Below are 57148 nucleotides of genomic sequence, written 5' to 3'. Positions count from 1 at the left end.
CGCCGCCGTCGATGGTGGCGTAGGTCAGCGACCAGTCGACCGACAGGCCCAGGCGCCGCCACAGCTCCTCGAACGCCTTCTCGTCCTCGATGGTGAGCCGCTCGCACAGCTCGATGAAGTTGCGGCGCGAGATCGGCACCTGCCGCTTCGGGTCGGGGTCGGCCGGCGGGCGGAAGGCGGGGTCGTAGGGGATGGAGGGGTCGCAGCGCACGCCGAAGTGGTTCTGCACCCGGCGCTCGGTGGGCAGGCCGTTGTCGTCCCAGCCCATGGGGTAGAAGACCTCGCGGCCGCGCATGCGCTGGAAGCGGGCGATCGCGTCGGTGTGGGTGTAGGAGAAGACATGGCCGACGTGCAGGGATCCGGAGACGGTCGGGGGCGGGGTGTCGATCGAGTAGATCTCCTCCCGGCCGCGTGACCTGTCGAAGCGGTACGTCCCCTCGGCCTCCCAGCGGGTTACCCATACGGATTCCAGCCCGTCGAGAGTCGGCTTCCCGGGCATGGCCGCATGGCGTGATCGCTGGTGTGTCATGCCTCCCCATGGTATGGCTTCACGCGTCCCCGCGATGGAGAGGGTTAGTGTTCTTCTGCAAAGCGATACAAAGGCAGGGAGCACATGCCGGGCAAAAGCGATAAGCAGCAGCAGGACATGGCGTGGCGGGCCATCGGCGGCCTGGTGGGCCTTGCGACGGCCTTCGTCGCGCGCAAGGCCATCGGGTTCGCCTGGGAGAAGGCGACCGGCAGGAAGCCCCCGATGGACACCGAGTCGCTCGACATCGACCTCAGCGAGGCGATCGGCTACGCCATCGTGATGGGCGTGGGCATGCAGGTGGCGCAGATCATCGCGGGCCGCGCCGCCAGGAAGCGCTACGACGCCTGGAAGGCCGTGAAGACCGCCGCGCGGGACGCCGTCTCCTGACCCGCCCCCGCGCGGCCGCCGTACGGGCTCCCCGCGGGGGAATCCGTACGGCGGGTGCGCGGGCGTCCCGGCCCGCCGTACGGCGGGCGCGGGCGGCCGGGTGCGCGAGGCGGGGCGGACGGGCCGGGGGCGGGGTCAGGACTCCAGGTCGGCGAGGAACTCCTTCGCCCAGCGGTCCACGTCGTAGGTCGAGATCCGGCGGCGCATCGAGCGCATCCGCCGCGACAGGTCGTGCGGCGTGGCCCGCATCGCGGCCAGCATGGCCCGCTTGAGGCCGTCGATGTCGTAGGGGTTGGCCAGGAACGCCTGCCGCAGCTCGTCGGCCGCCCCGGCGAACTCGCTGAGCACCAGCGCGCCGCGCAGGTCGTGGCGGCAGGAGATGTACTCCTTGGCGACCAGGTTCATCCCGTCGCGCAGCGGCGTCACCACCATGACGTCGGCGGCGAGGTAGAGCGCGGCCAGCTCGTCGCGGCCGTAGGACTGGTGCATGTACTGCACCGGCTGCATGCCCAGCTCCCCCTGCTCGCCGTTGATCCGGCCGACCTGCAGCTCGATGGAGTCGCGCAGCCGCATGTACTCCTCGACCCGCTCCCGGCTCGGGGTGGCGATCTGCACGAACGCCGCCTCCCCGGGCTTGATGGAGCCCTCGTGGAGCAGCTCGCCGAACGCCTTGAGCCGCTGGCCGATGCCCTTGGTGTAGTCGAGCCGGTCGACGCCGAGCAGCACGCACTCCGGGTCGCCCAGCTCGGAGCGGATCTCTTTGGCGCGCTCCACGATGTGGGGCTGGCGGACCAGGGAGTCGAACTCGCCGAAGTCGACCGAGATGGGGAAGGCCGCGGCGCGCACCACCCGGCCGTCCTCCAGGTGGATCTCGTTCTTCTGGTGCGCAAGGCCCAGCAGGCGGCGGCAGAGCCGGATGAAGTTGGACGCGCCGCCGGGGCGCTGGAAGCCGACCAGGTCGGCGCCGAGGAGTCCCTCCAGCAGCTCCCGCCGCCAGGGGAGCTGGTAGAACAGCTCGCCCGGCGGGAAGGGGATGTGCAGGAAGAAGCCGATGCGCAGGTCCGGGCGGAGCTCGCGCAGCATGGCGGGGACCAGCTGGAGCTGGTAGTCCTGGATCCACACGACCGCGTTCTCGGCCGCCTCCTCGGCGGCGGCACGGGCGAAGCGCTCGTTGACCGTGCGGTAGGCGTCCCACAGCACGCGCGAGTAGACCGGGGGGGCGACCACGTCGTGGTAGAGGGGCCACAGCGTGGCGTTGGAGAAGCCCTCGTAGTAGAGCTCGACCTCCGACGCCGACAGCGGCACGGGGATGAGGTGCATGCCGTCGTGGTCGAAGGGGTTGAGACGCTCGTCGGGGGATCCGGGCCAGCCGATCCAGGCGCCCTCCCGGCGCTGGAGGACCGGAGCGATCGCGGTGACCAGTCCGCCAGGGCTGCGCCGCCACGTCCCCTCCCCCACCCGATCGACGGGAAGGCGATTTGCGACGATCAAAAACGAACTGCGGCCCCGCACAAAATCCTCCAGATAGTTGGTTTGCTGTAACAACTACCCAGTTGGGGACTTTTTATGACTTAGCGGGAGGGAGTTCGTGGCGGCTTCTCAGGTCGGCGCGTACGACCTCGGCGAGCTTGCGGGTCGCGGCACGGTTGAGGGCGCCGCCGGCCACGGCGCCGGTCAGGAAGGGTCCGAGGGTGGTCAGATGGCGGCCGAGCGTGCGCATCAGCCGGTTGCGCAGGGCGGTCTTGGCCGCCGCGCCGAGGGCGAGGGTGACCGAGCCGGGGGCCATGGGGTCGACGCCGCGCTGCTTGGACCAGGCGTTGACGAACGCCACGGCCCGCTGGGCGCCGTTGCCGGGGATGTGCACGCCGTACACCTCGTGGAGCTCGGCGAGGAGCTTGACCTCGATGGCCGCCACGACGAGGGTCTCGGCCACGAGCTGGGCGGGGGCGGAGAGCAGAAGGGGCGGTGCGGCGAACTCGGCCGCCGCGAGGGCTCCGCCGATCGCGCCGACCGTCATGGTCGCCTTGCCCGCCGTGCGGACCAGGTCGTCGGCCAGGGCCTCGGCGGTGAGCCCGTGATGGTGCTCGGAGAGGGTGGCGAGGTCGCGGATGGGGATCCGGGGGGCCACGGACACGAACACGTCGGCCAGCCAGCGTCCCCGGCCCTCACCCGACGCCTTGGCGTTCTTCGCTCCCGCGGACAGCGCCGCGGACAGGCGGCCGAGCAGCCGTCGCCGCTCGGCGCCCTCAATGTCACCAGGCTCGGTGAGCCTGCCGACGATCTCCGCCACTTCCCGCTCCGGTGCGCCGGTCTTCCCCGCGATCGCGGGGTCCTCCGGCGACCCACCGGTCTTGCCGCTCTTCGAAGTCATGTCGCGGAACCTCCTCAAGGCCGTCCTGGCGCGCACTTACCCTTCCAGGGGAGAACACACCTCGGACAGGCCATCGGAACGATCGTCAGGCCGCGCACTCCCGGCAGATCTGCTGGCCGTTCTTCTCGGTGGCGAGCTGGCTGCGGTGGTGCACGAGGAAGCAGCGCGCGCAGGTGAACTCGTCGGCCTGACGAGGAATCACCCGGAGCGAGAGCTCCTCGTTGGACAGGTCGGCGCCGGGCAGTTCCAGCGACTCGGCGAGGTCGGTCTCGTCGATGTCGATGCTGCCCGAGGACTTGTCCGTACGGCGTGCCTGCAGTTCCTGAAGACTGTCCTCGTTGAGGTCGTCGTCGGTCTTGCGTGGGCTGTCGTAATCAGTAGCCATCGGTTTGCTCCATCCCCCTCATCTCTCTTCTGCGCCGTTCGCGCGTGTAACGTCTGAGAGGCACGACTTGTGCCCAATCCGACGAAGAGACTTTGCATCGGTACCCCGTCGGAATGGTCACTGAACCTCCCCACACGTGAGGTACCTACTGCCCATGGCCATGGTTAGCCGAATATGGCGTAAACCACAGCATCGGCGGTATGAGCCACCGTGTTCGACGGCACATCCAACCACATGTACGGCGTGAGCGAGACGCCCCCCGCCGGATCACCCTGGCTGGAGTCTCACGGTCACCACGAGACCTCCTCCGTCCCTGGGGACGGCGGTCACGTCGCCTCCGTGAGCCCGCACGACCGCGCGCACGATCGACAGCCCGAGCCCGGCCCCCTTGGAAGAGTCGACCCGGTCGGCGTTGAGCCGCCGGAACGGCTCGAACAGGCTGTTCACCTCGTACGCGGGCACGTGCGGCCCCGTGTTGGCCACCTGAACAATCAGGACGCCCTCCACAATTCCCGCCCTGACCCACAAATGGCCGGAGTCGGAGAGATTGTGTTTGATGGCGTTCTCCACGAGGTTGGACACGCACCGCTCCAGCAGCACCGGATCGCCCAGCGTTTCGGCCTTCTGAAGCTCGGTGGAGATCGTCACGCCGGCCGCCTCGGCCACCGGGGCGAGCTGCTCGACGGCGGTACGCGCCACGTCCCGCATGTCCACCGGCTTTCGCACGCTGAGCTCGCGCTCGCTGCGGGCCAGCAGCAGCAGACCCTCGATCAGGCGCTCGTTGCGCGCGTTGACCTCCAGCAGCGTGCGGCCCAGCGCCTTGAGGTCCTCCGACGCCTCCGGGTCGCCCAGCGCGATCTCCAGGACGGTCCGGTTGATCGTCAGCGGGGTCCGCAGCTCGTGGGAGGCGTTGGCCACGAACCTTCGCTGTGTGTCGAACGCCACATTGAGCCTGGTCAGCATCGCGTCGAAGGTGTCCGCCAGCTCTTTGAGCTCGTCGTCGGGGCCCTTGAGCGCGATCCGCTCGTGGGCCAGCGTGCTGCCCGACAGCCTGCGGGCCGTCGCGGTCATCTGCTGGATCGGGCGCAGCGCCCGGTCGGCGACGACGTAGCCGATGACGATCGCCAGGATGCCCACCCCCACCAGGGCGAGGAGCGTACGGCTGAGCAGGGCCTCGCGCGCCTCGTCGATCGCGGCGTGCTTCCACCACAGCCACTCCTGCTGGAAGCGCTGCTCGTAGGCCAGCGGCGCGTCGGGCAGGCTGACGCCGGGCCAGGCCTCGTTGATGGCCCAGCCGACCATCATGTAGATGACGAAGACCAGCAGCATCCCGGCCAGGAAGAACAGCAGGCCGTAGGTGATGGTGAGGCGCCAGCGGATGCTGATCCGGTCGAAGAGCGCCCGCGCCCGCTCCAGCGGGCCGCCGCGCGCCGGGGCGGCGCCGGCCGGCGGCGGCCCGTCCCACACCGGCGGGCCCTGCGGCGGCGGGGCCTGCCCGTTCCGCCCGGGACCGGCCTGTGGCGGCGTCTGCCCGCCCTGCCCGGGACCGGCCTGCGGCGTCTCCTCCTCGCGCCGCGCCCCCCGCGCGGAGTGAGGGCTGATCATCGGGTGGGTGGGAGCGGAAAGACGCGCGTCGTCCCCCGGGACGCCCGAGGGGCGTTCCGCTCCGCCGCCTGCCGGGGCGCTCACAGCCGGTATCCCACCCCGGGCACCGTCTCGATGACCTGAGGCTCGCCCAGCTTCTTCCTCAGGGTCATCATGGTGACGCGCACCACGTTGGTGAACGGGTCGATGTTCTCGTCCCATGCCTTGTCCAGCAGGTCCTCCTGGCTGACCACGGCGCCCTCGGCGCGCATCAGCTCCTCCAGGACCGCGAACTCCTTCTTCGTGAGCGAGATCTCCTCGCCGTTCCTGGTCACCAGCCGCTTGCCCGGGTCCAGGCGGACGCCGGAGCGCTCCAGGACCGGCGGCAGCGCCGGCGCCGAGCGGCGGCCCAGCGCCCGCACCCGGGCGACCAGCTCGATGAACACGAACGGCTTGGCGAGGTAGTCGTCGGCGCCCAGCCCCAGCCCCTCGACCTTGTCGTCGACGTCACCGGAGGCGGTGAGCATCAGGATCCGCGAGGAGGTCCGCTCGGCCACCAGGCGGCGGCAGACCTCGTCCCCGTGGACCTTCGGCAGGTCCCGGTCCAGGACGATGACGTCGTAGTCGATGTAGCCGGTCCGTTCCAGCGCCGCGGCGCCGTCGTAGGCCACGTCCACGGCCATGGCCTCACGCCGCAGCCCCGTCGCGATCGCGTCGGCGAGCACCCGCTCGTCCTCCACCACAAGCACCCGCACGGCTTCTGGTCCCTCCCCGTGACGTCGATGAACAAGCCGCCGGAACGGCCCCCCATTGTGAGCACTCCCCCCGTAAGCCGGCGGTAAGCCCGTTGTCACGATAACCACCGTGCGTGATGTATCCCACATTGAGGTTTAACGCGATGCGAGGGGTGGGTACGGCTGAAGGCCAGTCCCCTGCAGACCCAGTCCTTCATCCCCGCTGAGAAAGAAGGTGAGATGGGCGAGTTCTCCTCCACGATCGAAAATCGCCTCGACCAGGCGTACAAGAACCTCCACGAAGCCGAGTCCACGGGCGATCAGTACCTCGCCGACACCTTCACCGCCGAGATCGAGGATCTCCACCGCCTGGCGACGGACAACGGAGTCCACATCCGGCACTGACGTGATCCGGCATTGATCCGGCACCGATGTGGAAGGAGCCCCCGGCCGACCGGCCGGGGGCTCCTTCACGTCCGTCCCGGACGCGGGCGATTTCAGGCGTCGCGCGCCGGGTCCGGCGGGCGGGACTCTCAGGCGTCGCGCTCCGGGTCCAGCGGCGCCAGCAGGTCGTGCAACTCCTCGAACAGGCCCGGCGCCGCGCAGATCGTGAGCCCGGGGCCGTGCGGCCGGCCGTTCAGCCCGCCGATCCTGGCCCCGGCCTCGACGGCGACGAGACCCCCGGCCGAGTAGTCCCACGCCTGCGGGCCGCGCTCGTAGTAGCCGTCCACCCGCCCGGCCGCCACCGAGCACAGGTCGGCCGCGGCCGATCCGCCCCGCCGGATGTCGCGTACGGCGGGCAGCACCCCGGCCAGCACCTCGGCCTGCACCCTGCGCCGCCCGGCGTCGTAGCCGAACCCTGTGGCGATCAGCGCGCGGTCCAGCGGCACGCCGGTGTTGCAGCGCAGCCGCTCCCCCGCCAGCCACGCGCCCTCGCCCCTGGCCGCGGTGAAGACCTCGCCCCGGGGCACGACGTTGACCGCGCCCGCGACGACCTCCCCGTCGACCTCGACGGCGATGCTGACCGCCCACTCGGGCAGGCCGTACAGGAAGTTGACCGTCCCGTCGATGGGGTCGACGATCCAGCGGACCCGGCCGTCGCCGGTCGAGCCGCCCTCCTCGCCGAGGATCGCGTCGTCGGGCCGGACGGCCCTGATCCTGGTGCGGATCAGCTCCTCCGATGCCCGGTCCAGCGCGGTCACCACGTCGGTCGGGCTGGACTTGGTGGCCAGCACCTCCGGCCGGGCCGGCCGCTTGGCCGTGAGCATCTCCCCGGCCTCCCGGGCGATCTCCTCGGCCAGCTGGGCGAAGGTCACGAAGGTCTCCATGGCCTGCCCCCCTCCTCGTTCACTCGCCGCTCATCCGCTGTGGCCCGCCGTACCGGGGCCGTCGTCCGTCCTCACGCCAGCGACTCCGGCCGCTTCCACTCCTGGCCCAGCACGTGCTGCGACAGGAAGGCGAGGACCGTCTCGTACCAGGCGACCACGTTGCCGGGCTTGAGGATCCAGTGGTTCTCGTCGGGGAAGTACAGGAACTTCGACTCGACGTCGGAACGCTGCAGGTCCCACCACAGCCGCAGGCCCTCGGCGATCGGCACCCGGTAGTCCTTGTCGCCGTGGATGACCAGCATCGGCGTGGAGATCCTCTCCAGCGACAGGTGCGGGGAGAGCGCGTCGTACAGCTCGCCGCCCAGGGCGCCGAACTCGCGCTGCCAGTACATCGGCGCGTCGGTCGTGCCGGCGAACTGGTCCAGGTGCCACAGCGAGGCGTGGGTGACGATCGCGGCGAACCGGTCGGTGTGCCCGGCGACCCAGTTGGCCATGTAACCGCCGAACGAGCCGCCCATGGCCGCCGTCCTGGTCTCGTCGACCTCGGGCAGCTCCAGCGCGGCGTCGGTGATCGTCATCAGGTCGGCGTGGGTGCGCGGCCCCCAGTTCGCCCAGCCCCGGCGGATCATCTCGGGGCCGTAGCCGGTGGACAGGCACGGGTCCGGCAGCAGCACGGCGTAGCCGCGCTCCGCCATGATCCACGGGTTCCACCGCCAGGACCAGTCGTTCCAGCTCGACAGCGGGCCGCCGTGGATCCACAGCAGGAACGGCGCCGGGTTCTCCGCCGAGGCGCCCCGGGGCAGCACCAGCCAGGCCCGGATCGTCGCGCCGTCGTCGGCGGTCGCGGTGACCTCGGTCAGGGTGCCGGGCAGCTCCGGCACGGGCACCGGTGAGGCCAGCTCCTCGATCTCGCCGCCGGGGGTGATCCGCACCGGGCGGGCGGGCGAGTCCACGGCGCTGCGCAGCGCGTAGACCGAGCCGTCGGGCGCGGCGCCGAGCGACAGGTAGGCGCCGTCGTCGGCGGTGAGCCGGACCGGCTCCGACCCGTCGGCCGGGACCCGGAAGACGGGGCGGCGGCCCTGGTGGTCGGCGGCGACGTACAGCGAGCGGGAGTCGGGCGCCCAGACGACGTCGGACGGCCACAGGCCGCCGCCGGCGGCGTGACCCTCGCCGGTGGCGAGGTCGACGATCCACAGGGTGATCTCGGGGATGTCGCCGCCGTCGGCGCGGCGGGCGCGGGCGCACGCGACCAGGCGGCCGTCGGGCGAGACCCGGACCGGGCCGTCGAAGTCGTGGTCCTCCTCCTCGGCGAGGACGCGCGGGGCGTCGTCGCCGGACGTCCCGATCACGACGAGCCGGGAGTGGACGTCGCCGCCGGGCCGCGGCACCTCCCAGGTGGTCACCACCGCCGAGCCGTCCGGCGTCACGTCGTAGGAGGCGTTGCCCAGGGCCTTGCCCGGCTGCGGGGTGAGGTCCCTGACCCCGGTCAGCCGGTCGTCGCCGAGCGCGCCGGCGAACAGCCGCGTCTCGCCGGGGCCGAGGTCGTGGTCCCAGTAGCGCACCGGGGCGCTCTCGTGCAGGATCGCGCTGACCCCGGCGTCCTTGCGGCTCTTGCGCCGCTCGTCCTCGGTGGCCTCGTCGCCGGGCAGCACGTCGGCGGTGAAGACCACCGTCCGCCCGCCGGTGGCGAACCCGGCCACGCCGCCGGGCCGGGAGGCGACCTGCCGCGCCTCGCCGCCGCCCGCGGGCAGCAGCCACAGCGCGGGCGCCTCCTCGTCGGGGTCCTTGACGGCCGGGTCGGGACGGCGCGAGCCGAAGAGCAGGTCGCCCCCGGCGGTGAACTCCGCTCCGCTCTCGCCCTTGGCCGACCTGGTCAGCCGGTACGGCGCGCCCCCGTCGAGGGGGATCTCCCACAGGGACGTCCCGTAGGACCTGCCGTCGGGGTTGAGGGCCTGGACCACGCCGGCGAGGCGGGATCCATCGGGGGAGAGGCGGAGGGACACCAGCCTGGGAGTGCCGACATAGTCACGCATGTCGCTGAAAGGAGTCACGGTCCGAACCTACTCCCGTCTCCCCCCGGACCGGATACCCCCTCATCCGGCGGGACGCCCGCGGGTCGCCCCGGAAGACGCGGTGAAAAGAGGGAAGGGGACGGAATGTGACGGAGAAGACTCCCCGGAGGGCGTCCGGGAGGGCGCCCCGACCCGAATCCCCGGTGTGACCATGCGGAAGGACTTCCCGGCATGCGGTTTGATGAATGCCATGGGGACTTACGACGCACTTCTCGTCGTGTCGTTCGGCGGCCCGGAGAAGCCGGACGACGTGATGCCGTTTCTGGAGAACGTCGTGCGGGGCCGGGGGATCCCGCGCGAGCGGCTGCTGGAGGTCGAGGCGCACTACCAGCGCTTCGGCGGGGCCAGCCCGATCAACCAGCAGTGCCGCGACCTGATCGCCGCCGTCGAGCCGACGCTCGACATCCCGGTCTACTGGGGCAACCGCAACTGGCATCCCTATCTTGAGGACACGCTCCGGCGGATGGCCGCCGACGGCGTCCGCAAGGCCGCCGCCTTCGTCACCGCGGCCTACAGCTCCTACTCGGCCTGCCGGCAGTACCTCGACGACATCGCGCTGGCCAGGGCCGCGGTCGAGGGCGCGCCCGAGGTCGTCAAGCTGCGCCACTACTTCGACCACCCCGGGTTCGTCGCGGCGATGGCCGACCACACCCGCGAGGCCCTGGAGCGGCTCCCCGCCGGTCTGCGCGACTCCGCGCGGCTGGTCTTCACCGCCCACAGCATCCCGCTGTCGATGGCCAGGACCGCCGGGCCGAACGGCGGCGCCTACGAGGCGCAGCTGCGCAGGACGGCCGCCCTGGTCGCCGCCGAGCTGGGCGGGGACCGCCCGTGGGACCTGGTGTGGCAGAGCCGCAGCGGCGCCCCGCACATCCCGTGGCTGGAGCCCGACGTCTGCGACCACCTGCGGGTGCTCGACGCCCCGGCCGCGGTGCTGGTGCCGATCGGGTTCGTCTCCGACCACATGGAGGTCGTCTACGACCTCGACGTGGAGGCGGCGGAGACGGCGAAGGAGATCGGCCTGCCGCTGGTCAGGGCCGCCACCGCCGGCACCCACCCGCGGTTCGTCTCGATGGTGGGCGAGCTGCTGGCCGAGCCGGAGCCCGCCCGCTGCCCGCCCGGCTGCTGCCCGGCGCCGCTCCGCCGCCCCGCCACGGCGGGCGAGGCCAGGTAGGCGCGGGCCGCCGTACGGGACCCCGTACGGGACCGTCGTACGGCGATCCGCGGCCGGGGCCTTCCGCGGGCGTGGGCCGGCCCGCCGCGGGCCGGCCGGGGGTCAGGGGTAGGTGCGGGCGTAGGCCTGGGCGATCGACATGACCTTGGAGACGTAGGCCCAGGAGTGGTTGTAGAACCAGACGGCCTTCTCCAGCTTCTTGCCGCCCTGCCCGGCGCCGTTGGCGCACAGGTAGTTGGCCGCGCCCGGGACGGCGTCGTACGGGCTCCAGATGTCGGCGACCCCGTCGCCGTCGCCGTCGACCCCGTAGGTCTTCCAGGTGGCGGGCATGAACTGCATCGGCCCCTGCGCGCCGGCCGAGGAGGGCCCGTTGTTGCGCCCGTGCGAGCTCTCCACCTGGCCGATCGCGGCCAGGACGGTCCAGGACAGGCCGGGGCAGACCGCGGCGGCCCTGCGGTACAGATCCAGGTAGCTGCCGGGCCGCCCGACCTGCACACGCCGGGCGGCGGAGACGTTCTCGGTGGAGGCGGTCCCGGTCCCGGTTTCACCCTTGCCGCCGTTCTCGCCGGTCGGCGGCTTGGCGGTGGCCGGCCTCGCGGCGCGGGCGCTGCCCAGGGTGATCACCTGCGTGCCCCCTCCGGCCAGCCTGCGCACCAGGGAGCCCAGCTTGGCCGAGGTGTTCTCCGGGCCGTTCACCAGCAGCACCACGCCGGGGAGGAGGCCGAGGCGGCGGCCGGTCTCGGCGCCCACCAGGCCGTCCACGCCGGGCAGGCCGAACCGCGCCGAGGCCGCGACCCGCAGCAGCGGGCCGCCGTCCACCTGGTAGTGCGCGCCGAGGACCAGGCCGAGCCGTTGCGCCGCGGCGCCGTCGGCGACGAGCTCGCCCCGGTCCAGCGCCTCCCACACCGCGGGCTGGGCGGCCACGGCCTTCGGCGCCCAGGCGCGGAAGCGGGCGGTGTCGACCGCGAGCAGGTTGAGGCCCGTCCCGGAGATCTTGACCGCGCCGCCGTCGAAGGAGTCGATCTTCTGGACGTTCCTGAGGCGGGAGATGTCGGCCTTGGTCCTCTCGGGCAGCGTCGTCTGGGAGACCACGAGCAGCCGGGGCGGAGTGAGGGTGATGCCGGGCCCGCCGGTGGCGGCCGGGGTGGGCCTGGCCTCCGGGGTCCGGTCCCGGTCCTGTGGCCGGCTCCGGTCCTGGTCCTGGACCTGGGACCGGGCCTGTTCCCCGGCGGGCCGGTTCACGGGTTGCGGGACCAGGCTGGTCAGGTCCCTGACCTCGGACTCGGCGGCGGTGACGGTGAGGGGCTCGGCGGGGCGGGTGGCGAGGAACACCGCGGCGCCGGCGACCGCGAGGGCGACCACGGCGGCGAGCACCGCGACGAACGCCCCCATCCGGGGAACATGCGACACCGCGCTCACATTAGTTCCAAGACGCCGGGAGTGGGACACGGTCCGGAAAATGGCTTTCCTCCGGACGGGTCGCCGGGAAATCCTCGGTACGATCGACGCCGGAAAAACGGGGAGGGGTGCCGAGGGTGGCCGGGCTGTATCGAGGGTTGTTCGGCATGCCCGGGGCCAAGGGGTTCGTCGTCGCGGGCTTCGTCGGGCGGATGCCCATGTCGATGCTCGGCATCGGCGTCGTGCTGCTCATCCAGACGCTCACCGGCTCCTACGCCATGGCGGGGGCGGTCGCCGCCACCGTCAACCTCTCCTACGCCGTCGCCGCTCCCCTGTCGGGACGCCTGGTGGACAGGTTCGGCCAGGCAAGGGTAATCGTGCCGTTCGTGCTGGCGCACGGCGCCGCGCTGACCGGCCTGATGTTCTGCGCGGGGCCCACGGTCCCCCGGTGGGCCCTGTTCGCCGCCGGCGTCGCGACCGGCGCGACCGCGGTGTCGCTCGGCTCGCTGGTGCGGGCCCGCTGGTCGCACCTGCTGGCCGGGACCGATCTGCTGCACGCCGCGTTCTCGTTCGAGTCCGTCGCCGACGAGGTCGTCTTCGTGGCCGGACCGGCGCTGGTCACCGCCCTGGCCACGATGGTGAACCCGTACGCCGGCCTGGTGGTCGCGCTGACCTGCACGGTCGTGGGCACGCTCGCCTTCGCCGCGCAGCGCGGCACCGAGCCGCCCGTCCGCCCGGCGGGCGGGGGCGCGGGCAGCCCGATCACGATCCCCGGGGTCGCCCTGATGTCGGCCGCGTTCTGCGCGATGGGCGCGGTGTTCGGGTCGGTCGACCTGATCACGGTCGCGTTCGCCGACGAGCGCGGCGTCAAGCCCGCGGCCGGGCTGCTGCTCGCCGCCTTCGCCGCCGGGAGCATGTTCTCCGGGCTCTGGTACGGCGCGCGGCGGTGGAGGATCACGCTGCGCAGCCGGTTCGCCCGCGCGCTGGCGGTGTTCGCGGCCGGGATGGTCCCGCCCGCCCTGATCGGCGACCCGAGGCTCATGGCGGTGGCGCTGTTCGTCGCCGGGACGGCCATCTCCCCGACGGTCATCACCGGCTACTCGCTCGTCGAACGGCTGGTGCCGCCCGCCCTGCTGACCGAGGGCATGGCCTGGATCTCCACCTCCGTCGGGCTCGGCGTGGCGCTCGGGGCCTGGGCGGGCGGGCGGCTCACCGACGCGTTCGGCGCGTCGAACGCCTACGTGTTCTCTCTCGGCTGCGCGCTGCTGGCCGCGGCCATCGGCGCCACCGGTTCCGCCTGGCTGCGAACCCCTGTTGCCCGGCCAAAATCGTGAGTATCGTTCATGTTCACGGTCGGAGAGGTGAGCCGGCGGCCGCGGCGTGACCTCGCCCGCCCGCCGGCGGGCGAGGAGCGAGAAGCATGAGCGAGGCATTCCGTAACTGGGCCGGGAACCAGTCCGCCACGCCCGCGGAGGTCCGCACCCCCGCCTCGGCGGAGGAGGTGGCCCGCGCCGTACGGGACGCCGCCGCCGCGGGGCGCCGGGTGCGCATGGTCGGCTCCGGGCACTCCTTCACCGGGGTGGCCCTGACCGACGGGATGCTGCTGCGGCCGGGCGCGCTGACCGGGATCCGCGAGACCGGCGACGGAGAGGTGACGGCCGCGGCCGGGACGACCCTCGCCGCGTTCAACGAGGAGCTGCACCGCAGGGGCCTGGCCCTGGCCAACATGGGCGACATCACCGCCCAGACCCTGGCCGGTGCGGTGCAGACCGGCACCCACGGCACCGGACGGCACAGCGGCGGGCTCGCCGACCAGGTGACCGCCATGGAACTGGTGCTCGCCGACGGCGAGATCGTCACCGTGCGCGACGGCGGGCAGGGGAAGATCCGTGAAGGGGTGAGCGAGCAGGACCTCTTCGACGCGGCCCGGGTGGGGCTGGGCGCGCTCGGCGTGGTGACCGCGCTCACCTTCCGGGTCGAGCCGTCGTTCCTGCTGCGCGGCGTCCGGCGGCCGATGGCGCTCGGCGCCGTCCTCGACTCGCTCGACGAGCTGGCCTCGGAGAACGACCACCTGGACTTCTACTGGCTGCCGCACACCGACGCCTGCCTGGTCAAGCGCAACAACCGCGCCCCGGGGCCGGCCGATCCGCCGGGCGGGTTCCGGCGCTGGCTGGACGAGAGGTTCCTGGAGAACACCGCCTTCGGCGCGCTGTGCGCGCTCGGCGCGCGGCTCCCCGGCCTGATCCCCCGGCTCAACACGGTCTCCGCCGCGGCGCTGAGCGCCTCCACCCGCACCGACGCCTCCTACCGGATCTTCGCCACCGTGCGGGAGGTGCGGTTCCTGGAGATGGAGTACGCGATCCCGCGCGAGCACCTCGGCCGGGCGCTGCGCGAGACGCGCGACCTCATCGAGCGGCGCGGCTGGGGGATCACCTTCCCGATCGAGGTCCGGGTCACCCCGCCCTCCGGTGCGTGGCTGTCCACCGCGTACGGCAGGCCGTCGGCGTACATCGCCTGCCACGTCTACCGGCCGACGCCCAACCCGGCCTACTTCGAGGAGGTCGAGGAGATCATGACCGGGCTCGGCGGCCGCCCGCACTGGGGCAAGCTGCACACCCGGGACGCGGCCTACCTGTCCTCGGTCTACCCGCGGTTCGCCGACTTCCGGGCGCTGCGGGACGCGCTCGACCCGGGCCGGGTGTTCGCCAACGACTACCTGGACACCGTCCTGGGCTGAGAGCCGTCCCGGATCGAGCCGTCGCCCGGCCGGTGCGGGCGGGCCGACGGATGCGAGCGGGCCGGCGGGCGCGGCCGGTCCCGCGTGGGGACCGGCCGCGCGGCGTCACTCCCCGGCCGGGGCCACCTGCCCGACCTCCCCGCCCTGGACGTCCTCCTGGGCGGGGGCGTCCGTCTCGGCGGGGGCCTGCGAACCGGTCGGGTTCCCGGTGGGCTCCGGGGACGGCTCGACCTGGGTGGGGCTCGTGGTCGGAGCCTGGCTCGGGGTCACCGGGGCGGTCGGCTCCGGCGTGGCGCCGGTCCCCGGCTGCTCGGTCCGGTCCGGCTCCAGGGTCGCGGTCGGCTCCGGGGTCGTCCGCGGGGCCGTCTCCGAAACCGAATCGGACGGCCTGGGCGCCCGCTCCCGCGCCGGGGGGACCTCCTCGCGCCGCACCACGGGCCCGGGGTTGAAGCTCGTGCCCGAGCTCCGCTCGCCCTTGACGGTGCTCGCCACGGGCTGGCCGGTGGCCTTCTCGAAGCCCAGGATCGCGCCCATGCTCACCGCGAACGTGATCACCGCCGTCGCGGCCAGCATCCAGACCCGGGCCCGGCCGGGCCCGCCGTCACCCCCGGGGTGCCCGGCGACGGCGGGCAGGACGGTCGTGTTCCCGGGAGGACCGGCCGTACCGGCCGCGGCCGTGGACACGGCGGCGGGCAGCTCGGCGGTGATCCTGGACAGCTCCGCCGTGTCGGGCGCGGCCGCCGGGATCTCGGCCGTTGCGGGATCGACGTCCACCACGACGAGGTCCTCCAGCGCGCCGACGTCCCCGGTGTCGCCGTCCGGGCCTCCGGTCTCCTCCCGGGTCCCGGCCCCGCCCCGGAGGCCGGCCCCCTCGTAGGTCGCAACGGCCGGCATCAGCGAGGTCGGGGCGTCCGGATCCGCTCCGGCGGACCCGCCGGAGCGCCACGCGCGGGTCTCGCCGTACGGCGCCGCGAGGGTCTCACCGCTCGACGCCGCGGAGACCCCGCCGGACGGCCGCGCGGGGGCCTCGCGCACGGTGGCCAGCGCCGCCGTCGCCAGCTCCCCGTTGCCCTCGACCTTCTTCGGCGGGTCGTCGCCGGCCTCCTGCCGGGACAGGAACGGCAGGTGGCTGCCGGTCCGCTTCAGGTAATGGGTGTAGACGGCGCCGCCGACCGTGCTGCCCACGCTCATCACGGCGGCGCCGATGACCGTTCCCGCGACCCCGAGGTACGAGGCGGCCACCGCCGCCGTCATCGTGGCCAGGGCTCCCCCGATGATCTGCGGCAGGCTCAGATCGAACCTCTGCTCGCCGCCCATTCCCCGATTCAGTCCCTTCTCACGAGCTTTCGGTAAAGGGGTACGTAAAGGCTCCCCCGAAGAATGACGCATCCGCGTGTCCTGTTGTTCCTGTGACCTGTGCGACAGGCAGATTCGCAGAGCCCCGCGTCGCTCGACCCCGAGGGAGTCCGCCGGAGATGACATTCTCCCGCCAACCAGGCCCGCCATCGCTTCACGCCACACCGGGTGCCATAATCGCCACCGCCGGTGACGGCCGGGCCGGCCCGGCCCGCCCCTCGGGCGCCCCTCGCCGGCGCGCCCGTCCGAGGGCGGGCGGCACGGTCTTCGCCCGTCCTTCCGGCACTTGCCCCAAGTTCCCGGCGGTGCTCTCGTTGATCGGAGAGAATCCATTGGGACACTTCAAACCCGCTGCTCCATCCCGGTGGCCTGTAAGTTGATGAATGGAGCAAATGTGACCGGCGTCACATCGCTGCGACCCCCATCCAGGAAGGCGATGTTCGGACATGCCGGGTACGGTGCTGGCAGGCAACCGGCACACGCGAGAGACTCAAGGGTCCGGGGGAAGATTGAGCACGACGACGAAGGGACTCGCATGCAGGAGCTCCGACTCGTCGCGGTGAGTGAGGACGGAACCTACCTCGTGCTGGCCACGGCCGGCCGGGGCACCCGGTTCACGCTGCCCGTCGACGACCGGCTCCGCGCTGCCGTCCGCGGCAACTTCTCCCGTCTCGGCCAGTACGAGATCGAAGTGGAGAGTCCGTTGCGCCCCAAGGAGATCCAGGCCCGGATCCGCGCCGGCGAGACCGCGGAGGAGATCGCCGCCACGGCGGGCATCCCGGTCGAGCGGGTGCGGTGGTTCGAGGGCCCCGTACTCCAGGAACGCGAGTACATGGCTCAGCAGGCGCAACGCTGCGCCGTGCGATTGCCGGGCGACTCCGCTCCCGGTCCCACCCTCGGCGAGCTGGTCGCCGAGCGGTTGACCCGTCGCGGCGTGCCCGCCGACGAGATCGACTGGGACTCGGCCAAGAGGGACGACAACCTGTGGCGGATCAAGCTCGGTTTCGTATGGAACGGCCACACCCGCAGGGCTGAGTGGATCTTCGATCCGCGCAGGCGGCACATCACCCCGCACGACGACGAGGCCATGCGCCTGTCGTCCGGCGACTACACCGAACCGGTCGAGGACGCGACGGTCACCCCGTTCGTGCCGCGCGTGGCCAAGCTCGCGCCGGTGCCGCCGCTGACGTCCGAGCCGCTGAGCCAGCCGCCGGTGTCGTTCCCCTCCGTCGTGCGGAACGACGCGCCGGAGCCGGACGAGGCCGAGCCGCCGGCCGCGCGCGCCGAGCCGGTGCCGTACGAGCAGCCGCCGATGCCGCCGATCCCGGCCGGGTTCGACCCGCCCAGGCCGACGGTGCCGCCGCTGCGAGCCCCGGACTCCTACGAGCCGGTCCGGCTGCCCGAGCCCGGCTCGGTCACGCCCGTGATCCGGGTACGGCCCGCCGAGCCGCCGGAGCTCCCCAAGCCCGCGGAGCTCACGGAGCTCACGGAACCCGCGAGGTCCACGGAGCTCACGAAGCCCGCGGAGCCCTCGGAGGCCGCGAAACCCGCAGAGGCTCCGGAGGCGACGGGACCCGGGCGAGCCGGCACCGCCGAGCCCGCCGCGGAGACCGGCGCACCGGAGATCTTCGCCCCCGCCCCCACGCCGCAGTCCCCGCAGATCACGGCCGTCCCCGGATCCGGCACGCCCGGACCCTCCGGGGCCGGCTCCGCCGGAGCCGAGGTCGCGGAGGCCGGCGAGCCCGCGGCCGACGGACCGGCCGCGGCGGAGGAGCCGAAGGCCGCCCCGGCGCCGGAGCCCGCACCGGACGCCGGAACCGGCGGATCCGAGGCCGCTCCCGCGGAGCCCACCCCGGCCGCCCCGGCGGCGAAGGAGGAGGAACCCCGGCCTGAGCCGGTCGCCGACGCCCCGATAGCGGTGCCCGCGGCGCGCGTCAGCCTCGACAGGGGCTCGCGGGCCGAACCGGCGCAGGAGGAGCCGCGGCCGGCCGCGGCGGTGAAGGAGCCGCCGGCCGAGAAGCCCGCGGATCCGCCCACTCCGCCGCCCGCTCCACCGGCTCCGCCCGCCTCGCCCAAGCCCGCGCCGGCCCGGCCGGCGAAGAAGGCCAGGGGGCGGCGCGCGTCGGTGCCGACCTGGGACGAGATCATGTTCGGCGCCCGGCGCCAGGACTGACCGCGACGCGGGACGAGGCGGGGGTGACCGGTCCGGTCACCCCCGCCTCGCCGTTCGCCGTACCGGGTCAGGAGGGCGGGGCGTCCTCGGTGAACGGGGCGAGCCAGGCCGGCGTGACCTCGGCGGCGAAGGCCACCCCCTGGGCCTCGCCGACGTCGATCGCGGCGTAACCTCCGCTGCCCGCCCCCACCCCGGCGACCACGGTCAGCACGCCGGCGCGCCGCTGGAACCACGTCTGGCGCAGCGTCCAGCCGACCACGGCGCGCTCCTCGATCACCACCTGAGAGCGGCGCAGGGACCCCGAACGGACCGACAGCCGCCCTCCCTCGTGGGTGTGGCCCAGGGAACGGTAGCGGTCGAGGCCGAGGGGGACGCCCAGGACCGCGAGAACGAGGGCCGCCGCCACCGCCCACCACAGCGGCGGCCAGGACCGGGCGGCGACCGCGGCGCAGGCGGCGGCCACCAGCCAGGGGAAGACCGCCCGGAACAGGCGGCGGCGGCGCGCGACCGGCGGGTGCGGCCGCAACCCGGTCAGGATCGGGCCGACCGCCTCGCGCACCACGTCCAGCGCGGCCCGGCGCGGGATCACGGACAGCAGCTGCCCCCGGGTCCCGGAGTCGCCCAGCCCGGTCACGATCGCCCAGGCGCGGGCGACCCCGGCCCAGCGTTCGGCGAGCCCCTCGACCAGCTCGAACCCGCGCACCCTGCGCCGCTCCAGGGACACGCTCCTGCGGGTCAGCAGGCCGCGCTCGGCGACGAGGTAGCCGTCCCTGGCGCGCAGGGTGAAATCCCAGTTGAACACGGCGTACATCGCGGCGCCGAGCACCGGCATGGCGAGCACCAGCACCACCAGCGCGCCGCCGAGGAGGAGGGGGTGACCCCACAGCCACTCTCCGGCGCCGACCACGATCCTGCCGTCGATCCTCAGCTCGGAACCCCACTGGAACGCCAGGCCGGCCGCGCCCGCCACGAACGCGAACGGGGTCAGCAGGTAGGAGCCGGAGAGGGGACCGTAGGCCAGCCACCTGCGGGGCACCACGAACAGCACCCGCTCGGGGAGCGTCTCCCCGGTCCGATGACGCACCGGCGGGACGGCCGCGGCCGGCGACGGCCCGGCGGGCTCCGGGGTGCCCGGGAACGGCCCGGCGGGGACGGTGACCGCCGCCCCCGGGGGACCGTCCCCGTGGGCGGCGACCGTCCCCCGGGCTCCGGCGCGGCGCGCCGCCCGCGCACGGGCGTGCCAGAGCAGGGCGGCCTTGAGGCGCTCGGCCTCCACGAGCGTCACCCCGTCGAGCTCGCCCTCCTGCTTGGACCCGCCGGCGCCGGTGTCGATCCTCAGTACGGCGAGTCCGAGCAGGCGGTGCAGCGGCGGGCTGCTGACGTCGACGCCGCGGATGCGCTCCAGCGGGATGGTCCGTACCGACCTGCCGATCAGGGCACGGGTGAGCTCCAGCCTGTCCCCGATGACCTGGTAGGTGAAGGTGGCCCAGCGGACGACGGCGTACAGGACCGACCCGACGAGGCCGAAGGCCGCCCAGCCGAACGAACCGGACGAGAACCCGCCGAGGAACAGGACGCCGGTCAGCGGCAGCAGGAGCGAGGGCAGGGTGCGGATCGGCTCGGTCAGCAGCACCCGGGGGCTGAGCCTCAGGGACGGACCGGCAAGCGGCGGACCGGCAGACGGGCCGGCGGGCGCCGGGCCGGCAGACGCGCCGACCGGCGGCGGGCCGTACGCGCGGAGTCCCGGCGCGGCGTGCGGGCCGGGGTCTTCCCGGGAGGGTCCGGCGTGCGGACCGGCGGAGGGATCGGCCGGCGGATCAGCGCTCGGGCCGGCGTGCGGGTCGGCGGACGGGTCGCCGGGCCGGTCCGGCGGGTCGGGGAGACCGGTCACGTGGCGTCGTCCCTCAGCTCCTCGGCCCGCTGGGCGAGCCTCTCGGCCAGCGCGGCCGCGACGCCGTAGTCGAGGCCCTTGATCGTGGACGACCCCGCGTGCGAGGCGGTGCGGATGTCCACCGTCGCCAGGCCGAGCACACGCTCCAGCGTGCCCTGCTTCTTGTCGACCGTCTGTATGCGGCTGACCGGCACGAACGTCCACTGCCGGTCGATCCACCCCGAGCGGGCGTAGACCACGTCACCGCTGAGCTCCCACCGGTGCACGGCGTAGCGCCAGAACGGCTCGGCGAGCGCGGCGGGCACGACGAGCACCGCTGTCAGCGCGGGCAGCCATCCGGCGCCGTCGGCCAGCCACTCCGGCAGCCAGGACCACCGGCCGTCGCCGATCCACCCGGACAGGAGGAAGGCGCCGCCGACCAGCAGCACCGACCAGAAGAGCCCGTCCAGCAGCCACATCACGATGGCCTTGCGGGACACCGGGTTGGCCGGGGGCCGCAGCGGCACCTGTCCGGGGAGGGATCCGGCTCCCGCGGTGTCACCGCGCTGCTCGGTTCGGTCGCTCACACCGCCCAGCCTAAGGGGTCGCTCCGTCCCGGGTGGATTCGTCCGTGAGGGGACCGGGAGAGGGCCGGGAGGGGAGCCGCGGGCGTCCGGCGGCGGTGGCCCGTGCGGTGCCGGCGGACCGGCGGGCCGGCGGGCCGTGTCAGCGGTATGTCAGCGGCTCCTCTCCCGGCCGGGCGCGGGATCAGGGGGGTGTCAGCGGCCCGGTGCATCGTGGTGCCCGCCGGAACGACGAGAAGGGCGGGCCATGCGATATGCCATCCAGGCGAGCGGCCTGGTGAAGCTGTACGGGAAGACACGGGCACTGGACGGGGTCGACCTGGCCGTGCCCCAGGGGCGGCTGCTCGGCGTGCTGGGGCCGAACGGCGCCGGTAAGACCACCGCCGTACGGATCCTGGCGACGCTGCTCCGCCCCGACGGGGGCAGCGCCTCGGTCGGCGGGTTCGACGTGGTGGACCGCGCCCACGAGGTGCGGTCGATGATCGGCCTGACGGGCCAGTACGCCGCGGTCGACGAGATGCTCACCGGCGTGGAGAACCTCATGATGATCGGCCGCCTCCTCGGCCTGCGGAGGGCGGAGGCCCGGCTGCGGGCCGGCGAGCTGCTCGACCGGTTCGCCCTCGCGGACGCCGGGGGACGCGCGGCCAAGACGTACTCGGGCGGCATGCGCCGCCGCCTGGACCTGGCGGCCGGCCTGGTCGGACGGCCCCAGGTGCTGTTCCTCGACGAGCCCACCACCGGCCTCGACCCGCGCAGCCGCACCGAGCTGTGGGACGTCGTGCGGGGCCTGATGGCCGACGGGGTGACGGTGCTGCTCACCACCCAGTACCTCGAGGAGGCCGACCGGCTCGCCGACGACATCGTGGTGTTCGACCACGGCAGGGTGATCGCCTCCGGCACCCCCGACGAGCTGAAGGCCACCACGGGGGCGCGGGTCCTGGAGGTCCGGCCGCTCCGCGACGACCATCTGCCGCTGGTCTCCCAGGTCGTCGCCGACATCATCGGCGCGCCCCCCGCGCTGACCGGCGGCAGGGCCGTGGCCTCGGTGCGCGACCCGGCGGCCGTGCCCGCCGTCGTGCGGCGGCTCGACGACCTCGGCGTCGTCGCGGCCGAGCTGACGCTGCGCCGGTCGAGCCTCGACGAGGTGTTCCTGGCCCTCACCGGTCATCCCGCCGAGGAGACCGCCGGGACCGGGACCGGAACCGAGATCGAGAAGAAAGGAGCCCTCGCGTGACGACGGCGACCATGACGGCCACGACGGCCCCCACGAGGCGGGTCGGCCCGGTGGCCGCGCTGACGCAGACGGCGACCCTGGCCTGGCGCAGCCTGGTCCAGATCAAGCACAACCCGTGGGAACTGATCGACCTGGGCATCCAGCCCATCATGCTCCTGCTGCTGTTCACCTACGTGTTCGGCGGGGCGATCTCGGGATCGACGGGGGACTACCTGCAGTTCGCCCTGCCGGGGCTGCTCGTGCAGAACGCCCTGTTCTACACGCTGTCCACGGCGGTCGGCCTGAACACCGACATCACCAAGGGCGTCTTCGACCGGCTGCGCAGCCTGCCGATCGCCCGTACGGCGCCGCTGTCCGGGCGGGTCGTCGCCGACACCATCAAGCAGGCGTGGGCGTTCGCGTTGCTCGTCGGCTTCGGCATGGTCCTGGGGTTCCGGGTGGAGACCAGCGTGCTCGGCGTGCTGGGCGCGCTGGCGCTGCTGGTGGTGGTCGTGCTGGCCATGTCGTGGATGTCGGTGCTGATCGGGCTCCGGGCGGCCAACCCGGAGAAGGTGCAGATGTTCGCCTTCTCCATCATGATGCCGTTGACGTTCACCAGCAGCGCGCTGGTCGATCCGCGCACCTTCCCCGGCTGGCTGCGGGCCTGGGCCGATCTGAACCCGGTCACCCACCTGGCCGACGCCATCCGCGGCCTGCTGATCGGCGGTGAGGTGGCCGCGCCCGCGCTCGTCGCGCTGGCCTGGTCGGCCGGGTTCGTCGTGGTGTTCGCCCCGCTGGCGGTCCGCGCCTTCCGGGGCCGGGCCTGACCTCCCCGCGGAGGTCCGGCCTCCCCGCGGAGGCGGGACGGGCGGCGGCGCCGGGGCCGGATCCCCGGCGGGGTCCCGGCGGGTTAGCGGCGGGACCCCGGTGGGTTCACGGTGGGTTCACAGCGGGACCCCGGGGGTCCCGGCGGGTTCCCCGGGAGAGCATGAGTGACGGACGAGGAACGGAGTGATCGCGTGCTGGTGGTTCACGGTGGCTGGTACGGCGGGCGACTGGCGCTGTGGGGGGAGGACGTCTCCCAGGACCGCTCCCCCGCTTCCCGGGGGCGCGCCGCGTCCTCCGGGGCCGCGCCCGGACGGCATCCGTTCGCCGCCTCCGCCGCCGCACTGGCCGCCGCGCTCGGCGCCGGGGGCTCCGGGGCGACCGGAGAGGTCCCGGGGGGCGAAGGGATCGGGGGCCGCGGAGTGTTGGGCGAGCCGGGGACGGAGGGCTCCGGGGGACTCGTCGCGACGGTCGCGGCCGTCGCGGCGCGGGCCGAGGCGGCCGAGGCGACGATCCGGCTGCCGGGGTCGGCCTCCCGGCCGCTGCCCTCCCCCGAGTCCGGCCTGACGGGCTCGGTGCGCGGGCCCCGGATCTCCACCTGGGCCGTGCCGGTGCTGCTGCTCCGCCCGGACGCCGCGCTCGCCCTGCTCGAAGCCCTCCCCCAGCCGGGCGAAGAGGACTCCGGGACCGCCCCCGGTCCGCAGGAGGCTCCCGGGGACGGGGGCGGGACGTCCGGAGACGAGCCGGGAGCGTCCGGGGACGCGGAGGAGGCGTCCTGGGAGCCGGGTCTGTCGCTGCGTTACCTCGCCGTGGTCGCCGAGCACGCCCGGAGCCTGGCACGGCGCGGCCGGATCCTGCCGCAACTGGTCGAGGAGGACGGCGATCACGCGGCCCGCTGGCGTCCGGTGCTCATCGGCGCCGACGCCGTCGCGTTCCGTGACCTCGCCGCCGCCATGCCGCCGGTCTGCCGCGCGCTGCCCGGGGAGAGGCCGGCGGCGGAGGTGCTGGAGGAGGCGATGGAGGGCCTGGTGGACGGCGCGGCCCGGGAGGCGCTGCCCGAGCGGCTGATCGTCGGCAACCGGCCGGGGCGTAAAACGGCGCTGGCCGACCGCTGGCTGCACGCGCTGACGGCGCCGGACGCCTCGCTGCCCGGCGCGCGGCCCGCCGAGGCGGCGGCGCTCGGCGACGCCCTCCGCGGCTGGTCGGCGGCGGCGCACGAGCTGGACGGGCCGGTCCGGGCCTGGTTCCGGCTGGTCGAACCGGCCGGCGAGGACGACCCGTGGAAGGTGGAGTTCGGTCTCGCCCCGGCGGTGACCGCGGGCCGTACGGACGACGCGGGCGGCGGGGGCGCGGGCGGTTCGGGCTCCGGCGACGCGGACGAGCCGGACCACCTGACCGCCGCCCGGATCCGGGCGGGAGAGCGGGCGTCCTGGCTGCCCGAGCGGCCCTGGGAGGTCCTGCGGGCCGAGCTGGCCAGGGCGGTGCGTCTCCATCCCGACCTGCACGGCGCGCTGCGCGATCCCGAGCCGGCCGTCATGGAGGTCGACACGGCGCGGGCGTTCTCCTTCCTGCGCGGCGGCGCACCGGCGCTGGCGGCGGCCGGATACGTCGTGCGTCTGCCGGAGTGGGCCGGCCGGCAGGGCCTGGGTCTGAAGCTGACCGTGCGCGCGACGGAGGGCCGGGAGCGGGCCGGGCTGAGCGACCGGGTGGACTTCCGGCTGGAGGCGGCCGTCGGCGGTCACACGATCGGTGAGGAGGAGCTGTCGCGGCTGGCCGGGCTGAGGGTGCCGCTGGCCCGGGTCGGCGGCCGGTGGGTGGAGCTGGACGACCGGCAGCTCAAGGCGGCGCTGGAGGTCGTCGGGCGGCGGGGCGGCGGGGAGACGACCCTCGGCGAGATGATCCGCGAGATCGCCGCCGGGGGCGAGGGGGAGCTGCCGCTGGTGGCGGTCGACGCCGACGGCCCGCTCGGCGACCTGCTGTCGGGCGAGGCCGACCGCCGGCTCACCCCCGTCCCCACCCCGCGCGCGCTGCGCGGGACGCTCCGCCCCTACCAGGGGCGCGGCCTGTCGTGGCTGAGCTTCCTGTCCGGCCTCGGCCTGGGCGGTGTCCTGGCCGACGACATGGGGCTCGGCAAGACGGTGTCGGCCCTGTCCCTGCTGCTGTCCGAGCGCGAACGGGCGGCCGGGGACGCGGAAGAAGCCCCGGGGCCGACGTTGCTCGTCTGCCCGATGTCGCTGATCGGCAACTGGCGGAAGGAGGCGGCCAGGTTCGCTCCGTCGCTGCGGGTGTACGTCCACCACGGCGGCTCCCGCAGGCGGGACGACGAGCTGCCCGCCGCCGTCCGGGACGCCGATCTCGTCATCACCACCTACGGCACGGCTCTGCGCGACCTGGGGGCGCTGGCCGCGCTGAGGTGGGAGCGGGTCATCTGCGACGAGGCGCAGGCGATCAAGAACAGCGCGGCGCGGCAGTCGCGGGCGGTGCGGGCCATCCCGGCGCGCACCCGGCTGGCGCTGACCGGCACCCCCGTGGAGAACCGGCTGTCGGAGCTGTGGTCGATCATGGAGTTCTGCAACCCCGGTCTCCTCGGCCCGGCCCGGCGCTTCCGCGAGCGCTACCAGGAGCCGATCGAGACCCGGCGCGACGAGGACGCCGTGGCGGCCCTGCGGCGGGCCACCGGGCCGTTCGTGCTGCGGCGGCTCAAGACCGACCGGTCGATCATCACGGACCTGCCGGAGAAGCAGGAGATGAAGGTCTGGTGCACCCTCACCCCGGAGCAGGCGGAGCTGTACACGGCCGTGGTGAACGACATGATGGGCCGGATCGGCGGTTCGGCGGGCATCGAGCGGCGCGGCAACGTGCTGGCCGCGATGACGAAGCTCAAGCAGATCTGCAACCACCCCGCCCACCTGCTGCGGGACGGCTCGCGGCTGGCCGGGCGGTCGGGGAAGCTGGCCCGGTTGGAGGAACTGGCCGGGGAGATCCTCGCCGAGGGCGACAGCGCCCTCGTCTTCACCCAGTACGCCGAGTTCGGCGCCCTGCTGCGCCCCTATCTGGCCGCCCGCCTGGATCGGCCGGTGCTGTGGCTGCACGGCGGGTTGTCCAGGAGCCGGCGGGAGGAGCTGGTGGAGCGGTTCCAGCGCGGTGACGAGCCGACGCTGTTCCTGCTGTCGCTCAAGGCGGCCGGGACGGGCCTCAACCTGACCGCCGCCTCCCATGTGATCCACGTGGACCGGTGGTGGAACCCCGCGGTGGAGGACCAGGCGACCGACCGGGCCTTCCGGATCGGTCAGACGAGGAATGTGCAGGTGCGGAAGTTCATCTGCGTGGACACCCTTGAGGAGCGGATCGACGAGATGATCGAGCGCAAGAGGTCGCTCGCCGAGAGCGTGGTGGGCACCGGCGAGGACTGGATCTCCGAGCTGTCCACCGACCAGCTGCGTGAGCTGTTCCGCCTCGGCCCCGGGGCGGTGAGCTGACATGGCGTCCGCGGAACCCTTCAGCGAGTTCGGCGAATCCGGCGAGCCCGCCTCGGCCTTCTACTCCCCCGGCGTCCCGCTGGACCGGCTGCGGCCGCAGCCGGCCGCGGCCGCCCCCTCGGACCTGCTGCTGCGGATGCTGGAGCCCCCGGCGGTGCGGGTACGGCACATCCCCCTGGTCGACCTGCTCAGGAAGCCCTACCGGGAGCTCGGGTCGCCAGATCGATGACCTCCCCGCGGGGCAGGGCGCGGCCGTGTTCGTGGCGCCGGGAGAACTCCTCGCGGCCGAGCGCGGCCACGGCGCGCTCGGTGACACGCGCGTGGTCGAAGTCGACCACCGCGTCGGTCCCCCGGGCCGCCGCGGCCCCGCCGAGGAGAACGGCGGCCGCGCCGGGGTCGCCGCCGGTCAGTGCCGCCCCGGCGAAACCGACCAGGACCGGGACGAGCAGCGCCGTCTCCCGGCTCTCCACGGCCTTCGCGAGCGCGGTGCCCAGCAGCCGCCGGGTCCGGGGCAGGTCGCCCTCCTGCTCGGCCAGCAGTCCCAGCGCCGTGTCGAGCACGGCGTACAGCTGCGGCGGCGTCACGGTCTCGCGGTCGAGCAGGCCCGCGGCCTCGGCGTAGTGACGCCGGGCCCGCTCCAGGTCGCCGTCCCGGCGGGCGAAGTCGCCCCGGGCGACGAGCAGGGGCACCGCGGTCATGCGGTCGCCGCTCTCCAGCGCCCGCAGGAGGCTCTTCTCCAGGGCCTCCTCGGCCGCCGCCCGCTCTCCCTCCAGGTGGAGCCCGACCGCCAGCCGGCCGCGCATGAAGGTGACCTCATCGACCGCGCCGATCTCCTCCATCCGCCGGATGGAGTCGCGCACCCGCTCCAGGGCCCGCGCGGACTCGCCGTGCAGGAGGTCGAGCTCCGCGAGGCCGGCCAGCGCGTTGCCGGCGCCCCAGCGGTCACCGGTCCGCTCGAAGCCGTCCAGCGCCGCCCGCAGGTCCGTCCCGGCCTCCGCGACCCGGCCGGCGCTGAGGTGCGCCACCCCGCGCATCAGATGCGCGGAGTGCACCACCCAGGGATCGGGGTGGGCGAACATCTCGCCGAAGTCGGGCTCACCGACGGGCCCGCCGCCGAACAGCGCGGCGACCGTGCCCGCCAGCGCGACCGACGGGTGCCAGGGGCGGGGCAGCTCCTCGCGGGCCAGCCGTACCACCTCGTCGAGCGTGGCCCGTGCCGCGTCGAGCGTGACGCCGGCGCTCAGCGCGTTGTACCCGTAGGCGGCCTTGGCCAGGGCGAGCAGCCGGGGGTCCTCGCCGCCCGCGGGCAGCCCGACCGCCTCCCGGGCGCGGCGGGCCCCCTCGGCCCGGTGACCGCGCAGCCACCAGTACCACCCGAGCGCGCCGGTCAGGCGCAACGCCAGGGTGGTCCTGGACTCCTCGACGGCCCAGCGCAGCGCCGCCGACAGGTTGTCGTGCTCGGCGGCCAGCCCGGCGAGGGCGGCGACCTGCCCGTGATCCCGCAGGGCGGGGTCGGACGCCTCGGCCAGCTCGGTGAAGAACACCGCGTGCGCCAGCCGTACGCGGGTCTCCTCGCCCGACTCGGCCAGCCGTTCGGCGGCGTAGGCGCGGACGGTCTCCAGCATCCGGTAGCGGACGGCGGCGCCGTGTTCGTCGGCCACCACCAGTGACTTGTCCACCAGCCGGGCCAGCACGTCGAGCACGTCTGCCTCCGCCGGCCCGTCCCCGGCGCAGACCCGTTCGACGCAGCCGAGGGCGGCGCCCCCGGCGAAGACCGAGAGGCGGCGGGCCAGCACCCGTTCCGGGCCGTCCAGCAGGTCCCAGCTCCACTCGACCACCGCGCGGAGCGTCCGGTGCCGCGGCAGCGCCGTACGGCTGCCGCCGGTCAGCAGCCGGAAGCGGTCGTCGAGTCGCTGGGCGATCTGCCCGGCGGACAGCACGCGCAGCCGGGCCGCCGCGAGTTCGATGGCGAGCGGCATGCCGTCGAGCTCGCGGCAGATCCGCACGATCGCGGCGGTCTCCCGCTCGGGGCGGTAGTCGGGGCGGACGGTCTCGGCGCGTTCGGCGAACAGGCGGACGGCGGGGTAGGCCAGGGCCTCGCGGGGGTCCGCGTCGTCCGGCGGCAGGTCCAGCGGCGGCACCGGCCAGGCCAGCTCGCCGGTGATGCCCAGCGGTTCGCGGCCGGTGGCCAGGATCCGCACCCCGGGGCAGGAGGCGAGCAGCCGTTCGGCGAGCGCCGCGGCCGCCTCGACCACGTGCTCGCAGTTGTCCAGGACGATCAGCAGCCGCCTCCCGGCCAGGGCCGCGACGAGCCGGGGCACGGGGTCGCGGCGGACGGGCGCCGGGAGCCTGCCGGGCTGTGGGATCCCGGCCGCGGGACCGTCGCGCAGCTCCAGTTCCGCGAGCGCCGAGAGCACGGCCTGCGGGACCTCCGACGGCTCGGCCACCGGGGCGAGCTCGACCAGCCACGCCCCGTCGGGCAGCCGGTCCGCCGCTTCGGCCGCCGCCGTCTCTGCCGCCCTCTCGGCCGCCGTCACCTCGGCCGTCACCGCCTCGGCCGTCTCGACCGCCAGCCGGGTCTTGCCGGCGCCGCCGGGGCCGGTCAGGGTGACCAGCCGGTGGCGGGCGAGGAAGCCGGCGGTGCGCGCCACGTCGCGTTCCCGGCCGACGAAGCTGGTGAGCCTGGCCCGCAGGTTGCCCGGCCGCGCGCCGCCGGGGCGGTTCACGGCCGGTTCACCGGCGGGCGTGAATTCATCAGCGGGCGCGGGGGCACCGGCGGGCGCGGGTTCACCGGCGGGCGGGGACGGCGGGGCCCCGGCGGTCGCCTCTCCCCCGTGTCCCTCGTGTCCCTCGTGCGGTGGGATCTCCGCGGGCGGCGGCCCGGCCGGCGGGAAGTCCCCGGCGGGTGGGGGAACCCGTGCCGGGCGAGGCCCGGTGTGCCTCTCGGCCCACTCCCCCCGCAGCATGGCCAGGTGCAGCCCGGCCAGGTCGGGTGAGGGGTCGGCTCCCAGCTCTCGGGCGAACACCTCCCTGGCCGCCTCGTAGGCGGCCAGGGCCTCCACCCGGCGGCCCGCGCCGTACAGGGCGCGCATGAGCTGGCCGTGGAACCGCTCGCGCAGCGGATGCGCGGCGATCAGGCCGGGCAGTTCGGCGACGGCCTCCGCCCGCCGTCCGAGCAGCAGGTCGGCCTCGACGCGGTCCTCGACGGCGGCCAGGCGGAGAGCCTCCAGCCGGGCGGCCGCGGCGGCCGCGACGGTCACGGCGTCGTCACCCGCCGGGCCCGCCAGGTCCGCCAGGGCGGGGCCGCGCCAGAGCCCGAGCGCGGCGCGCAGGACGGCCGCGGCCTCGGCCGGGGCGCCCGCCGAGAGGGCCGCGCGGCCCTCGGCCGTCAGCCGGGTGAACCGGTGGGCGTCGACCCGGTCGCGTTCGACGGCCAGCCGGTAGCCGGAGGCGACGGCCTCGACGATCCCGCGTTCGGCGGCGAGCGCGGCGCGCAGCCGGGAGACCAGCGCCTGCAGGGCGTTACCCGCCGCGGCCGGCGGACGGTCGTCCCAGATCCCCGCGATCAGGCGGCCGGCCGGGACCGTACGGCCCGCGTCGAGCAGCAGCAGGACGAGGAGCGCGCGCAGGCGCGAACCGGAGATCCCCACCGGCTCGTCCCCCCGGCGGACCTCCAGGGACCCGAGGATGGCGAAGGTCATTTTCCCGTCCGCCCGCACCCCCTCCATGCTCTGATTCTGTCCGATTCCCGGGTGTTTCCGCGCCATGGAACCTCGCGATCCGGTCTGCGCATCTTCCAGATCCGCGTAGCATCATCGGGCATGGGGCAGCCGCACACGTCTACGCGCCGCCCGCGGCGGGCCGTACCGACGGCACTCGCCGCGGCGCTCGTCGTCGTCTCCTCCGGCTGCGGGATGGTGGGCAGCATCGCGTCCGCCGATCGGCTGCAACTGGAGCCGATCAGCGTCTCCAGTCCCCGCCTCCGGGACGGCGCGGTCCTGCCGTCCGACTACTCGTGCAAGGGATCGTCCGGCAACCCGCCGCTGCGCTGGTCACGGGTGCCGGACGGGACGAAGTCGGTCGCGATCGTGGCCGACAACAACGCGCGTGCCGGTGGCGAGGTGAACTGGGTGGTGTTCGACATCGATCCGCGCACCAACGAGGTCGCGGAGAAGAGCGTCCCGGTGGGCGCGGTGGAGGGGAGCACGACGAGCGGCAAGGTGGGCTACGCCCCGCCGTGCCGGCGCGGGCAGAGCTATCGTTTCACCGTCTACGCGCTCAACGGGAAGATCCACCTCGGCAAGGGGGCCCCGCTCAGCAGGACGCTGAAGGAGATCGCGGAGAAGACGATCGCCTGGGGCAGGCTGACCGCGGGGCACATCCAGTGATGCGCCGAACACCGGAGGTATTGATGGTTACCGATTCTTCACGTTGGGTGTGACAACGCTCATAGTGGTCCGACACAATCAGAACCAATGTCCGTGCGCAGGTGATGCAAGGGGGCAGGTCGCGTCGATGGCCGCGCGACCTCACCGGCGCCGCTGGAAGGCCATGGCCTTGAGGGTGGTGCAATGACCGCGGTCGTAATAATCCTGGTCGCCGTCGTGCTCCTCGTGCTCGTCGTCGTGGCACTGGGCGTGCGGTCGATGAACCGCAGGGAGAGCGCGCTCCCTGCGGAGCGTCTGCGTGAGATGGCGGAGAAGGAGGCGCAGACTCCGGCCGTGTCCATCGACGACTTCGCCGCGCGCGAGCCGAAGATGACGCATTACTCCCCGGACCTCACGCCGTTCGACGAGCCCAAGCCGTCGCGGCCGCGGCCGTCCGGCGCCCGCGGCAAGCGCGGCATGAACGACTTCGGCGGGGCCGACGACTACGACGACGACTACTGGACGCGACTGCAGGCCGATGTCGGCGGCTTCGGCGGTTCGCTGGAGAACCCGGCGGCCGCGGGCCACGCCGCCTCAGGCGGCCAGGCCGCCCCGGGCGTGGACGCCGACGCGATGACCGTCCAGGTGCCGCTGCCGCACCGCAAGTCCCAGCCCCAGCCCCAGCCGCAGTCGCGGCCCCAGGTCCCTGCTCCCGCCCCCGCCGAGCCCGCCGCCGCCTCCCTGCCCTCCGGCCTCGCCGACCTGGTCGGGCCGGTCCAGCCCGAGCCCGCCCCGACGTCCGCCGCGCTGGCCGAGCAGAAGACGGTCACCTTCGCCGCCCCCACCGCGGGCGCGCCGCCCGAGGGACGCCGGACCGGTTCCCGGCGCGGCTCCGGCCGCACCCGTACCCCCGGCGGCGGCGGGCCCAGCCGCCCCGACCAGCTGGGCGACCCGCTGAACGGCCCCGCTCCCCGGCGCGGCTCGCGCGGCGCCGCCGCGACCGGCGGTCCGGCGCCCGCCGCGGGCCAGTCGCCGGCCACCGGGCCGGTGCCCGCCGCGAGCCCGGCCGGAGACCAGCTCGCCGGTCCGCTGCCGCCGATGCGCCCGATGGGGCCGACCACCAGCGGCGGTTTCCCCGCCACGTCCCCGAACCCGCTCGCCGCGCCCGCCGGGCCCGCCCCGGACCCGCTGGCCGAGCCGTACGGTTCTGCCCCCGCGCCCCGGCCCCGGACCGCCCCGGCGCAGGGCTCCTCCGCGCCCGCCGCAACGGGGACGCCCGGGGACATCTCTGACAATCCCTGGGCACGGGCCACCTCCCCGGTGTCCGGGGGCTGGCCGGCCGCGAACACCGCCGACATCCTCGACGACCCCGCCCCCGGATACTCCTCGTACCAGTCGCCGGTGTACGGCGCGCCGACCGCGGGCTCCTACGAGGTGAGCCCCGGCTGGGCCACCATCGACGACGACGCGCTCACCGGCCCGACCCCCGCGCTGTCGACCCCGACGGCGCCCTCCCGGAGCGTCTCCCCCGGCGACCGCGCCGCCGACCCGCGGCAGGGCTCGGGCCAGGCGACCGGCGGCTACGGCTACGACCCCGTCCGCCCGGCGAGCCCGGAGTCCCCCGCCGCCTGGCCCGAGCCGGCCCCGGGCGCTCCCGGCGCCGGCCCCGCCGCGGCCCCCGAGGGACAGGGGCGGACGGGCTCCCGGCGGAGCCGCCGGGCCGCGGCCCAGCAGCCGGACCACCCCGACTATTACCGCTGATTTCCTCCCGGCTGCGTAAAGGCCTCCGACAACCGCCCGGTCGGCGGAGGCCCGCGGCATAGGGTCTGCCCCATGGGGACGGACACGAAGAGTAACGAAACGATCGCATGGAGTGGCCTCGCCTCCGTGCTGCGGTACGACCTGCCCGCCTCCCTGGTGGTGTTCCTGGTGGCGGTGCCCCTTTCGCTGGGCATCGCCGTCGCCTCGGGAGCACCGCTGGCGGCCGGGCTCATCGCGGGCGTCGTGGGCGGCGTGGTCGCCGGCCTCCTGGGAGGTTCGGTCGTCCAGGTCAGCGGCCCCGCCGCCGGCCTCTCACTGGTGGTGGCCGAGCTGGTCTCGACGTACGGCTGGCGCGCCACCTGCATGATCACCCTGTTCGCGGGCGCCCTGCAGCTCCTGCTGGGGGTGTTCCGGGTCGCCCGGGCGGCGCTGGCGGTCTCCCCCGCCGTGGTGCACGGCATGCTCGCCGGGGTGGGCGTGGTGATCGCCCTCTCCCAGCTGCACGTCGTGCTCGGCGGCAGCCCGCAGCGCTCCGCGATCGAGAACGTCGCCGAACTGCCCCGGCAGATCCTGGACATACACGATCACGCCGTCTACGCCGGACTGATCACCATCGCGATCCTGGTCGGCTGGGGCCACCTGCCGCAGCGGCTGCGGCTCGTCCCGGCGCCGCTGGCCGCCCTGGTCGTCGCCTCGGCGATCGCCGCGGCGTCCGGCTGGGACGTCACCCGGGTCGACCTGTCGAAGAGCCTGGAGTCGTGGGTCATGCCGGCCTGGCCGCGCGGCGACTGGCACGGGATCGTCGCCGCGGTGCTGCTCGTGGCGCTGCTGGCCGGGGTGGAGTCGCTGCTGTGCTCGGTGGCGACCGACAAGCTGCACAACGGCCGGCGCACCGACCTGGACCGGGAGCTCACCGCGCAGGGCGTGGCCAACATGGTCACCGGCGCGCTGGGCGGCCTGCCGGTGGCCGGGGTCATCGTGCGCAGCAGCACCAACGCCCGCGCCGGTGCCCGCAGCCGCTGGTCCACGGTCATGCACGGCGTGTGGATCCTGGTGTTCGCGCTCTGCCTGGGCTGGACGATCACGCTGATCCCGATGGAGGCGCTGGCGGCCCTGCTGGTGTTCATCGGCGTCCAGATGGTCAACATGGGGCACCTGCGCAACCTGCGGGGGCACGGCGAGATCCCGGTGTACGTGACCACCATGCTGGGGGTCGCGCTCGTCGGGCTGGCCGAGGGCGTACTGCTCGGGCTCGGGCTCGCCGCGCTGCTGGCGCTGCGGCGGCTGACCCGGGTCACCGTACGGGTCACCCCCGAGCCGGGCGGGCACTGGCACGTGTCGATCGCGGGTTCGCTGACCTTCCTCGGCGTCCCGCGGATCACCTCGGCGCTGCGCGCCATCCCGGCCGGGGTCCCGGTCGACCTGGACCTCAACATCGACTTCATGGACAACGCCGCGTTCGAGGCGGTCCACGCCTGGCGCACCGACCACGAGCGGAGCGGCGGGAGCGTGGACATCGACGAGATCCACGACGAGTGGTACGCGATGGGGGCCAGCGGCGCCCGGGTGCTCCCCGCCAAGCCTCCGCCGCCGGCCCCGGACCGCTGGTGGCTGCCCTGGGCCCACCGGCGGCGCGGCCGGTCGTCCGCGGCGGCGGACCTCGCGGTCGCGTCCGCGCGGGTGGCGCCCGCCGTGGCCGGTGTGGCCGCGGCGGGCGGGGACGGCTCGGGGCAGCCGGACCTGCTGGCCGGGGCGCGGGAGTTCCACCGCCGCACGGCCCCGCTGATCCGCCCGTTCATGATGGGGATGGCGCGCAAGCAGGAGCCGTCGCACCTGTTCATCACCTGCGCCGACTCCCGGATCGTGCCGAACCTGATCACCGCGAGCGGTCCCGGCGACCTGTTCACCGTCCGCAACCTCGGCAACCTGGTGCCCCGCCGGGGCACGGCGCCCCCGGACGACTCGGTGGCCGCGGCGATCGAGTACGCCACGGAGGCACTCGGCATCCGCACCATCACGGTGTGCGGGCATTCCGGCTGCGGGGCCATGGCGGCGCTGCTCGGCGGCGACGCGCCGGAGGGCATGCCCGCGCTCGGCCGCTGGCTGCGGCACGGCCGCCACAGCCTGACCCGGTTCGCCGCCGGGAGCGGCGCGCCGTCCGAGACGCCCGGCGGCGAGGTTCCCGGTTCCGGGGACGCCGGGTCCCCGGGGGACGGCGACGGCGGCCCGCTGGACCGTCTCTGCCGGGCCAACGTGCTCCAGCAGCTCGACAACCTGCGCTCCTACCCGGCGGTGGACCGGCTCGTCCGGGAGGGCCGCCTGGAGCTGGTGGGTCTCTACTTCGACATCGGCACGGCGCAGGTCCACGTCCTGGAGCGCCCGCCGCTCGCGGCCGGCGCCATGTGAGCCGGGGGCGTGGCGGGCCCGCCACGCGCGGGCGAGCCCGCCGCACGCGGCCGGTCCGCTGTGGGCGTACGGCTTGCGCCGAGGGTGAAAGCCATGGTCACGCCGCGGACGGCGGGCGAACAATGATCGGCCATGAGGACTCTGGTAATCGGCGGCTCGGTCTTCCTGGGCCGGGCGATCGTTGAAGAGGCGCTGCGGCGCGGACATGAGGTCACCACGTTCAACCGGGGCAGGAACGGTGTCGACGTACCCGGCGTCGAAGCGGTCAGGGGTGACCGGGAGGTCACCTCCGACCTGGAGCGGCTCGCCGAGGGCCGGGAATGGGACATCGTCGTCGACGTCTGCGGGTTCGTCCCCCGCGTCGTCGGCGAGTCGGTGCGCGTCCTCAACGGCAGGGCGGCCACCTACGCGTTCATCTCCAGCATCTCGGCCTGTTCCGTCTGGCCGGGGCAGGCGGCCGACGAGAGCTCGCCCCGGTTCGAGTGCGCGCCGGACGCCGGGCGGGACGACGGCGACTACGGCGTCCTCAAGGCGGGCTGCGAGCGCGCGGTCGAGCAGGGCTTCGACGGCAACGCCCTGATCATCGAGCCCGGTCTCATCATCGGCCCGCACGAGAACGTCGGCCGCCTGCCGTGGTGGCTCACCCGGATCGACCGCGGCGGGCGGGTGCTCGCCCCGGGCGATCCCGAAATGGCGATGCAGCTCATCGACGCCCGTGACATCGCCGCGTTCACCCTCGACCAGGCCGAGGCCGGGACGAACGACCGCTTCTTCGTCAGCGGGGTGCGGGGCAACATCACCTACCGCGGGCTGCTGGAGGAGTGCCGCGCGGTGACGGGCTCGGACGCGGAGCTGGTCTGGGTGGACGACGAGTTCCTGCTCGACCGGGACGTCGCCCCGTGGACCGAGCTGCCGGTCTGGGCGCCGCGCAACGAGGAGTTCGCCGGGGTCTGGCTGCCGTCGTCGGAGAAGGCCCTCGCCGCCGGGCTGCGCTGCCGCCCGGTCGCCGAGACCGTCCGCGACACCTGGGCCTGGCTCCGCGGGATCCCGGTGGAGGAGCGCTCCTTCCGCGGCCACGGCATCGACCCGGAGAAGGAGGCCAAGATCCTCGCCGAGTGGGCATAGAGCTCGGGGGCGGTTGTACGGCGAGCGGCGGGACCGGCGGGTCTGGAGGTCGGCGATGGCGGACTGGCACGCGTTGCGCGAGGAGATGGTCGCCCGGGTGCGCGGGCGCGGCGGGATCGGCGAGGAGGTGACCGGGGCGCTGCGGGCGGTTCCCCGGCACCTCTTCCTGCCGGAGGTGCCCCCGGGGGCGGCGTACCGGGACGAGGCCGTCGTGACCCGGCGCGACGCCGAGGGCCGGCCGGTCAGCTCCTCCTCCCAGCCGACGATCATGGCGTTGATGCTGGAGCAGCTCGGGGTGGAGCCGGGGCACCGGGTGCTGGAGATCGGCGCGGGGACCGGCTACAACGCCGCGCTGCTGGCGCACCTGGCCGGTCCCGGCGGCCGGGTCACCAGCGTCGACATCGACCCCGGCCTGGTCGGGCGCGCCAGGGGCCACCTGGCGGAGGCGGGCTTTCCCGGGGTGGAGGTGGTCTGCGGTGACGGCGCCGAAGGTTTCGCCCCGGGCGCGCCGTACGACCGGGTGATCGCGACCGTGGGCGTGTGGGACCTCTTCCCGGCCTGGCTGGAGCAGCTCGCGCCCGGCGGGCGGATCGTCGCCCCTATGGACCTGAACGGCGTGCAGCGCTCGGTGGCGCTGGAGTGGGCGGACGGGCACTGGACGAGCCGTTCCGCGGTGGCCTGCGGGTTCATGCGGCTGCGCGGGCCCTTCGCCGGCCCGGAGGTGCTCCGGCCGCTGGACCGCGACTCGGAGCTCATGCTCTCGCTGCCCCGGGCGAGGGAGGCCGGGGACGTCCTGGCGGTGCTCGGCGGCCCGGTGTCCGAGCTTCCCGCCGGGGTGGCCGCGGACCCGGCCGCGCTCGCCGACGGGTTCGGCCTGTGGCTGGCCGCGCACGAGCCGCGCTGGTGCCTGCTGTCGGAGTCCCGGCCCCGGTGGCTCGCGGCGGGCGCGCCGGGCCGGTGGGGGTTCACGACGGCCCTGGGGATCGTCGAGGACGGCGGCCTGTGCCTGCTCCGTCCCCGGGAGGCGCCCGCGCCGCCGGTGGTGCGGGCGTTCGGGCCCGGCGGGGCGGGGCTCGCCGCCGACCTCCTCGCCCACCTGCGGGCGTGGGACGCGGCCGGACGCCCGTCGACGTCGGGCCTGCGCGTCGACGTGCACCCGGGGGGCGACCCGCGCCCCGGGGACGGCGCGCGCCCGGGGGACCTCGGCCGTCCGCCGGGCATGGGCGTCCCGCCGGCCGGGGACGGCGGCGGCTTCGGGACGGCCGCCGGAGACGGACTGGTGATCCGTAAGCGTCACACCACGTTCGTCCTGTCCTGGCCCGCCGCCCGCGGGTGAGCCGCTCCGGCCAGGCCGGGACGGGGTACGGAGTGATCGGGAACGGGATCCGGTGTCGGCGGGTGCGCGACGGGTCGCTCCAACCGGTGCCGCTCCGGTCGCAGCGCACGGTGGGCGATATGAGAACACCTCCCCGTGCCGCTGAGAGCGGGACCGGTCGTACCCACCAGAACTTTGGAGCGGGCCGGGACGTCACGCAGGGCTTGACCTGGCGTGAAGGGAGCATCACATCATTGTCAAACGGGTCGTCCCGACCCGTAAAATGGCGCCATGAACGCCCGCCGCCGCTCCGATGTCCGCACCGAAACGATCATCAAGGCCACGCTCGACCTGGCACGAGAGGTCGGCTACGCCAAGCTCAGCATCGAGGCGGTCGCCGCCCGGGCCTGCGTCGGCAAGGACACCATCTACCGCCGGTGGTCCTCCAAGGCCATGCTGTTCCTCGACGCGGTCCTCACCTCGAGCAGCCCGAGCCTGGAGCATCGCGACACCGGCGACATCATGGCCGACCTGCGTGAGGTGATGGTCCAGGCCGTCGACCTGCTGGCCCGGCCGCCCTGGGGACCGCTGTACCGGGACCTGATCGGCGAGGCGCAGCACAATCCCGAGGTCGCCGCCGCCCTCAACGAACGCTTCATCCAGCCGCAGACGGCCGACACCCTGGCCCGGTTCAGGACCGCCCAGGAGCAGGGACGGCTCGCACCCGATTTCGACCTGGACCTCGCCTTCGAGATCCTGTCAGGCCCGTTGTACTACAGACTGCTGATCACCCAGCAGCCGATGACGCCCGCCTACCTCGACCGCGTGCTCCACGCGGTCTTCGTCGGCATGGAGCCTCGACCGCAGCCCTGAGAGACGTGGCCCGTGAGTCCTGTGACCGGGTGGCTGACGGCTACGCCCACCTGGTGGCGAGCGGGCGGGCGGGGAGAGCACGTCTTTCGCGGACGGATCAGGGAAACGCCGACGGGTCAAGGAAACACGGACGGACCGGGGAAACACGGACGGACCGGACGGCGCGAGGACACGGCCCGGCGATAGGGCGGCGCGGCCCGGTGATGGGAGCGGCGCGGCCAGGCGATAGGGGCGGCTCGGTCAGGTGCTTGCAAGGGACGGCAAGCCGTCTGCAAGCCGTCCCGGATATCTCTTGGCCCATCAGAAATCCGGTTTTTTCAGGAGATAGACCCATGCATCGCACCGCCCGCCTGCTGCTCGGCCTCACGACGGCCGCCGCCCTCGGGCTCGGCCTGCCCGCCACGGCGGCCTCGGCCTCCGCCGCGACCGCCTCCACGGCGTCGGCCGCGAGGGCCGCCGAGACCTGGGAGTGGGGCCCCACCGCCTCCTCCGACCGCAGGGGCTGGGCCGGCGGCGTCGTCAGGAGCTCCGGCACCGGCCTGCGGATCCACGGTGATCTCTACGACGCCGCGGGCGCGCGCACCTGCTCGTGGCTGAAGATCAAGTGGCTCTCCGACCGGGGCCGGTGGCACACGAAGACGTTCCGGAACTGCTCCCAGTCGCGGATCCTCTCCTTCCGGGTGAACGCCGGCTACATGCTCACCGCCTCCGCCAAGGTCTGCCGCGGCACGTCCACCAGGATCACCGGCCGCTGCTCCGGCTGGGAGGGCGTCTGGTCCCAGGGCGGCTGACCGGCGGGGCGACCGTACCGCTGACCGGCCGGGCGGCCGTACCGCTGATCGGCGGAGCGGCCGTACCGATGGTCGGGTGCCGCGGCGCGCGAGGAGGGGACGCGCGCCGCGGCGCCCCGGGGCCGGACCCGTGTGCCGGGCGAAGAGGAAACGGTCTCCGCGATACCCGGGAAACGGACACGCGCCGCGCACTCCGGGCGCATGCCGTACGCGCCGGACGGGAAACCTGGGATCAGAAGAGCAACCGGGTCCCGAGGAGGACGACATGAGCGCTCCGGCCGATCCCCGCACCGCCGAGACGGTCCAGCTCCTCGATCCCGGGCTGCTCGCCGACCCCTTCGGCGGGTACGCGAGGATGCGCGAGGAGGCTCCCCTGGTGCGGGCGCTCTTCCCCGGGGCCGCCTCGCCGGTCTGGCTCGTCACCCGATACGACGACGTCAAGCGGGTGCTGAGCGACCAGCGGTTCGTCAACGACCCGGCGAACGTGCCGGGCATGGACGTGGGCGACATCCGCCAGCAGATCATCCGGGCCCGCGGCATCCCGCCGGAGTACGCGAAGTACATCCTCGGCAGCGTCCTGGACGCCGACGGCGCCGACCACATGCGGCTGCGCAGGCTCGTCTCCCGCGCGTTCACCGCCCGCCGCGTCGCCGGACTGCGGCCGCGCGTGGCGGAGATCACCGAGAGCCTGCTGGACGACCTGCCCGCGGCGGCCGAGGACGGCGTCGTGGACCTGCTGGAACGGTTCACCTACCCGCTGCCGATCACCGTGATCTGCGAACTGGTGGGCATCCCCGAGGAGGACCGCCCGCGGTGGCGCTCATGGGGGCGGGCCCTGGTGTCGACCGAACCCGGCGCCCTGGCGGAGCCGCTGCGGGAGATGGTCGCGCACATCGGGGAGCTGATCGTCCGGCGCCGCGCCGAACCCGAGGACGACCTGCTCACCGGGCTGATCCGCGCCCACGACGAGGACGGCGACCGGCTGAGCGACGTCGAGATGGTGACGATGGTGCTGACCATCGTCCTCGCCGGTCACGAGACCACCGCGCACCTGATCGGCAACGGCGTCGCCGCCCTGCTCACCCATCCCGGCCAGCTCGCCCTGCTCCGGGACGACCCGGAGCTGATGCCGCGCGCCGTACACGAGCTGATGCGCCGGTACGGCCCGGTCCAGATGACGCGGATGCGGTACGCGACCGAGGACACGACGATCGGGGGCATGCCGGTACGGCGGGGCGAGGCGGTGACGGCCGTGCTGGTCTCGGCCGACCACGACCCGCGCGAGTTCCCCGACCCCGACCGGCTGGACATCACCCGCGAGCCGGACGGCCGCCGGGAGAACCACGTCGGGTTCGGGCACGGCCTGCACTACTGCCTGGGCGCGGCCCTGGCCCGGCAGGAGGCCGAGGTGGCGCTGGGGGCGCTGCTGCGCCGCTTCCCCGATCTGGCGCTGGCCGTCGATCCGGCGGACCTGGAGCACCAGCCACTGCCGGGGGCGTGGCGCCTGGCCCGCCTCCCGGTACGCCTCTGACCTTCCCGGCGGGATGGACACGGCCGAGCGGTACCGGCGATTCCCCGAGCAGGAGGTCCGGGGGCGCTCCCCGGCGTACGAGGCCCTGGCCCGGGACATCGCCTCCGACGCGCGGCTGCTGGCGCTGATCGACGGCCTGCCGCACGTCAAGCGGCAGCCGAACCTGCTGCTGGCCTCGGTCCGCTTCCTCGGCGGGCCGTCCGCCGATTTCCCCGCCTTCCGTCAGTGGACCGTACGGCACTGGCAGCGGGTGCGCGAGACGATGCTGACGCGCCGGACGCAGACCAACGAGGCCGGACGGTGCGCGAGCCTGCTGCCGGTGCTCGCGGGTCTGCCCGGGAACCGCCTGACCTTCCTGCCCGCCCTGGACGGCGAACCGCTCGCCCTGGCCGGCCCGCACGGCGAATGGCTCGACTGGCTCACCGGGCCCGATGCCTGACCGGACGGCGACGGCACCCGCCCACCTGCACCCTGGCCTTTCCGGATTCGGCGCGTACGCCGGAGTTTCTCGCAGGTCCATGAACGGTGAGGACACGCCATGCCCCCCAAAACCCGTTTGAGCAGCGGCGGCAAAGGCCGGACCGTTTACGTGGAACACGGTGTCTGGTTCGATCCCGGCACCCGGCACATCCACGTCACCATTCCTGGTGCCGGAGACGGCGCTCACTGGTCCTACGGAAGGTCCAGTCCGCGCTACGAGACCTACAAACGGATCCTTCAGGACAGCGGCAGGTGGCCGGAAGACGCCGGCTGAGAAGCCGTATCGGCTGGTTCAGCATTCGGCGGCAGTGCCTCTCCGGAGCACTGCCCGGAGATGAGTCAGTAGGGTCATGCCCTATGACGTCCGACTCCGACAGACCGACCGGCCCCACCGGCCTGCCCGAGGCCGAGTTCGCCTTTCCCGGACCGTTGCGGGACGCACTCGTCGCGGCGATCCTCGACGGCCGCAAGACCGCCACCACCTCCCTCGCCGTCGAATACGAGCGGGCGGGCGAGCCGCTGCCCGAGGTCGGGGAGCGGTCGGCGGTGGTGGACTCCGCCGGCCGCCCGGTGGCCGTCATCGAGGTCACGAGCGTACGCGTCGTACCGCTGGGAGAGGTGGACGACGCCCACGCGGTGGACGAGGGCGAGGGCCACACGACGGCCGGACAGTGGCGTACGGCCCACGAGGAGTTCTGGCACGACCCGGAGATGCGCTCGGCGCTGGGCGACACCGCCTTCACCGTGGACGACGCCACCCCGGTGGTCCTGGAGCGCTTCCGCGTCGTCGCCGACCTCCGTACCGTCTGATGGTTCGTCCGGATCAGGCGGCGTGCCCGGTCAGCGTCCCGGAGCACCTGGTGCTGTCGGTGGTGACCGGTTCCCGTGCCTACGGGCTGGAGACCGAGGACTCCGACGTGGACCGGCGCGGGGTGTTCGCCGCGCCCGCCCCGCTGTTCTGGCGGCTGGACAAGCCGCCGACCCACCTTGAGGGGCCGCTGCCCGAGCAGTTCTCCTGGGAGGTCGAGCGGTTCTGCGTCCTGGCGCTGGAGGCCAACCCGACGGTCCTGGAGTGCCTGTGGTCGCCGATCGTCGAGCGGGTCACCCCGGCGGGCGAGGAACTGCTGGCGATCCGCCGCGCCTTCCTGTCCCGGCGCGCCCACCGGACGTTCGCCGGGTACGCCCAGGCGCAGCTCCGCAGGCTCGACCCCGAGCGGCCGAAGTGGAAGCAGGCCATGCACATGATCAGGCTGATGCTCAGCGGCCTGCACCTGGCCCGCGAGGGCGAGCCGCTGGTCCGGGTGGGCGCCCACCGCGACCGGCTGCTGGCGCTGCGGCGGGGCGAGATCCCCTGGCCGGAGGTGGAGCGCTGGCGGGCGGAGCTGGCCGCGGACCTCGACCGTCCCGGCGTCTGCGACGCGCTGCCCGAGGCACCCGACCGCCGGACCGTCGAGGACTACCTGGTGACCGTACGGAGGGCATCGCTGTGACCGTCCACCTCCCGGCCTGGCTGGCCGAGATCCCCGCCGAGCAGCCGCACGCCCTGGCGTTCGCCACGGTCAGCGGCGCGCACCTGTACGGTTTCCCGTCCGCCGACTCCGACGTGGACCTGCGCGGCGTGCACCTGCTGCCGCTGGAGGACGTCGTCGGGCTGCGGGCCGCCGAGGAGACCGTCACCCGCTCGTGGACGCGCCACGGCGTCGAGGTGGACCTCGTCACCCACGACCTGGCCAAGTTCTGCCGTCTGCTGCTCCGCCGCAACGGCTACGTCCTGGAGCAGCTGCTTTCTCCGCTGGTGGTGGCGACGTCCCCGGTGCACGAGGAGCTGGCCGCCGCCGCCCTGGACTGCCTGACCCGTCACCACGCCCACCACTACCTGGGGTTCGCCCGGACCCAGTGGCGCCTGTTCGAGCGGTCGGGGGAGCTCAAGCCGCTGCTGTACACCTTCCGGGTGCTGCTCACCGGCATCCACCTGATGCGCACCGGCGTGCTCGTCGCCGACCTCACCCGGCTGGGCGGCGGCCCGCCGTACCTGGCGGAACTGGTGGCCGCCAAGCGGGACGCGGAGCACGGGGCACCGCCCGCGGACGGCCCGGACCGCGCGCGGCTGGAACGCGACGTCGCCCGGCTGACCGCCGCCCTGGAGGAGGCGCGGGACGCCTCGCACCTGCCGGAGACGCCTCGCGCGGGCGATCTCCTGCACGACCTCGTCGTCCGCGCCCGCCTGTCGACGCGGGCCGGGAGCGGGTGACACGGGCCGGGAGCGGGTGACACGGGCCGGGAGCGGGTGACACGGAAAATCGGTTTGCGGGTCGCCGGGGCGTGCGGTTACGTGTCGTCATGGCGATGGACCACGTTGCCCGTTTCGACTCCTACTTCGTATGCGCCACGCCCCGGACCGGTTCCTCCCTGCTGCTCGGCCTGCTCGGCTCCACGGGTGTCGCCGGTCGTCCGCAGGCGTACTTCCGGGAACCCGACGAGCCGCTGTGGGCCGAGCGGTGGGGGGTGCGCCGTACGGCCGGCGGCGGGTACGACCACGCCGGCTACGTCCGGGCGGCGCTCGCCGCGGGCCGGAGCGGCAACGGGGTCTTCGGGGCGAAGCTCATGTGGGGAGCCCTCGGCCCGCTGCTCGCCAAGCTCAGAACGGTCCATCCGGGCGTCACCGGAGGCGACCTGGCCTTGCTGGAGCGGGCGTTCGGCCGTACGGCCTTCGTCTGCCTGCGGCGGGACGACACGCTGGCCCAGGCGGTGTCCTGGCTGCGGGCGGAGCAGACGCGGACCTGGTTCATCGGCGGCGACGGTGAGATCAGCGGCAACGACGACGGCGACGGGCACGAGCCCCGCTACGACGCCGAGGAGATCACCCGCTTCGTCCGGACGATCGAGGATCACAACGCGGCGTGGGAGGCGTGGTTCTCCTCCGCCGGGGTCCGGCCGTACCGGGTGCGCTACGAGGACCTCGCCGAGGACGTGACCGGCGCGACGCGCCGCGTCCTCGGCTTCCTCGGGGTGGAGGCGCCGCCGGATCGGGCGATCGCCGCCCGGCACCGGCGGCAGGCCGACGAGCTGAACCGGGACTGGATGGCCCGGTACCGGGCGGAACAGGCGCCCCACGGCGGTCGTGCCGGGTCAGTTCCCACGGCGGAAGCGCGCCCGCCCGAGGGGCGGACGTGACCCGTTCCGGAGCCACCGGATCACGAACCCGGCCAGCCACAGCTGGACCGCCAGGGCGGGGAACGTCAGCAGTATCCCGGTGGTGAACGCCTCCTCCATCGCGGGCGAGCCGCCGCAGCCCATGCCGCCGCCGCGCTGGTATCGCTCGCACTGGGCGTCGCGGATGACGGTCGTCAGGACGAGCCAGTCCGCGAGCGCCAGCGCCGGCAGTGACATCACCGTGAGGAAGGCCGCGCGGTCCGCCCGGTCCTCCCCCGTCGTCCCCGTTCTGACCGGCACCGGCGCGAGCCGCCGTCCCATGTCCCGTTCCCGTCCCATGGGAGGGAAGCCAAGCAGGGGCGTGTGGTGGCGCCGGGGAGCCCCTGTGAAGATCCCGCGTGGTCTTCTCCGCGCCGCCCGGTCGAACCGATCGGGCGGCCGGGACGTCTCAGCGTCATGAGACCCCTCCGGTGGATCGGTGCCGCCCTCGCCGCGATCGTGGCGTGCGCGGTGACCGTACAGATCGCGCGATCGGTGAGCGGAGGGCCGCCGGTGCCGGCCTCGTGCCCGCAGCGGTGGGACGGCGAGGGCATCGGCGGGTGGGTGCCCGCCGCCGCCGGCATCGACGGAGCCGACGAGGTCCTCGTGCCCGGCTCACCGGTCCAGGCGTTGATCTGCGCCTATCCCGGGGACAACGGACACCCGGGCGGTGAGCGGCTGGCCGGCACCCGGACCCTGACGGACCAGGCCGGGGTCATGGCCCGGGACCTCGCGTACCTCCCGGTGACCGATTCACCCCGCGGCGGTCCGTGCACACTGATCGGCGGGCCGATGACGAACTACCTCATCCGATTCGCCTATCCCGACGGCCGGGCGCTGTGGGTGGGCAGCGCCGAGGAGGTCAACTCCTGCGTGACGACCACGAACGGCACGGTCGGCACCCGCTCGTACGTCGGGCCCGGCGTCACCGCCGCCTACCGGACGGGCGTCTGGAAGCCCGTCCGTCCCGACGACCCCTGCCGGGACTTCGCCGGCCGCCGGGACCAGGACGAGCGGATGGTGCCCGAGGGGGCCGTCTCGGTCGTGGTCTGCGGCCGGATCACAGGTTCCGGAAGGCCCCCTCGGCGGGAGCACGGCGGGCAGGCCGCCCGTGGACTGGCCGCGGCGCTGAACTCCCTTGACACCCGGCCGAGTGACAACATGTGCCAGGGGGGCGAAGGCACGGACGACCGCGAGTTCCGACTCATGTTCGGCTATCCGGACGGACCGCCCGCGGACGTCTCGATCTCCATGGGCTGCGTCCCCGGAGTCGACAACGGGCTGCTCCAGGCGGACCTCGACGGCTCCGTGCGCGACCAGGTGATACGGCTCGCCCCGCCGCCCGCCGGTGATCAGGAGGGCTCCGGATGACGAGCGCGCGGGTGCGACCCCATGTCGCCCGCGTCCTGGAGCGGACCCGCGCCCGGTCATCGACCGCGAGCACCTGCGGGCGTCCGAGAGCCGTCCGTACGCCGGCCTCGTAGGGCAGGCGGTGAAGACCCTGGGGTTGCGGCCCCCGCCTGCACGCTGGTCAGCCGGTCGGTCGGGGGCATGCATGCGGTCAGGGGCGCCGGCCTCCAGGCGATCGGGGTGCTGGGCGAGCACGGCCGCCGCAGTCAAAAGAAATGAGAGGAAGCCGAACAGGGGCGTGTGGTGATGCCGCAGGAGGCGTGTGAAGGTTCCACGATCAGGCTCGCGTATACGCCCGCCGGTCGGTCTCCGGGCTCGGCTCGGAACCCTTCTGCCGTCGGGTGTGTCGTCATGACTCGATGATCATGGGAGAGCGGGCGTCTTCCGGCCGGCTGCCGATCGGTCAGGTGGGACGCTCGCTGATCACCGTCATCCCGTCCTTCGTCGCTTCGCTCGTGGGAGCCGGGCAGGTCCTCAGCCGTTGGGCGCGTGCCGCCGCAGGAACGTCCTCGCCGCCGCCTGTGCCCGGGTCGCCGACGGGCCGAGCCAGAAGCCCAGGTGGTCGTCGCGCTCCATCCGGTACAGCTCCGCGCCGGGTATCCGCCTGGCTGCTGACTCCGCGTGCGCGAAGGGCACGTCGCCGTCCTGCGTGCCGTGGATCAGCAGCGCCGGGGCCTTGACCCGCTCCAGGGGCGGGTCCGCTCGCCGGGCCTGCGCCGCGTCGTTGTCCGTGCCCGGCCAGCGTTTCGGGTAGGGGAACGTCGTGTCGAACATCGCCTCGAAGAACGTCCGCGCGCGCGGCGTGCCCATGATGTAGGAGACGCGCTCCGCCCGCCGCCTGCTGTCGAAGGTACTGGTCTCGTCCAGTGTTCCCTCGACGACGGTACTGAGTGAGATCTTCTCCGTCAGCCGGACGAGTTTCTGGCCGACGGTGTTCAGGAAGGTCCGCCGCAGCGGTGAGGGGGACCCGCCGGGCTGCGGCCCGCTCACCCCGCCGACGGAGACCAGCGCCCAGACGCGGTCCGGGTGGCGCGCGGCGAAGGTGTAGCCGACCGGGCTCCCGGCCGAGATCGCGAGGACCCCGACCCGGTCGATGCCGAGCTCGTCCAGCAGCGCGGCGAGCAGGTCGGCCTGTTCCTCGTTCGTCCGGCCGCTTTCCAGCGGGGTGCCGAGGTAGCCCGGCCGCGAGGGACTCAGGATGCGGAGGCCGTCGTCCTGCAGCCAGCTCGCGAACAGCCGTCCCTGGTCGGCTCCGCCGAGCCCGGCGTGGACGGACAGGAGCACGGGGCCTCGCGAGCCGTACAGGTCGTACTCGACCGGGCCGAGCCGCGTCGCGGCCGTCCGCAGATCGATCCGGACGCCGGGGACGAGCTCCCGGCGCGGACCGGCGTCGATGCCGCCGTCCCAGAGGAGCAGCGCCGCGGCCCCCACGACCGGCACCCCGGCCAGTACGGCGAGCATCCTGCCGGCGATCCTGACGATCCTTCGTCTCCGCGTCACTTCGGCGTCCCTTCGGTGTCCGGGCCGGTCGATCCGGCCGTGCCGCTCCCGGGCGGCCGGGCCGCCGGTGGAGGATCGGCCCTGCCGTCCCCGCGCGTCCGTACGGCCGGCGGCGCGGTCCCCCGGGAGATTCGGCTGGTTTCTCGTGGACCGCAATGGTCGTCCGGCCGCCGGGTCGCGGGCGTCCCGCCCGGGGAGATTCCGCCCGTACGCCGTGGGATGGACAGGCCCGGCGGTCTACGGCCCCGGGAGTAGGCGCGGTTCCTTTCCGTCCGATGCCGCCGGCGTCGGACGGCGGGCGCCCGCGGGGACGGAAAGGCCGGTGGGAAGGCCCACGGAAAGATCGGTGGAAAGGCCGGCCGGTCGCAACCGTCCCGGCCCCCGCGCCCGAAGACGTCAGTGCCGGGGCGTCACCGGAGCCGAGGCCGGACAGGTTCGCCCGGAGGTGTCAGGTGGAGCCCGGCGCGGCGCGCAGCGCGTCGAGTTCCTCGTTCATGGCGTCGAGAAAGGCGGCCACGGTGCGCAGTTCCTCCGGGCTGAACCGCCGCAGGGTGTTGTCCGTACTGCGGCCGAGCGGGCGGAAGAAGGCCCCGGCCAGTTCCCTGGCCGCGTCGAGGTAGTGCAGGTGGACCACGCGCCGGTCGTGCGCGTCGCGGACCCGGCGGATGTGCCCGGCCCGCTCCAGCCGGTCGAGGCAGGCGGTGACCGCGCCCGAGGTGAGGTTCAGCTCCTCCCGCAGCCGGCCGGGAGTGATCGGCTCCGGGGCGTCGAAGATCTTGATGAGCGCCTGGACGTCGGTGGGATGCAGCCCGTGTTCGCCGGCGAACTCGTGGGCGATGCGATTGAACTCCGCGGTCATCCTGCGCAGCCGTACCGCGAAGGCCAGCCGGTCGATGCCCCCTTCACCAGCGCCGTTCATGCCGCCATGCTACATTAACTCAATTATTGAGTATCTTGATTATTGAGTTATAAGGCGTCACAGAGAGGCGGCCCCATGGCACGGAAACAGATCCGCTGGCTCGTCCCGGCGCTGCTGGTGCTGGTCTGGCTGGCCGTCGGCGGAGGGCTGGGGCCATTCGCCGGCAAGCTCACCGAGGTGTCCACCAACGACCAGGCCGCCTTCCTGCCCCAGAGCGCGGAGTCGACACGCGTGCTGGAGGTTCAGGAGAGGTTCCGCGAAGGTGAGACGCAACCGCTCATCGTGGTGTGGACCGCGGACGGCAAGGCCGTCACCTCCGAGCAGAGCGCCGAGGCGACACGGAAGCTCGCCGCGCTGCGCGGCACGGAGGGCGTCGCCGGAACGCCCTCGCCCGCCATCGGATCGGAGGACGGCCAGGCGTTGCAGGGCGTGGTCCAGCTCAGCCCCGCCGTCGAGGACTCACTCGGGGAGGCCCTGGACCGGATCGGTTCGGCGGTGGCGGTCGACGGTCTACAGGCCCGGCTCGCCGGACCGGCGGCCACCCGGGCCGACCTGTCCGACGCCTTCGCCGGGATCGACGGCCTGCTGCTCGGGGTGGCGCTGGTCACCGTACTGGTCATCCTGCTGGCGGTGTACCGGAGCGTGCTGCTGCCGTTCGTCATCATCATCGGCGCGGTGTTCGCCCTGGGACTGGCCTGCGCCGTGGTGTACTTCCTGGCCGACCGCGACATCGTCCGGGTCGACGGCCAAGTGCAGGGCATCCTGTTCATCCTGGTCATCGGCGCGGCCACCGACTACGCGCTGCTGTTGACCGCCCGCTTCCGGGAGGAGCTGGCCGCGACCGGCGACCGCTTCGCCGCGGGCCGCGTCGCGCTGCGCCGCTCGTTCGAGCCGATCGTCGCCAGCGCCGCCACCGTGGCCCTGGGGCTGCTCGCGCTGCTGCTCAGCAGCCTGACCAACAACCGCGCGCTCGGCCCGGTGGGCGCCATCGGCATCGCGTGCGCCGCGCTCAGCGCGCTCACCTTCCTGCCCGCCGTCCTCGTCCTGCTGGGCCGCGCCGCGCTGTGGCCGGCCAAGCCGCGCCCGGCCGACGCAGGGAACCGCGGGATCTGGGGCCGGGTGGCCGCGCTGGTCGGCCGTCATCCGCGCCGGCTGTGGATCGCGACCCTGCTGCCCCTCGTCGTCCTGGCCCTCTTCTCGCCGCGCTTCAACGCCCGGGGCGTCCCGCTGGACGAGACCTTCGTGAACGACGCGCCGTCGGTGGCGGCGCAGGCGACGCTGAGCGAACACTTCCCCGGCGGCTCGGGGCAGCCCGCGGTCATCGTCGCCCCCGCCGGGCGCGCCGCGGCCGTGGCGGAGAAGGCCCGCGGCGTCGAGGGCGTCTCCGGCGCCGAACCGGTGTCCCGGAGCGGCCGGCCGGGCGGTGACCCCAAGGTCGTCGACGGGCGCGTCCTGGTCGAGGCGACGCTGCGCGACGCGCCGGACGGCGACGCCGCCCAGGGCACGGTGAAGCGGCTGCGCGCCGCGCTCGACGCCGAGGACGGCGTCATGGTCGGCGGGTACAGCGCCCAGCGGTACGACACGACGGAGACCGCGCGGAGCGACACGCTGCTCATCGTCCCGGTCGTCCTGGCGATCATCCTGCTCATCCTGGTCTTCCTGCTGCGGTCGCTGGTGACGCCCGTGCTCCTGGTGGTCACGGTGGCGCTGAACTTCCTCGCCACCCTCGGCGTCTCCACGCTGGTCTTCACGCACATTCTCGGGTTCACCGGCAGCGACGCGTCGGTGCCGCTGTACGGCTTCGTCTTCCTGGTCGCGCTGGGCGTGGACTACAACATCTTCCTCATGTCCAGGGTGCGCGAGGAGACCGCGCGCCACGGGGCCCGGGAGGGCGTGCTGCGCGGGCTGGTCACCACCGGCGGTGTGATCACCTCGGCGGGCGTCGTGCTCGCCGCCACCTTCGCCGCGCTGGTGGTGATCCCGCTGGCGTTCCTGGCGCAGCTGGCCTTCATCGTCGCCTTCGGCGTACTGCTCGACACCCTGGTGGTACGGTCCCTGCTGGTCCCGGCGCTGGTGCGGGACCTGGGCCCGCGGGCCTGGTGGCCCGGCCGCCTGAGCCGGGCCGAGGTACGGCCGGCGTCCCCGGAACCGGCGAGAGCATGAAGCTCAACGGCGCCTCGCACTTCTTCCCGCAGACCCCGAACACCACGATGGCCAAGTACATGATCTCGTGGATGAAGCGCTTCATCGACGACGACACCCGCTACCGAAATGCGGGCCAGTGCTCCGGCCTTCAGGCCGGGGGTGAAGGCCCGCGCGGGAGTGCCCGCCAGGGCGCGAGCGTGTCCTGACCTTCCTGGTCTTGCAGCTCGGCCCACCAGGCGTGGGGCACCAGGACGGCGAAGGGCCGGCCGCCCGCGCTGGACTCCAAGCTGCCCGCGTTCTCGGCGGCCTGGCAGGGGAGGACGTCAAGAGCAGTTCCCGTGCCCGGCCCCCCGGAGCCTGTCGATCGAGGAGTACCGCGACACCTGCCCGCACGCCTGAGCGGCGAACGACCCCGCGCCGGCGGCCACCACTGTGGCCGCCGGCGCTTCCGTGGGCGCGGCGGTCAGAGCCGCCTGACCGCCCACTCCTTCAGCACTGAGGCGAGGACGGCGTTCGGCGGCTTCTCCGTGCCCGCACGAACGCGTCCCATGAACCTGCTCACCACCGCCCGTTCGCAGTGGGAGCGCGGTAGGGCGGAGCGGCTCCGTACGCCACGACTTGAGGAGTTCCCCCACTGGCCCGTCCACAGTCCTTTCGCCCGTACGCACTACGGCCGTGGCCTCCTGGGCGGCCTCCGCGAAGGTGCGGAGAAAGGCAGGCCCGAGAGCAGAGGGCAAGGCGGAAGGCAGGGCCGAGGGCAGGACGGAAGAGGCAACCAGGCTGATCCTGCTGGTGATGGCCGCCCGCGGCCTCACCGTACCGGACGACGTTCATACCCGGATCACCTCCTGAACCGACCTCACCCGCCTGGAGTCCTGGGCGATTCACTCGGTGACCACTCAGACTCCGCATGAACCGTTCGACGCGGTGAGCCAGAAGAACCACTGACGGGCGTTCGCCGGAGAGCCCGGCCCGGCGAACCATCGACCGAGCGACCACGCCAACCGCGACAGGGCGAATCAAATCTCTGTTGGCGGCAGAGCAAGCATTGATCGTTGGGCATACCATACCGTATGGTACGCCCAGCGATCTCTTCCGAGGAGAGACATGTCCGCATTGCCCGACCCCGTCTGGCCGGTCGTCCTTCTGGCGTTCATTCAGGCCGGGGACGCCGTCATGTGCGTCAAGCCCGTCCCGTTCATCGCCCGATGCCTTGAGGGCGTGAACTGGCCGCGACGTCACTGGTGGATACTGCCGCCGCTGAAGTTCGCCGCGGCGGCCGGTCTGATCCTCGGCATCTGGCTGCCGTATCTCGGCGCCGTCACCTGTGCCGCCCTCGTGCTCTACTTCGTCGTCGCCATCACGATCCACATCGCGGCCCGGGACTTCGGCCGCAACCTCTTCCTCAACGCCACCGGCATGCTGCTGATCTGCGTCGCCACCGGCGTCCACGGCTTCCTGACATGACGCTCGTGAGCGCCTCGGCGGGCACGGGCCGTTCCATACCCTGTGGTACGTTCGCCGGGTGAGCACGGCACGAGACCGGTGGCTGGACGAGGGCCTGAAAGTCCTCGCGGAAGAGGGTGCGGCAGGGATTCGGATCGACCGGATCGCCGCCCGGCTCAACCTGTCGAAGGGGTCGTTCCACCATCACTTCGACGGCGCCGACGGGTACAAGAAAGAGCTTCTCGCCCACTTCGAGCGCCTTTCGGTTGAAGCGCTGGAAAACGCCATCTCCGAGGTGGGCGAATCGGCCGGTCCCCGTACGGTCCTCGCGCGGCTGACGAAGCTCGTCGGCTCCGACGACACCGGCCTCTACCGGCCCGAGGTCGAGACCGCGCTGCGGGCGTGGGCGACCTGGGACGCGGACGTGCGCGCCGTACAGACCCGCCTCGACGAGGCGCGACTGGCCGCGCTCCAGCGGGTGTGGCGCCCGGCCGCCGCCGGTGACGAGGAGGCCCGTACCGCGGCCCTTCTGCCCTACCTGCTCGCGGTCGGCGCGACCGTCGTCTTCCCTCCCGTCGGCCCCGACCGGCTCCGCGACCTCTACGAGCTTCTCCTGCCCCTCGTCCCGGACGATTCCGGCGAAGCGGTCCCCGCGTAATCGTCACCACGATCTCCGTACCGGCCGAAAGTGTCGGTGCGGCTGGTTAGGTTCCCCGCCATGGATCACTGGGGCGAGATCAGGAAGCTGATCGAGAGACGGCAGGCCGACCGGCTCGCGGAGAAGGTCAGGACACTGGACGGCGAGGGCCGCAAGGAGGTCGCCGCCCGGCTGCCGGAGCTGCTGAAGGAGTTGCGGGGCCGGTTCGACCGCTGGGACGACGGCCTGGTCGACTATGGCCCCGCGCTGCGGGTGACGGGTGCCGCGACCATCGGCGGCGCGGCGGCCGTGGCGGCCTGGCTGTACCGGCGCGACTTCGCGCCGCGGTGGGCCGGCCTCGACAACGACGTGGATCTCGTCCTGGCGGTGCTCGCCGACCGGCCCGCCGCCTGGCGTGCCGACCTGGCCGAGCGGCTCGTGCTGCGCCTGCGCGCCTCCGACGACCGCGGCATGGCACTCGCCCTGGCCCTGCTCCGCCAGACCGGCATCGAGCCGCCGCCGCATGACCCGCTGGTGGCCGGCTGGGCGGACCGCGTCCCCTCGGATCTCGGTGCCGACCCGCTGCTCGACCACCTGCTGCCCCGCCTGTTCGAGGCCGCGGGCGTGGGCCGGGTGCTCCAGTGGGAGAAGGATCCGCGCCAGGGCTGGCTGGGCGCGCTGACGACCCTCGCGGACGCGGGCCGGGTGAAGCGCGAGGAGCTGATCGACGGCTGCGTGCGCCGCTTCCTGCTCGGTGGTACGGCGATCGATCTGCGGTTCTTCGTCCGCCTGCACGAGGCGCTCGATCCCTCGCCCGCCGAGACGGCGCCCCGCGCCCGTGACTACCTGTGCCTGCTGCCCGCCTCCCCCGGTCCGGTCGCCGAGCTGGCCGCCGGACGGCTGCGCGCCTGCGACGGCCTCACCGCCGACGACCTCGCCGAGGCGTGGGAGTCGCTGCTGTTCCGCCCCGAGCGCAAGCTGGTGCGCGCCGGGCTGTCATGGCTCGACCGCTCCGTACGGCGCGCACCCGCGCTGGCCGATGTGGTCGCCGCGCCACTGGCCCGCGCGTTCGCCACCGACTTCGCCGAGCTCCGGGAGAAGGCCGTCGAGTTGGCCCTCGCCCACGCGGGCGGCATGAGCGAGGAGGGTCGCGCCATCGTGGGCGAGGCCGTCGAGCTGCTCCCGCCCCACCTCGGGCACCGGGCCGCCGCGGTGTTCGCGGGCGGCACGGTCGCCGAGGCCGAACCCGCGTTCACCCCGCCGCCGCTGCCCGCCGCGCCCGAACGCTCCCGGGCCCTCGAACCCCCGGTCGAGTCCGTCGAGGAGCTCGACCTGCTGATGCGGCAGGAGGGGCCGCATTCCTGGCAGGCCTGGGAGCGGTCGCTCGCCGGCCTCGTCGCGCTCACCCACCGCGACCGGGTGGGCACGGCGGCGGCGATGCTCTCCGGACTGCGCGAAACGCTCGCCCAGCCGTGGGCCGACTGGGACTACCGGCGGGAGCCCTGGGAGCATGCCGACCAGTGGCTCCGAGGCGCCGTCCGCTCCCTGACCGCGACCGCGCCCACCCCGCACGCCTGGCGGCGTTTCATGCCGAAGGGGAACCTCGCCGCCCCGCACCGGCTCCTGCTGCACCGCGCGGCCGAGGTCCTGCGGGCCGTCGAGGAGGACGCCCTCCCGCCGCTGCTGCTGGCCACGCCCACGCACACCACGGGGCACGTGGCGGCGGCCGAGCTGGTCCGGCGGCTGGAGGTCATCGAGGCCGCCGGGGCCAAGCCGCTGGCCGCCGACCTCCAGCAGGCGCTGCTGCGCCTGCCGCGCACCCCGGATCCCGAGGCGGCGGAGCGGGCGGCCCGCCTGACGTCCGCGGCGGGCCGGATCCTCGCCGCGTGGACCTGCCCGCAGGTCGGGACCGAGCTGGAGTGGATCTGCGGGAACGGCGGCGACGGCGACCACGACTGGCACGACCGGAGCCACTCCCACTACATACGTCTGGTGCCCACGGCCACCGCCGTACCCGTCGGCCTGCCGCTGGTCGACATGATGCTCGGCGTCCCCAGGCACTCGGCCGACGCCGAGCACCTCGAATGGTGGCCCTCGACGCTGCCCGCGCACCGCGAGGTCGCCGCCGCCCACCTCATGCCGTACGCGCTCAGACGCTCCTGGAACGACCCCTCCCTCAGGCTGGGGCAGATCCGCCATCTCGCGCGAGCCGAGGGGCCGGCCGGAGCGGCGTTCTCGACGATGCTCGCCTGTGTCCTGGGCGAACCGGGGACACCCGAGTCGGTCGACGTGCTGCTGGAGGTCGCCGCGCGCGACGAGCTGCCCGCGGCCGAGGTCGGCCGCCAGGTGGGGCTCCTGCTGGCCAGCGGCGAGGTCAGGATGATCGACATGGTCGCCGCGCTCGACGCCGCGGCCGGGCGGGGCGCCCACGCGCACGTGTGGCGGATCGCCGCCGCGGCACTGCCCACGCTGCTGCCCGCGCCGGGCGAGCGCCCGCGCAACGGCCTGGCCCGCTTCGTAACACTCGCCGCCACGGCCGCCGAGTGGTGCGGCGCCCGTGGTGAGATCCCCGAGGTGCGCGACACGGCGGCCCGCAAGGGGAACAGCGAGTGGCTCCGCGAGGTCCGCCGGCTGCACGACCGGCTCACCGGCGGCGCACCCGGGACGGCGGACACGAACAGCGTCGGCACCGGCACCGGCACCGGCACCGGCACCGGCCAGGAAGGTTGATCATGATGTCCGAGCGGATCAAGAGGAACAAGAACTGGCGCTCCCGGAACGACGAGGCCCACGCCAGGCGGATGGAGATCGGCGATCTCGCCCGTGCCGCCGCCGCACCGGGCTGGTCGCGGCTGGCCGTACGCCATGCCCAGGTCGGTTCGCACGCGGTGACCACCGTCACCCGCGACGGCCACGAGATCACCGTCGAGGGCGCGGCGGAGCCGTTCCAGGGCATGGAGGAGCCGTTCCGGTGCCTGCGCGAGCTGTCCTACCAGGTCGGCGCCGGCACCTGGTTCACCTGTGAGCTGGAGTTCTCCCCCGGTGGCAGGGGGTACACCGGCCGCGTCGACTCCTCCGCGCCGCCGTTCGCGGACGTGCCGCCGATGGCGGCGCTGGCGGAGCTGACCGTCTTCCCCCGCGAGGAGCCGCCCGGCTGGCTGCTGGCCGCGCTGCCGACCGCGGCTCCCCTCGGCCTGCCCACCGCGTACGGCGACCGCTACGACCGGTGGCGCGGCCATTCCGGTGACCGCCGGCCGCAGACTCCGCCGCCGATCACCGGGGAGCTGGCCTACCGGCCGGCCACGACCATGACCGCCCGCGCCTTCGGTCATGACCAGGAACACAGCCGATGCCTGATCTACCTGGCGGAACAGGCCGACGACCCCGGTGCCGAGCACCTTCTGGTGACGTCCTACCAGGAGGGTTACTGGGTGGCCCGCCAAGACATGCGCGGCACCAACGAGGGGGTGCGCTCCATCACGCTGGACGACACGACGCTCCGGCTGGAGCTGACGCTTGAGGCGGCCGACCTGCTGGAGACCGAGACCGTCTTCGAGGTCCGTCTCGACCTGCCGCCCGAGACGCTCGGCGAGCTGCGCACCGTCCTGCCCGGCATGCTGCGGTCCGTCGCCCAGGCGCCGGAGCTGATCGGCTTCTGATCCGTGGCGACGCTTCCGGCCTGATCTCCTGGCCTGGCGCTCCGTCACCGCCGGAAGAGGGACGGAGCCGTCGTCCGTGCGGTCCCGTCGGTGGCCGCCGTACCGTCTCGCCGGCGGCCGGACAGGATGAGCAGCCCGGTGACGCAAAGCGTGCCGGTCACGATGACGAGTTGCACACCGTAGGCGATGTCCCTGGTGGGCAGCAGCATGTTGGCGAGGTGCGAGCCGGTGTGCACGCCGACCGCCGCCCACAGCGCCCCGGTACGGGCCCGCGCGGCCGCGCAGGCGAAGCCGAGCGCGGTCGCCTGGACCACGCCCAGCAGCAGGTGCAGCGGGGCCCGCCAGGATCCCGTCAGACCCACGCCCCGCCACGGTTGTCGACCGAGACGGCGGATGAGGTAGACCAGTCCGAGCGAGGCCAGCGTGATGCCGATCATGCCGAGGGGCCGGTAGAGGACGTTGTCGCGGTCGAGGAGCAGCACCACGGGGGCGGTTCCGATGATCACCTGTGCGAGCATGGCGACGATGGTGATCAGGACGGCCCAGACGGGATGGGTGGGTCTCATGGACGGCCACGTTAGGGAGCGGGCCGCCGTCCGGCATCGGTCCGCGGGAGGAGCCTGCCATGACGTTCGTCATGGGTCTGTGGGGGGATCACACCGGCGCCGCGGGAAACTAGGGTCTTATCCGTGCCGCGTCGTCGGGTGCCCGGTGTCCCGGGCCGTCTTCCCAGGTCCAGCCGCGTGACGCCGGTCCACCGCCGCTGCTGAGCGTCGTGTTCTGGGTGGTGCTCGCCGCCACCGCGCTCGCCTACGCCGCACGCGTCGGCATGTCCTCTGGCCCCTCGATCGCGCGGATCGTGGTGTTCGGCGTCAACGTGGTGCTGGTGGACGCCCGGATGCCGAGGATGAACGGCGTCGAGCTCATCACCCTGCTGTCGGCCCGGTATCCGGCGGTGGCCTCGGTCGTGCTCAGCACGTTCGACGAAGATGACTACATCTTCGGCGCGTTGCGGGCCGGCGCCGTCGGCTACCTGCTCAAGGACTGCACGCCGGCGGAACTGGTCGACGCCATCCGGCGGGCCGCCCGCGGCGAGACGGTGCTGGCCTCCCCGGTGGCCGCCCGGCTGGTCGCCGAGATCCGCCGCCCCGCCACGCGGGCGCTGACCGATGCGCCGCCTGATCGGGAGGGATTGTCGGTCAGGGAGGCCCAGGTGGCCGGACTGATCTCGACCGGAGCCACGAACAGGCAGATCGCCGACCGGCTGCTCATCACCGAGGGCACGGTGAAGAACCACGTCACGAGCCTGCTCCGCAAATACGGCCTCCGTGACCGCACACAGCTCGCCCTGCACCTCCAGCGGACCCACCGGCCCTCACCGTGACGACCGGTTCC

The 57148-nt window shown here is 73.8% G+C and carries 47 protein-coding genes and 1 pseudogene (1 of these 48 only partly in view); 31 read left to right on the top strand and 17 right to left on the bottom strand.

Going from position 1 to position 57148, the window contains the following annotated elements; all coding sequences use genetic code 11:
* A protein-coding gene (gene valS / locus HDA43_RS28040) for a valine--tRNA ligase (protein WP_179826988.1) crosses the window boundary here: on the bottom strand, positions 1-529 show its 5' portion. The gene continues 2027 nt to the left of window position 1, outside the view; only the first 529 of its 2556 coding nucleotides appear in the window; the start codon lies at positions 527-529; its stop codon lies off the left edge, out of view.
* 84 nt (positions 530-613) lie between these two features.
* Here valS and HDA43_RS28035 point away from each other — a divergent pair, with 84 nt between their 5' ends.
* Positions 614-916, top strand: a complete 303-nt coding sequence (locus tag HDA43_RS28035) for a DUF4235 domain-containing protein (protein ID WP_179826987.1) — start codon at positions 614-616, stop codon at positions 914-916.
* A 135-nt stretch (positions 917-1051) separates the two neighbouring features.
* Here the strand turns inward: HDA43_RS28035 and HDA43_RS28030 are convergent, their stop codons facing one another.
* The 5 genes from HDA43_RS28030 to HDA43_RS28010 form a co-directional block, all read right to left on the bottom strand.
* Positions 1052-2428: an alpha,alpha-trehalose-phosphate synthase (UDP-forming) gene (locus HDA43_RS28030; protein WP_179826986.1), complete on the bottom strand. Its 1377-nt coding sequence runs from the start codon at positions 2426-2428 to the stop codon at positions 1052-1054.
* Between the two features lie 52 nt (positions 2429-2480).
* Complete coding sequence (locus HDA43_RS28025) at positions 2481-3287, bottom strand: hypothetical protein (protein WP_179826984.1); 807 nt, start codon at positions 3285-3287, stop codon at positions 2481-2483.
* A gap of 85 nt (positions 3288-3372) precedes the next feature.
* Positions 3373-3672 carry a DUF4193 domain-containing protein gene (locus HDA43_RS28020; RefSeq protein ID WP_179826982.1) on the bottom strand — a complete coding sequence of 100 codons (300 nt, stop codon included), beginning with the start codon at positions 3670-3672 and terminating at the stop codon, positions 3373-3375.
* 267 nt (positions 3673-3939) lie between these two features.
* Positions 3940-5277 carry a sensor histidine kinase gene (locus HDA43_RS28015; RefSeq protein WP_179826980.1) on the bottom strand — a complete coding sequence of 446 codons (1338 nt, stop codon included), beginning with the start codon at positions 5275-5277 and terminating at the stop codon, positions 3940-3942.
* An 80-nt stretch (positions 5278-5357) separates the two neighbouring features.
* Positions 5358-6011 carry a response regulator transcription factor gene (locus HDA43_RS28010; RefSeq protein WP_179826978.1) on the bottom strand — a complete coding sequence of 218 codons (654 nt, stop codon included), beginning with the start codon at positions 6009-6011 and terminating at the stop codon, positions 5358-5360.
* A gap of 219 nt (positions 6012-6230) precedes the next feature.
* Between HDA43_RS28010 and fliE the strand changes: the two genes are divergently transcribed.
* Positions 6231-6395 (top strand): flagellar hook-basal body complex protein FliE, encoded by a 165-nt coding sequence (fliE, locus tag HDA43_RS28005; RefSeq protein ID WP_179826976.1) that lies wholly within the window; start codon positions 6231-6233, stop codon positions 6393-6395.
* 128 nt (positions 6396-6523) lie between these two features.
* Here the strand turns inward: fliE and HDA43_RS28000 are convergent, their stop codons facing one another.
* Both HDA43_RS28000 and HDA43_RS27995 read right to left on the bottom strand, forming a co-directional pair.
* Entirely contained in the window at positions 6524-7318 is a 795-nt protein-coding gene (locus HDA43_RS28000; RefSeq protein WP_179826975.1) for an inositol monophosphatase family protein, read from the bottom strand.
* Between the two features lie 71 nt (positions 7319-7389).
* Positions 7390-9351, bottom strand: coding sequence for a S9 family peptidase (locus HDA43_RS27995; protein WP_179826974.1), 1962 nt, complete (start codon positions 9349-9351; stop codon positions 7390-7392).
* Positions 9352-9580: 229 nt separating this feature from the next.
* Here HDA43_RS27995 and HDA43_RS27990 point away from each other — a divergent pair, with 229 nt between their 5' ends.
* On the top strand, positions 9581-10561 hold the full coding sequence (locus HDA43_RS27990; RefSeq protein WP_218912664.1) for a ferrochelatase: 981 nt from the start codon (positions 9581-9583) through the stop codon (positions 10559-10561).
* 102 nt (positions 10562-10663) lie between these two features.
* Here the strand turns inward: HDA43_RS27990 and HDA43_RS27985 are convergent, their stop codons facing one another.
* Positions 10664-11971 carry a lytic transglycosylase domain-containing protein gene (locus tag HDA43_RS27985; protein ID WP_312873579.1) on the bottom strand — a complete coding sequence of 436 codons (1308 nt, stop codon included), beginning with the start codon at positions 11969-11971 and terminating at the stop codon, positions 10664-10666.
* Positions 11972-12096: 125 nt separating this feature from the next.
* Between HDA43_RS27985 and HDA43_RS27980 the strand changes: the two genes are divergently transcribed.
* Complete coding sequence (locus HDA43_RS27980) at positions 12097-13293, top strand: MFS transporter (protein ID WP_179826972.1); 1197 nt, start codon at positions 12097-12099, stop codon at positions 13291-13293.
* Between the two features lie 86 nt (positions 13294-13379).
* Positions 13380-14696, top strand: a complete 1317-nt coding sequence (locus HDA43_RS27975) for a D-arabinono-1,4-lactone oxidase (RefSeq protein WP_179826971.1) — start codon at positions 13380-13382, stop codon at positions 14694-14696.
* A 105-nt stretch (positions 14697-14801) separates the two neighbouring features.
* Here HDA43_RS27975 and HDA43_RS27970 read toward each other — a convergent pair whose 3' ends face one another.
* Positions 14802-16013 carry a hypothetical protein gene (locus tag HDA43_RS27970; RefSeq protein WP_179826970.1) on the bottom strand — a complete coding sequence of 404 codons (1212 nt, stop codon included), beginning with the start codon at positions 16011-16013 and terminating at the stop codon, positions 14802-14804.
* 574 nt (positions 16014-16587) lie between these two features.
* Here HDA43_RS27970 and sepH point away from each other — a divergent pair.
* On the top strand, positions 16588-18225 hold the full coding sequence (gene sepH, locus HDA43_RS27965; RefSeq protein ID WP_179826969.1) for a septation protein SepH: 1638 nt from the start codon (positions 16588-16590) through the stop codon (positions 18223-18225).
* A gap of 67 nt (positions 18226-18292) precedes the next feature.
* Here sepH and HDA43_RS27960 read toward each other — a convergent pair whose 3' ends face one another.
* Positions 18293-19858, bottom strand: coding sequence for a PH domain-containing protein (locus HDA43_RS27960; protein ID WP_179826967.1), 1566 nt, complete (start codon positions 19856-19858; stop codon positions 18293-18295).
* Positions 19859-20112: 254 nt separating this feature from the next.
* Entirely contained in the window at positions 20113-20682 is a 570-nt protein-coding gene (locus tag HDA43_RS27955; protein ID WP_312873578.1) for a PH domain-containing protein, read from the bottom strand.
* A gap of 244 nt (positions 20683-20926) precedes the next feature.
* Between HDA43_RS27955 and HDA43_RS27950 the strand changes: the two genes are divergently transcribed.
* The 4 genes from HDA43_RS27950 to HDA43_RS27935 all read left to right on the top strand — a co-directional run bounded on the left by HDA43_RS27950 (position 20927) and on the right by HDA43_RS27935 (position 26425).
* On the top strand, positions 20927-21913 hold the full coding sequence (locus tag HDA43_RS27950; protein WP_179826965.1) for an efflux ABC transporter ATPase subunit, DrrA-related: 987 nt from the start codon (positions 20927-20929) through the stop codon (positions 21911-21913).
* Positions 21910-22719, top strand: a complete 810-nt coding sequence (locus tag HDA43_RS27945) for an ABC transporter permease (RefSeq protein WP_312873577.1) — start codon at positions 21910-21912, stop codon at positions 22717-22719. Before HDA43_RS27950 ends, HDA43_RS27945 begins: the two co-directional genes overlap by 4 nt.
* Positions 22720-22911: 192 nt before the next feature.
* Positions 22912-26196, top strand: a complete 3285-nt coding sequence (locus HDA43_RS27940) for a DEAD/DEAH box helicase (protein ID WP_179826954.1) — start codon at positions 22912-22914, stop codon at positions 26194-26196.
* A 1-nt stretch (position 26197) separates the two neighbouring features.
* Positions 26198-26425 carry a hypothetical protein gene (locus HDA43_RS27935; RefSeq protein WP_179826953.1) on the top strand — a complete coding sequence of 76 codons (228 nt, stop codon included), beginning with the start codon at positions 26198-26200 and terminating at the stop codon, positions 26423-26425.
* Here the strand turns inward: HDA43_RS27935 and HDA43_RS27930 are convergent.
* Positions 26385-29897, bottom strand: a complete 3513-nt coding sequence (locus tag HDA43_RS27930; protein ID WP_179826951.1) for an AfsR/SARP family transcriptional regulator — start codon at positions 29895-29897, stop codon at positions 26385-26387. The genes HDA43_RS27935 and HDA43_RS27930 overlap by 41 nt on opposite strands.
* Positions 29898-30017: 120 nt before the next feature.
* On the opposite strand from HDA43_RS27930, the gene HDA43_RS27925 reads away from it, so the two are divergent.
* From HDA43_RS27925 to HDA43_RS27865, 13 genes are all read left to right on the top strand, one after another.
* Positions 30018-30584 (top strand): YbhB/YbcL family Raf kinase inhibitor-like protein, encoded by a 567-nt coding sequence (locus HDA43_RS27925; protein WP_179826949.1) that lies wholly within the window; start codon positions 30018-30020, stop codon positions 30582-30584.
* A gap of 183 nt (positions 30585-30767) precedes the next feature.
* Entirely contained in the window at positions 30768-32324 is a 1557-nt protein-coding gene (locus HDA43_RS27920; RefSeq protein WP_179826947.1) for a hypothetical protein, read from the top strand.
* A 72-nt stretch (positions 32325-32396) separates the two neighbouring features.
* Positions 32397-34730, top strand: a complete 2334-nt coding sequence (locus tag HDA43_RS27915; RefSeq protein WP_179826944.1) for a SulP family inorganic anion transporter — start codon at positions 32397-32399, stop codon at positions 34728-34730.
* 132 nt (positions 34731-34862) lie between these two features.
* Entirely contained in the window at positions 34863-35855 is a 993-nt protein-coding gene (locus HDA43_RS27910; RefSeq protein ID WP_179826943.1) for an NAD-dependent epimerase/dehydratase family protein, read from the top strand.
* A 55-nt stretch (positions 35856-35910) separates the two neighbouring features.
* On the top strand, positions 35911-37191 hold the full coding sequence (fxlM, locus tag HDA43_RS27905; RefSeq protein ID WP_179826942.1) for a methyltransferase, FxLD system: 1281 nt from the start codon (positions 35911-35913) through the stop codon (positions 37189-37191).
* A gap of 270 nt (positions 37192-37461) precedes the next feature.
* Complete coding sequence (locus HDA43_RS27900) at positions 37462-38043, top strand: TetR/AcrR family transcriptional regulator (RefSeq protein ID WP_179826941.1); 582 nt, start codon at positions 37462-37464, stop codon at positions 38041-38043.
* Positions 38044-38375: 332 nt separating this feature from the next.
* Entirely contained in the window at positions 38376-38834 is a 459-nt protein-coding gene (locus tag HDA43_RS27895) for a hypothetical protein (protein ID WP_179826940.1), read from the top strand.
* A 265-nt stretch (positions 38835-39099) separates the two neighbouring features.
* Positions 39100-40365, top strand: a complete 1266-nt coding sequence (locus tag HDA43_RS27890; protein ID WP_179826939.1) for a cytochrome P450 family protein — start codon at positions 39100-39102, stop codon at positions 40363-40365.
* A 13-nt stretch (positions 40366-40378) separates the two neighbouring features.
* A complete protein-coding gene (locus HDA43_RS27885; protein ID WP_179826937.1) occupies positions 40379-40804 on the top strand; it encodes a DUF2332 family protein in 426 nt (141 codons plus the stop codon).
* Between the two features lie 398 nt (positions 40805-41202).
* Positions 41203-41655 carry an ASCH domain-containing protein gene (locus tag HDA43_RS27880; protein ID WP_179826935.1) on the top strand — a complete coding sequence of 151 codons (453 nt, stop codon included), beginning with the start codon at positions 41203-41205 and terminating at the stop codon, positions 41653-41655.
* Entirely contained in the window at positions 41655-42335 is a 681-nt protein-coding gene (locus tag HDA43_RS27875) for a nucleotidyltransferase domain-containing protein (protein ID WP_179826933.1), read from the top strand. The genes HDA43_RS27880 and HDA43_RS27875 overlap by 1 nt, the downstream gene beginning before the upstream one ends.
* Positions 42332-43096: a nucleotidyltransferase domain-containing protein gene (locus HDA43_RS27870; protein ID WP_179826931.1), complete on the top strand. Its 765-nt coding sequence runs from the start codon at positions 42332-42334 to the stop codon at positions 43094-43096. Before HDA43_RS27875 ends, HDA43_RS27870 begins: the two co-directional genes overlap by 4 nt.
* 95 nt (positions 43097-43191) lie before the next feature.
* Positions 43192-44019, top strand: a complete 828-nt coding sequence (locus tag HDA43_RS27865; RefSeq protein WP_179826930.1) for a Stf0 family sulfotransferase — start codon at positions 43192-43194, stop codon at positions 44017-44019.
* On the opposite strand, the gene HDA43_RS27860 is transcribed toward HDA43_RS27865, so the two are convergent.
* Positions 43975-44337 carry a hypothetical protein gene (locus HDA43_RS27860; RefSeq protein ID WP_179826928.1) on the bottom strand — a complete coding sequence of 121 codons (363 nt, stop codon included), beginning with the start codon at positions 44335-44337 and terminating at the stop codon, positions 43975-43977. The two genes, HDA43_RS27865 and HDA43_RS27860, sit on opposite strands and share 45 nt — an antisense overlap.
* A 117-nt stretch (positions 44338-44454) precedes the next feature.
* Between HDA43_RS27860 and HDA43_RS27855 the strand changes: the two genes are divergently transcribed.
* The gene (locus tag HDA43_RS27855; RefSeq protein ID WP_179826926.1) at positions 44455-45408 is read left to right on the top strand and encodes a hypothetical protein; all 954 of its coding nucleotides are present in this window, start codon (positions 44455-44457) and stop codon (positions 45406-45408) included.
* Between the two features lie 513 nt (positions 45409-45921).
* Here the strand turns inward: HDA43_RS27855 and HDA43_RS27850 are convergent.
* Together HDA43_RS27850 and HDA43_RS27845 are read right to left on the bottom strand one after the other, a co-directional pair.
* Positions 45922-46947 (bottom strand): alpha/beta fold hydrolase, encoded by a 1026-nt coding sequence (locus HDA43_RS27850; protein ID WP_179826924.1) that lies wholly within the window; start codon positions 46945-46947, stop codon positions 45922-45924.
* Between the two features lie 448 nt (positions 46948-47395).
* Positions 47396-47866: a MarR family winged helix-turn-helix transcriptional regulator gene (locus HDA43_RS27845; protein ID WP_179826922.1), complete on the bottom strand. Its 471-nt coding sequence runs from the start codon at positions 47864-47866 to the stop codon at positions 47396-47398.
* Positions 47867-47941: 75 nt separating this feature from the next.
* Here HDA43_RS27845 and HDA43_RS27840 point away from each other — a divergent pair, with 75 nt between their 5' ends.
* The 6 genes and pseudogenes from HDA43_RS27840 to HDA43_RS27815 all read left to right on the top strand — a co-directional run bounded on the left by HDA43_RS27840 (position 47942) and on the right by HDA43_RS27815 (position 55753).
* On the top strand, positions 47942-50029 hold the full coding sequence (locus HDA43_RS27840; protein WP_179826920.1) for an MMPL family transporter: 2088 nt from the start codon (positions 47942-47944) through the stop codon (positions 50027-50029).
* Positions 50026-50133 (top strand): annotated as a pseudogene (locus HDA43_RS27835) (poly(ethylene terephthalate) hydrolase family protein); the annotation flags it as partial. The gene HDA43_RS27840 and the pseudogene HDA43_RS27835, both read left to right, overlap by 4 nt.
* 985 nt (positions 50134-51118) lie before the next feature.
* Positions 51119-51478 carry a DoxX family protein gene (locus HDA43_RS27830; protein ID WP_179826918.1) on the top strand — a complete coding sequence of 120 codons (360 nt, stop codon included), beginning with the start codon at positions 51119-51121 and terminating at the stop codon, positions 51476-51478.
* A gap of 58 nt (positions 51479-51536) precedes the next feature.
* Positions 51537-52115 carry a TetR family transcriptional regulator gene (locus HDA43_RS27825; protein WP_179826916.1) on the top strand — a complete coding sequence of 193 codons (579 nt, stop codon included), beginning with the start codon at positions 51537-51539 and terminating at the stop codon, positions 52113-52115.
* Between the two features lie 60 nt (positions 52116-52175).
* Positions 52176-54824 (top strand): DUF7824 domain-containing protein, encoded by a 2649-nt coding sequence (locus HDA43_RS27820; RefSeq protein WP_179826914.1) that lies wholly within the window; start codon positions 52176-52178, stop codon positions 54822-54824.
* 5 nt (positions 54825-54829) lie between these two features.
* Positions 54830-55753, top strand: a complete 924-nt coding sequence (locus HDA43_RS27815; RefSeq protein ID WP_179826912.1) for a hypothetical protein — start codon at positions 54830-54832, stop codon at positions 55751-55753.
* Positions 55754-55797: 44 nt separating this feature from the next.
* Here HDA43_RS27815 and HDA43_RS27810 read toward each other — a convergent pair whose 3' ends face one another.
* Positions 55798-56319 (bottom strand): CPBP family glutamic-type intramembrane protease, encoded by a 522-nt coding sequence (locus tag HDA43_RS27810; protein ID WP_179826910.1) that lies wholly within the window; start codon positions 56317-56319, stop codon positions 55798-55800.
* A gap of 263 nt (positions 56320-56582) precedes the next feature.
* On the opposite strand from HDA43_RS27810, the gene HDA43_RS27805 reads away from it, so the two are divergent.
* Entirely contained in the window at positions 56583-57137 is a 555-nt protein-coding gene (locus tag HDA43_RS27805) for a LuxR C-terminal-related transcriptional regulator (protein ID WP_179828742.1), read from the top strand.
* The last annotated feature ends 11 nt before the right edge of the window (positions 57138-57148 follow it).

Source organism: Streptosporangium sandarakinum (genome assembly GCF_013409935.1).
GTDB lineage: Bacteria > Actinomycetota > Actinomycetes > Streptosporangiales > Streptosporangiaceae > Streptosporangium > Streptosporangium nondiastaticum.
The sequence above is the reverse complement of the archived record's forward strand: the minus strand, read 5'-3'. Positions and strand labels throughout refer to the sequence as shown.

Coding starts and splice junctions, on each gene's coding strand:
- HDA43_RS27935 (WP_179826953.1), top strand. CDS start 26,198: ATGGCGTCCGCGGAACCCTTCAGCGAGTTCGGCGAATCCGGCGAGCCC.
- HDA43_RS27855 (WP_179826926.1), top strand. CDS start 44,455: ATGAGACCCCTCCGGTGGATCGGTGCCGCCCTCGCCGCGATCGTGGCG.
- HDA43_RS27845 (WP_179826922.1), bottom strand. CDS start 47,866: ATGAACGGCGCTGGTGAAGGGGGCATCGACCGGCTGGCCTTCGCGGTA.
- HDA43_RS27900 (WP_179826941.1), top strand. CDS start 37,462: ATGAACGCCCGCCGCCGCTCCGATGTCCGCACCGAAACGATCATCAAG.
- HDA43_RS27820 (WP_179826914.1), top strand. CDS start 52,176: ATGGATCACTGGGGCGAGATCAGGAAGCTGATCGAGAGACGGCAGGCC.
- sepH (WP_179826969.1), top strand. CDS start 16,588: ATGCAGGAGCTCCGACTCGTCGCGGTGAGTGAGGACGGAACCTACCTC.
- HDA43_RS28020 (WP_179826982.1), bottom strand. CDS start 3,672: ATGGCTACTGATTACGACAGCCCACGCAAGACCGACGACGACCTCAAC.
- HDA43_RS27970 (WP_179826970.1), bottom strand. CDS start 16,013: ATGGGCGGCGAGCAGAGGTTCGATCTGAGCCTGCCGCAGATCATCGGG.
- HDA43_RS28000 (WP_179826975.1), bottom strand. CDS start 7,318: ATGGAGACCTTCGTGACCTTCGCCCAGCTGGCCGAGGAGATCGCCCGG.
- HDA43_RS27880 (WP_179826935.1), top strand. CDS start 41,203: ATGACGTCCGACTCCGACAGACCGACCGGCCCCACCGGCCTGCCCGAG.
- HDA43_RS27995 (WP_179826974.1), bottom strand. CDS start 9,351: ATGCGTGACTATGTCGGCACTCCCAGGCTGGTGTCCCTCCGCCTCTCC.
- HDA43_RS27975 (WP_179826971.1), top strand. CDS start 13,380: ATGAGCGAGGCATTCCGTAACTGGGCCGGGAACCAGTCCGCCACGCCC.
- HDA43_RS27885 (WP_179826937.1), top strand. CDS start 40,379: ATGGACACGGCCGAGCGGTACCGGCGATTCCCCGAGCAGGAGGTCCGG.
- HDA43_RS27890 (WP_179826939.1), top strand. CDS start 39,100: ATGAGCGCTCCGGCCGATCCCCGCACCGCCGAGACGGTCCAGCTCCTC.
- HDA43_RS27990 (WP_218912664.1), top strand. CDS start 9,581: ATGGGGACTTACGACGCACTTCTCGTCGTGTCGTTCGGCGGCCCGGAG.
- HDA43_RS27910 (WP_179826943.1), top strand. CDS start 34,863: ATGAGGACTCTGGTAATCGGCGGCTCGGTCTTCCTGGGCCGGGCGATC.
- HDA43_RS27930 (WP_179826951.1), bottom strand. CDS start 29,897: ATGACCTTCGCCATCCTCGGGTCCCTGGAGGTCCGCCGGGGGGACGAG.
- HDA43_RS27865 (WP_179826930.1), top strand. CDS start 43,192: ATGGACCACGTTGCCCGTTTCGACTCCTACTTCGTATGCGCCACGCCC.
- HDA43_RS28035 (WP_179826987.1), top strand. CDS start 614: ATGCCGGGCAAAAGCGATAAGCAGCAGCAGGACATGGCGTGGCGGGCC.
- HDA43_RS27895 (WP_179826940.1), top strand. CDS start 38,376: ATGCATCGCACCGCCCGCCTGCTGCTCGGCCTCACGACGGCCGCCGCC.
- HDA43_RS27840 (WP_179826920.1), top strand. CDS start 47,942: ATGGCACGGAAACAGATCCGCTGGCTCGTCCCGGCGCTGCTGGTGCTG.
- HDA43_RS27925 (WP_179826949.1), top strand. CDS start 30,018: ATGGGGCAGCCGCACACGTCTACGCGCCGCCCGCGGCGGGCCGTACCG.
- HDA43_RS28025 (WP_179826984.1), bottom strand. CDS start 3,287: ATGACTTCGAAGAGCGGCAAGACCGGTGGGTCGCCGGAGGACCCCGCG.
- HDA43_RS27860 (WP_179826928.1), bottom strand. CDS start 44,337: ATGGGACGGGAACGGGACATGGGACGGCGGCTCGCGCCGGTGCCGGTC.
- HDA43_RS27830 (WP_179826918.1), top strand. CDS start 51,119: ATGTCCGCATTGCCCGACCCCGTCTGGCCGGTCGTCCTTCTGGCGTTC.
- HDA43_RS27915 (WP_179826944.1), top strand. CDS start 32,397: ATGGGGACGGACACGAAGAGTAACGAAACGATCGCATGGAGTGGCCTC.
- HDA43_RS28015 (WP_179826980.1), bottom strand. CDS start 5,277: ATGATCAGCCCTCACTCCGCGCGGGGGGCGCGGCGCGAGGAGGAGACG.
- fliE (WP_179826976.1), top strand. CDS start 6,231: ATGGGCGAGTTCTCCTCCACGATCGAAAATCGCCTCGACCAGGCGTAC.
- HDA43_RS27810 (WP_179826910.1), bottom strand. CDS start 56,319: ATGAGACCCACCCATCCCGTCTGGGCCGTCCTGATCACCATCGTCGCC.
- HDA43_RS27875 (WP_179826933.1), top strand. CDS start 41,655: ATGGTTCGTCCGGATCAGGCGGCGTGCCCGGTCAGCGTCCCGGAGCAC.
- fxlM (WP_179826942.1), top strand. CDS start 35,911: ATGGCGGACTGGCACGCGTTGCGCGAGGAGATGGTCGCCCGGGTGCGC.
- HDA43_RS27815 (WP_179826912.1), top strand. CDS start 54,830: ATGTCCGAGCGGATCAAGAGGAACAAGAACTGGCGCTCCCGGAACGAC.
- HDA43_RS27805 (WP_179828742.1), top strand. CDS start 56,583: ATGTCCTCTGGCCCCTCGATCGCGCGGATCGTGGTGTTCGGCGTCAAC.
- HDA43_RS27920 (WP_179826947.1), top strand. CDS start 30,768: ATGACCGCGGTCGTAATAATCCTGGTCGCCGTCGTGCTCCTCGTGCTC.
- HDA43_RS27950 (WP_179826965.1), top strand. CDS start 20,927: ATGCGATATGCCATCCAGGCGAGCGGCCTGGTGAAGCTGTACGGGAAG.